A 56,179-nucleotide genomic window follows, 5' to 3' on the forward strand; every position below is an offset into this window, starting at 1 on the left:
CGAACAGGACGCCGGCGATGGGTGCGTTGAACGAGGCGGAGATGGCGCTTGCAACACCTGCGCCAAGCAATGTGCGCCGGCACCATTCGGGCAGGTTTGCGCGCCAGGCGATGGCGCTGGCAAGCACTGCGCCCAGATGCACCACGGGCCCTTCGCGCCCCGCGCTTGCGCCCGAACCGAGCGAAAGCGCGGTGATGAATGCGGACAGGATGCCTTCGCGGAAGGAAAGCTTGCTGCGGCCGGAAAGCGCGCGCGCCTCGATCACGTCGGCCACCGCGCCGGTGCGGCGCGCTTCAAGCCGCGTGAGCAGCAGGCCGACGAAAAGCCCGCCCACGGTGGGGCCGGCCACGATCCAGTACCAGGGCAGCGACAGGGCGGCGGTGAACACGCGCTCCGAACGCGTGCCGAGCCAGAAAAGCTGGAAGACGCCGATCAGCTCGCGGAAGATGATTGCGGCAATGGCGACGCCGAGCCCCAGAAACAGCGACAGAAGCCAGACAAGCGGCAGGCGCGCGTTGAGGAACGCGCTGACGTTTGGTTCAATCCACGTCCGCAGAATTTGCGGAAGCCGCTGTATCAGCCTGAGAATCGACATGCCTGCCCCGTTTTCCCGAGCCTAAAGCATCGGACCGGAAAGTGGAATCCGGTATTCGGCTATTCCGGTGCTCCATCAATAGTTTAGATCGGCCTTTTGCGTCCGAAGGGACGCTGGCGATCTAGCTCTTTCGGCGGCGGATTGCGATTGACCGGCCGGCGCGGGCGGGTGTTTCGAGCGTCGCGTGGAGCGTGCGCATCGCTTCGACCCGCTCAAGCACATCACGGGGGAAGGGGGTGACCTTCGGCCCCGACATGTCGATGTGAAGCGTCATGGTTTCGCAGGTGGCCGCCAGCCAGCCCTCGTCGGCGTGGCGCAGCTCCTGATAGGAGTGAAGCCGCTTTTCGTCATGGTCGAGCAGCTGGTAGGTCCCGCGCACCCGGTCGCTGAGATGCAGTTCGCGCACATAGCTAAGATGGATTTCCGCCGTGTAGGTGGTGAGCCTGCGGGTTGCCGCATAGTGCGCGCCCATGCCCAGGCTCTCCCCCACTTCCTCATAGGCGCGGTCGAAGAGCACGGTGTAGTAGGCCATGTTCAGATGGCCGTTGAAATCGATCCAGTCTTTCTGCAATTCGAAGACGCGGGAAGTGTAGGGCGCGTTGTCTGGCATTGTTCTTCCGTATTTCTGGCCTGTGGACTGTTTCGGACCTGCGGCGTTTGTGTCACCCAAATTGATCCAAACTGCCTGTAAAGGTGCTTTATTGCGGCAGATTCGGATAGAAACGAAAACCACCCCGCTGGACAAGTGTTGGACCACGCGAAGGGTTGGACCAGGTAATTGGAGAACAGGCATGGCGCTGGCGGAACTGGAAAAGCTGGATCGCAACGAAGAGGGCATTGCCCGCGTTCTTGAGATCCTCGGGGAGCGCTATGGCGAGCGTTTGCTGACGGGACATTCGGTGCGTGAGCAGCATGCCCACTCGACCAGCTATATTCCCGCGCAATTGCCCGATGGCGTGTTCGCGCCGAACAATGTGGAAGAGGTGCAGGATGTGGTGCGCCTGTGCGCCGAGCACCGCGTGCCGGTCATTCCCTTCGGCACGGGGTCTTCGCTTGAAGGGCATGTGAATGCGCCGGCCGGCGGCATTTCGCTCGATCTCATGAACATGAACCGCATCATCGCCGTCAACGCCGAGGATCTGGACTGCACGGTCGAACCCGGCGTGACGCGTGAGGATCTGAACCACTATCTGCGTGATACGGGCCTGTTCTTTCCGATCGATCCGGGCGCGAACGCCAGCCTTGGCGGCATGGCCTCGACGCGCGCTTCCGGCACCAATGCCGTGCGCTACGGCACGATGCGCGACAATGTGGTGAATGTGCAGGCGGTGATGCCCGACGGGCGTCTCATCACCACCGCGCGGCGCGCCCGCAAGACCTCTGCCGGTTACGATCTGACCCGGCTCATGGTCGGCTCCGAAGGCACGCTCGGCATCATCACGGCGATGACGCTCAAGCTCTACGGCATTCCGCAGGCGGTATCCGGCGGCGTCTGCTCGTTCCCGGATGTGGAATCGGCCTGTCAGGCGGTCATCATGACGATCCAGATGGGCGTGCCGGTGGCGCGCATCGAATTCGTCAACGGCCTCGCCATGAAGGCGATCAACGCCTATTCCGATCTGGATTACCCGGAAGGCCCGTGCCTGTTCCTGGAATTCCATGGAACCGATGCAGGCGTGAAGGAACAGGCCGAGACCTTTGGCGAGATCGCCGAGGAGTTCGGCGGCGGGCCGTTCCAGTGGACGAGCGTTGCCGAGGAGCGCACCAAGCTCTGGAAGGCGCGTCACAACGCCTACTGGGCCTGCGTGGCGCTGCGCCCCGGCGCGCAGGGGCTCTCCACCGATGTCTGTGTGCCGATCTCGCGGCTGGCCGAATGCATTGTCGAGACCGAGGCCGACATCGCCGAATCCGGCCTGATCGCCACGGTCATCGGCCATGTGGGCGATGGCAATTTCCACGTGCTGGTTCTGATGGACATGAACGATCCGAAGGAGATCGAGCAGGCGGAAGCCTTCGTTGCGCGTCTCAACCGGCGGGCCCTCTCCATGGACGGCACCTGCACCGGCGAACACGGCATCGGCCAGGGCAAGATGCGCTTCCTCGAAGAGGAGCTGGGCGACGCGGTGGACGTGATGCGCGCGGTCAAGGAAGCCATCGATCCGCACAACATCATGAACCCGGGCAAGATCATCGGGGCAAGGCGCACATAAGCCGGATTTGTGCGACCATGCATGGTGTTAGCCCCTTTAACGCCACTGAAATACGCATAGTGTAGGGGCTGAGGACGCATATTTAGGAGACGGAACTGGCCCGGCTGTTCGTATTCTTCGGTGGACTTGTGGTGCTGGCGCTGACCTCGGCGCTGGTGGCTCCCTATTTCATCGACTGGAACCATTATCGCTCCGCCTTCGAACGTGAGGCGGGGCGGGTGCTTGGCCGTGAAGTCCGGGTGGAAGGCTCTGCGCGCGCGCGGCTTCTGCCGTTTCCGTCTCTGACCTTCACCGATGTCGTCGTGGCCGGGAAGACGCCGCAGGCGCCGGGCATGACGGTGGACGAGTTCTCCATGCATGCGGAGCTTGCGCCCTTCCTGCGCGGCGAGGTGCTGATCTTCGACATGCAGCTCACGCGGCCGCATGCGCAGATCGCGATTGCCGCCGATGGCGGTATCGACTGGGCGGTGCGTCCGTCCGGGCCGTTCGATGCGCGACAGGTGACGCTGGAGAATGTCTCCATCGTCGATGGCTCGGTGACGCTGGCGCATGCGGCAAGCGGGCGTCAGCACGAACTGACCGACATCGATGCGCAGCTTTCCGCCCGCAGTCTGGCCGGGCCGTGGCGTATTGGCGGAACGCTCTCGCTCGATGACATGCCGATGCGCGTTTCCGTTTCCACCGGCTCGCTGGGCGATGATGGCCGCATGCGGGTGCGTTTCGAGGCGCTGCCGGATGACCTGCCGGTCAGGCTCGCCACCGATGGACAGGCGCGGATTGAGGAAGGGGCCGCCTTTTATGACGGCGCCTTTGCGCTCAACACCTATTCCGATGAGGCCATGGCCAGGCTGCGCAAGGAGGCCGAGCGGCCGCTGGCGCTGACGAGTGCCGCCGCCACCAACCGGCTGACGGGTCTCTTCGACCTGCGCCACGACCGTCTGGCGGTCGAGCAGTTCCGTTTCGAGACGGGGCCGGCCGACGCGCCTTACACCGCCGAGGGGCGGGCCAGTCTGGAGCTCGGCGGCGAACCGCGCTTCTTCATTTCAGCCGACGGCGCACAATTGCGTTTCGACGGCGAGAATGACGGCGACAGCGCGTCGGGCGGTCTGGATATAGCCAGGCGTTTTGAGGCGTTTGCCGCACTGATCCGCGCCGTGCCTTCGCCAACCATACCGGGCGAGGTTGCAATCAACCTGCCGGCGATCGTTGCCGGCGACACCACGATCCGCAACATCGAACTGCGCGCCGAGCCCGCCGAGGGCGGCTGGGCGGTGGGGTCCGTTGCGGCCACGCTTCCCGGGCGCACCCGCTTCGAGGCGAACGGATTTCTGGCGACGGATGAAGAACTCGGCTTCAACGGGCACATGCTTCTGGCAATCGCCCAGCCCTCGGGCTTTGCCGCCTGGGTTTCGCGCGATGTGGACGATGCGATCCGCCGTCTTCCGGCTGCGGGTTTCAGCGCCGATGTGGCGCTTTCGCGCCGCGCGCAGACCTTTGAGGGGCTTGAACTCATCCTGGGTGACGCGCGTTTCAACGGACGCGTCGAGCGCCGGGAGCCGGAGAACGCAAAGCCCTGGCTCGATGCGACGCTCGACGGCGAGGCGCTCGATCTGGAAGGCATTCAGGCCTTCATGTCGCTGTTTGTCAGCGACGCGGGCGTGAACCGGCTTTCGGGCCATGATGTGGATCTCGACATCAAGGCCGGCCCGGTGGCGGCGCTGGGCATGCAGGCCAACACGCTCGACACGGCACTTCGCCTGCGCGAGGGCGTTCTGGAAATCGACCGGCTGACGCTCGGCGGGTTCGCCGGCGCGCAGCTGAGCGCGACCGGTCAGTTGCGCAATTTTGCAGGCATGCCCACGGGGCAGGTCGATGCGACGGTTCTGTCGACCGATCTTGGCGAGCTGGTTCTGGCGCTGGCGGGACGCTTTCCCGAGAACCGTGTCTTCAGGGCGCTGGCGCAGCGCGTTCAGGCGTTTCCCGGTCTGCTTCAGGACGCCGAGCTGAACCTCGTCGCCAGTGCCGCCGAGAATGGCGATGAAACCATGGGCATCGCCGTCAGCGCCGAAGGCGTAGCAGGCGGCACGGATCTGAGCCTTTCGCTTTCCGACAGCGGTGCAGAGGACGATCTGGCGCGCGGTGATTTCAAGCTCTCGCTGACGGCGCGAAACGACGAAGCCGCCGTTCTTTATGGACTGGCCGGCATTCCGGCCCTGCCGCTTGGTCTGGTTGGTGAGGTGCGGCTTGAGCTTTCGGCCGAAGGCTCTCTGGCCGATACGGTTGACGGGCAGGCGCGGGTGATGGGCGAGGGGCTTGTCGCCTCCTTCAAGGGGCAGGCCCTCAATGCGCTTTCCGCGCCATCGCTCGACGGCGAGGTGAAGCTTGTCAGCGATGACATCGAAACCTGGCTTGCCGTTGGCGGCGTGGTTCTGCCCGGTTTCGGGCTTGGCATGCCCGTTGCGCTTTCCGCTGATCTTGAATGGAGCGAGAAGCTTGCCGTTCTGACCGATCTTGAAGGCGAGGTGGCCGGCAGCGGTGTGACGGGGGATCTGAACATCGCGCTCGATGGCGGCAAGCCGCATATCGATGGCGCGCTCACCATGACGCGCTTTGATCTCGCACCGGCTGCCGAACTCGTCATGGGGCCGGACGTGCTTTCGGGCGAAGAAGACGGGGCATGGCCGCAGGCGCCATTCGGCAACGACGTGTCTTTGCCGTTCTCGGCCAATCTCGACCTGCGCACGGATGCGCTTTGGACGGGATTTCTCTCGGCTGGCCGCGATGCGCGCCTGAAACTCAGGCTGGACGATGAGGGGCTGACGGTCTCCGATCTCAAGGCGTCCCTGTTCGATGGTTCCGTTGAAGGCTTTGCCACGCTGAAAAACAATGCAGGCACCGGGCTTCTTTCGGCGCAGATCGGTCTCAACGACACGGCGCTTGATACGCTGATGCCGCAGGGCAGCCTGGAAGGGCGCATGAGCGCGCGCGCCAGCGTGACCGCCAGCGGCAAGAGCGTGAATGCGATGGCGGCGGCCCTGACGGGCTCCGGTTCCGCGACGCTGAAGGATCTGGTCATCAACGGGCTGAACCCGAAGGCGCTGCCGCAGATCCTTGAAGAAGCCGATGCGGTGGGCAATGGGATCGATCTCGAAAAGACCGAGGCTTTCGCGCCGCGGCTGATCCGCGAAGGACAGTTTTCCGCAGGCGAAACGGAATTCGCCTTCACCATTGCGGGCGGCATGGCGCGCACGCCGCCCGTGCAACTGGCGACAGACGGCGCGACCTTCAGCACCACGGCCACGGCCGATTTGCAGAAGATGGAAGTCTTCACCGATGGCGCGCTGGTCTTCGATCCCGGTGTGGATGCGGTGGTGGGAGCGGAGCCGCGTGTCGAGGTGGTTGCCTCCGGGCCATTCGGCTTTGTTGGTTCCCGGCTTTCGGTCGAACCTCTGGCGCAGTATCTCACCCAGCGCGCGCTTGAGCGCGAGCAGGTGCGTGTGGAGCGCATGCAGTCGGTGCTTCTGGAGAAGCAGCGCCTACGCCGTGAAGCGCGTTATTTCGCAGAGCTTGAGGTCAAGCGCGAGCAGGCCGAAGCCGAGCGGCAGCGGCTTGAGCGCGAACTCCGGCTGGAGCGCGAGGAGGTCGAGCGTCGCGCGGCTGAAGAGGCGGAGCGCAAGGCGCGTGAGGCGGAAGAGGCCCGCCGCCGTGAAGCCGAGGAAGCGGCCCGGCTGGAGGCTGAAGAGGCCCGCCGCCGCGAGGCGGAAGCCGCTCGCGCCGCCGAAGCCCTTAAGCGCACGCAGCGTGTCGCGCCGGCTCCTTCTGGAAATGGCTCCGCATCAGAGATCGAGCGTGCGCCGCTTGAGCCGCCGTCAGGCGGCATCAATACGCCTGATGCGGTGTCGGAGTTCTTCCGGGCCAAGGATCTTTCAGCGGATCGTCTGCGCGAGCTTCTGGACGGTGGCCAGTAGAGCGGTCGCCGCTCAATTCTCTCGGCAGGCTCTCATGCCTTGTCGTTCGTTTCCTCAAGACGCGCCTTGAGATCACGCAGCACATGGAGGCGAAGCTCGGAAGACAGATTGTTGTCCGCGCTGCGGTTCTCATCCACCTCGGCAATCAGCGTGGCCAGCGGCATGTTCTGCCGCCGGGCTATGGCTTCAAGTTCCTGAAGGAATGGTTTTTCGAGGGAAATGCTCGTGCGGTGGCCGCGAATGCTGACCGAACGCTTGGCAATTCCGCTCATTTTGGATCGCGTTCCGGGCGACCGGTGAGCCGGTGCCCGTCCAGCTGCGCGATGGTCTGCGATCTGTCGCTTTCATCGCGCATGCGCTCGGCCTTGCTGCGGCCATGCAGGATGCGGTTTTCGGCGGCGCGCTGCTCTTTTTCCGCACGCGCGCGCTGCTTGCGGCGCTGGCGAAGATTGACCAGCTCGCCCATCGTCACTTCTTCCGGAAGGCGTCCAGGGAAACCACTTCCGCACCCTTGTTCCCGGGCCCGGCGTCGTCTTCTGCCTCATCGGCTGCCGTCTCGGCATCCGCTTCGGCCTTTTCCTTCTTCTTCGGCTTGCGGGCGGCTTTCTTTGCACCGGCCTTTTTCGCCGATCCCTCATCCGCCTCGTCGCCATCGGTGTGAACCGCGGTGATCTCGGCGCCGGGAGCGTCTTCCTGCTCGGGCTTCACATCGAATTCGAGCTCGAAATTCACGGACGGATCGTAGAACCCGCGCACCGCAGAGAAGGGAACGCTCAGCATTTCCGGCACATCGGCGAAGGAGAGGCCCACTTCGAAACCCGTCTCGCTGACTTTCAGGTCCCAGTACTGATACTGCAACACGATTGTCATCTGTTCGGGATAACGTTCACGCAGGCGTGACGATACACGGACACCGGGTGCATTGGTCAGAAAGGTGATGAAGAAGTGATGCTCGCCGGGAAGGCCCGTGCGCGCAACTTCAGTCAGGACTTTGCGCATGACGCCACGCAGCGCATCCTGAGCGAGAATATCGTATCTAATGCGGTCTTCGGCCATTCTGCGAACCGGTTGTTGAATCTTTGACTTACCTCTAATCAAGGACCGTGCTCACGTAAACCGGCAAAAGGCGGCTTATGTCTGTTCGCACGCTCCCACCCGCCTGACAGACCAGTTTTTTCAACCATGGCCCTCTTGTCTGTATTGCAGACAATCGCTGCGGGACGCTGCACTGCGCCGGAGACATTGCCTGACAGCTTCGCTGACTGCGCGCGAATGTCGATGCAGGGAAGGGGAGATTGAAAGGAGAGGTCGAGAGCGGGGCAAGAGTGGAGGCTTCTGTTGCCAGGTGCCTCCGGACCCCGCCTAAAGGTGCGAACCCTTAGGAGTTCAAGTGAAGCTGTCGCACTGCATTAAGCAGCGAGACGTGCCTCCGCATAGTTGTCGTTTGCAACTACTAGTTTGACCCGATAACGGTGGTATCATGCCGAGCGAAAGTCCGATCTTTACACCCTCGTCGATCCTGTTTCGCCCCCATCAGAAGCCGCCCTCGGGCCGGAGCCCTGCGGCGGTTTGTGGTGGAGGCGCCGGGCACTGCCCCCGGGTCCGAATGGCTTATTTCACCGGCAGTTTATCGCCATAGTCGGTCAAGCCGACGCAACGAATATAGTGACCCGGCCTTCGCAAGAAAAGGGGTCTTCGCGTGAAACCCGTGGGGTTTTCGCATTGACTTAGCGTCAACCTTTAATAAATGTCTTTTTTGGTGTGAGGCGGCTTTGGCAAACGCACAGGTTGCGTGAGGTCCGGCCGTTTCTGTGGAAGCGTACCCACGTTGAAAAGTGAGGGAAAAGATCATGGCCGATTATCTTGCGGATGTCCGCAAATACGATGCCACCGCGAGTGAGGAAGTCGTCAACAAGATCGTGAAGCATCTTGGCATCGCGTTGCGCAACAGGGATTCCTCCCTGGTCTCCTGCAGCGATTCCAGCGAGCTTGACCGCGTTCGCACCAGCTGGTGCATGAAGAAGCTCGGACAGACCGACGCCGCAAAATGCGATGCCGTGATCGAGACCGTGTGCGAAACCATGTCTGGCGACCGGTCCAAGAGCCGCGTGACGTTCTACTATCTGGTTGCGAAGCATCTGGGCCAGCTTTCCGAACTTTGAGGTTCCAGCTTCGCTGAACTTCGCCGCCTCTTCCTGCTGGGGGGGGGAGGGGCGGCTTTCTCTTTAACCCTGTTGCCCGAATGTGCGCCGGCGTATGTGGATGGCGTCGCCAAACCCTGTGGCGCGCACTTTTCGTGGCAGGTGGCTGCTTTATGATGGCGCGATAACGCCAGCCCGAATCGGACAGCCATGCGCCAGTATCTCGATCTTCTTTCCCATGTTCTCGAAAACGGTGTCGACCGCGACGACCGCACGGGAACCGGCACGCGCGGCGTGTTCGGCCATCAGATGCGCTTTGATCTGGAAGAAGGCTTTCCCGTTCTCACCACCAAGAAGCTGCATCTGCGTTCGATCATTCACGAGCTTCTCTGGTTTCTGAAGGGCGACACCAACATTCGCTACCTGAAGGAAAACGGTGTTTCCATCTGGGATGAGTGGGCGGATGAGAATGGTGATCTGGGGCCTGTCTATGGTGCGCAGTGGCGCTCCTGGCCGGCGCCGGATGGCGGGCATATCGACCAGATCGCGAATCTTCTGAAAGGTTTGCGCGACAATCCTCATTCGCGGCGTCACGTGGTGTCGGCGTGGAACCCGGCCGAGGTGGATTCCATGGCGCTGCCGCCATGCCATTGCCTTTTCCAGTTCCACGTGGCCGACGGGCGGCTTTCCTGCCAGCTCTACCAGCGCTCCGCCGACATTTTTCTGGGCGTGCCCTTCAACATCGCCTCCTATGCGCTTTTGACGATGATGGTCGCCCAGGTGACCGGGCTGCGCGCCGGCGATTTCGTGCACACGCTGGGCGACGCCCATCTTTATTCCAACCATTTCGATCAGGCGCGCGAGCAGCTGACGCGCTCGCCCAAGCCCTTGCCCACCATGTGGATGAACCCGGATGTGACGGATCTCTTTGCGTTCCGCTTTGAGGATTTCCGTCTTGATGGCTATGTCGCGGATCCGACGATCCGCGCGCCTATTGCCGTTTGAGCGGGGAGGGGGCGATGAGCATCGAACTGGTTGTGGCAATGGCCGAAAACGGTGTGATCGGCCGCGAGGGCGATCTGCCGTGGCGGCTGTCGACCGATCTGAAGCGCTTCAAGGCGATCACTACGGGCAAGCCCGTGGTCATGGGGCGCAAGACCTGGGAAAGCATCGGCAGACCGCTGCCGGGACGGCGCAACATCGTCATCACGCGGCAGGCGGGATACGAGGCTGAAGGCGCGGAATGCGTCTCGTCGCTTGCCGTTGCGCTTGCGCTGGCTGGCGGTGGCGATGCGAAGGCCGATATCTGCGTCATCGGCGGCGGGCAGATCTACCGCGAGGCGATGGAGATGGCCGACCGTCTGCATGTCACCCATGTGCATGCCGAGATCGACGGTGATACGGTGTTTCCCGAAATCGACCCGGAAATCTGGGAAGAAGTCTCGCGTGAGGACGTGCCCGAAGGCGAAAAGGACGTTTACGCCACAACCTATGTGGTCTACCAACGGCGCTGAACAGGCTGGGCAAGGCACTCTTTTCCCTGCAAAGATCAGGGAACGCGGCGGGCTGCCGCGTTGAAAGGGGATTTGCCGCTACCTATAACTGACCGGATGGGAGAGCTGGCCTTTGGGCCGGAGCCCGGATCAAGAAAAGGAACACGAATGCCCTGGAACAATCAAAGTGGCGGAGGCGGCCCTTGGGGCGGCGGCAATAACGGGGGGCCCTGGGACCAGGGACCACGTGGGCCGAGCGGACCGCAGGGATCTCCGCCCGATCTGGAAGAGATCATCAAACGCGGACAGGACCGGTTGAAGAACGCACTGCCCGGTGGCGGTGGCGTCAGCCCGGCCATGATCGTTCTGGTGCTCGTTGCGTTGGCCGGTCTGTGGCTGTTCAAATCCGTTTACACGGTTCAGCCGGACGAACTGGCGGTGGAACTGCGTTTCGGTAAGCCGAAGCCGGAACTCTCCGAGCCGGGCCTGCACTTCCATTGGTGGCCGATCGAAACGGTCGAGAAGGCCACGGTCGCCGAGCGTCTGGTGGACATTGGTGAGACGCGGGGCGGCACGTCCAGCGGTCTCATGCTGTCCGGTGACCAGAACATCGTCGACGTAAAGTTCTCCGTCGCCTATCAGGTTGCCGATCCTTCAGCCTATCTGTTCAATGTCGCCAATCCCGACGAAACCCTGCGCCAGGTTGCCGAAAGCGCCATGCGTGAGGTTGTCGGTCGCAGGCCGGCTCAGGACATTTTCCGCGATGACCGTCAGGGCATTGCCGAGGATGTGCGCACGACCATCCAGACCGCGCTTGATGAGTATGGCACGGGTCTGACGGTCAACGCTCTGTCGATCGAGGACGCTGCGCCGCCGCGCGAAGTGGCCGATGCGTTTGACGAGGTGCAGCGCGCCGAGCAGGACGAAGACCGCTTCGTTGAGGAATCCAACCAGTACTCCAACCAGCAGCTCGGTCAGGCCCGTGGTGAAGCGGCCCAGATTCGCGAAGAAGCCGCGGCCTATAAAAACCGCGTCGTGCAGGAAGCCGAAGGTGAGGCCCAGCGCTTCGTCTCCGTCTATGACGAGTACGCAAAGGCCCCGGCCGTGACACGCAAGAGGCTGTTCCTCGAAACCATGGAAAACGTGCTTCAGGGCTCGAACAAGGTGATTGTCGGCCAGGATGGCGGTTCGGGCGTTGTGCCCTATCTGCCGCTGCCTGAACTTCGCCAGCAATCGCAGCCGCGCACGACTGCGGGAGGGAGCAACTGATGTCCAACCGTTTCCCCATTCTCGTCGTCATTGGCGCGGTCATCCTGTTCCTGGTCTATTCGTCGATCTTCGTGGTCAATGAACGCCAGCAGGCCATCGTTCTTCGCTTCGGTGAAATCGTCGATGTGAAGACCGAGCCGGGTCTCTACTTCAAACTTCCGTTCGGCTTCCTCGAAGCGGACAACGTCCAGATCATCGAAGACCGCATCCTGCGCTTCGACCTTGACGACATCCGCGTTCAGGTCTCGGGCGGCAAGTTCTACGAAGTGGACGCCTTCATTGCTTACTCGATCAGCGATCCCCGCCGTTTCCGGCAGGCCGTTTCGGGTAGCGTCGCTCTTGCCGAGCAGCGTCTGCGCACGCGTCTCGACTCCGCTCTGCGCGGTGTCTATGGCCGTCGCGGCTTTGAGGCTGCACTTTCGGAAGAGCGCGCATCGATGATGCGTGAAGTTGCCGACGAACTGCGTCCCGCCGCTGCATCGCTGGGCCTGGAGATCGAAGACGTGCGCATTCGCCGGACCGATCTGACGGCAGAGGTTTCTCAGCAGACCTATGACCGGATGAAGGCCGAGCGTCTGGCCGAGGCCGAGCGCCTGCGTGCCCGTGGTCGTGAGGCCGCTGCCCGCATCCGCGCCCGCGCCGACCGTGAGGTCGTCGAGATCCTGGCTGCTGCACAGCGTGAATCGGAAATCCTGCGTGGTGAGGGCGAAGCAGAGCGCAACGCCATCTTCGCCGATGCTTTCTCGCGTGATGAGGACTTCTTCGAGTTCTATCGTTCGATGAATGCTTACCAGCAGGCGCTGAACCCGGAAGGCACGACCATGCTGCTTTCGCCGGATTCGGAGTTCTTCCGCTTCTTCAACGACTCGACCGGCGGTGCCTCGGGCTCATCCGCTCCGGCGGCTCCGGCCGCACAGGGCGCGACGGCCGGCCAGTAGCCGGCGGTCGACATGAGCGACTTCCTTGCCGCTCTGGGCCTTGTCCTCGTTATCGAGGGTCTGGTCTACGGCGGCATGCCAGGGCTGGCCAAGAGGCTTGCCGAGCAGGTCCTCGAAATGCCGGACAGTGCGCTTCGCACTGCCGGCATCACCGCCATGATGCTGGGGGTGTTCTTGGTCTGGCTCGTCAGAGGATGAAACATTTTGCGGCCCGTACGGAAATCCCGTGCGGGCCGCAAACGTGCCGTAATCACGGCGAATCATGGAAAATTGAAGCGCCTGTTAATGGAATCGGCCCAGCATAGGGCGTAGAATTCCGGCCAATCGTCGTTCCACCAAGCAAGCCATCTGGAGAAATGCTCTTTATGACCCCATCCAAGATTTTACGCGCCACGCGGGTGGCGCCAGTGGCCGCTCTCCTTGCGCTTGGAGGTCTTGCCGCAACGCCGGTCATCGTTGCGCAGGAAGCGCGGGCGGAAGGCCCCGCCTCGGTTGCAGACCTTGCCGAGCGGCTTGCCGGCGCGGTGGTCAACATTTCCACCTCGCGCTCCGCAGGTGGTGGAAGCTCCGGCCGGGTGCCGCTGCCCAAGCTGCCCGAGGGCTCGCCCCTGCAGGAGTTCTTCGACGATTTCTTTCAGGATGAGCCGGAGGCCGATCGTGGTCCGCGTCAGGCCCAGTCCCTGGGCTCGGGTTTCGTGATCGACGCCAAGGAAGGCATCGTCGTCACCAACAATCACGTGATCTCCGATGCCGACGAGATCGTCGTCAACTTCACCGATGGCGGCAAGCTGGACGCCGAGCTGCTGGGCGTCGACACCAAGACGGATCTTGCCGTTCTGAAGGTGGATGCGAGCAAGCGCGAATTGCAGGAAGTGCCGTTTGGCGATTCCGACAGGATGCGCATCGGCGACTGGGTCATGGCCATCGGCAACCCGTTTGGCCTTGGCGGCACGGTGACGGTGGGCATCGTTTCGGCCCGCAACCGCGAAATCGGTTCCGGCCCCTATGATGATTTCATCCAGACGGATGCGGCCATCAACCGGGGCAATTCCGGTGGCCCGCTGTTCAACATGGATGGTGAGGTGATCGGCATCAACACGGCGATCATTTCCCCGACCGGCGGTTCCATCGGCATCGGCTTCTCCATTCCCTCGGCGCTGGCGATCAAGGTTGTCGATCAGCTGCGCGAGTTCGGCGAGACGCGTCGCGGCTGGCTCGGCGTTCGCATTCAGGAAGTGACCGACGACATTGCCGAGAGCCTCGGCATGGACGAGGCCATGGGTGCGATGGTGAGCGGCGTGATCGAAGGCGGCCCGGTTGATGATGGATCGATCCAGCCTGGTGACGTGATCATCACCTTCGACGGTCAGACGGTCGAGAATGTGCGCGAACTGCCGCGCATCGTCGCTGAAAGCCCGGTGGGCAAGGAAGTGGATGTCACCGTTGTCCGCAAGGGCGAAGAAGAGACCGTGAAGGTCACGCTCGGCCGCCTTGAAGACAGTGAGAAGCTGGCTTCCACCGAAACGCCGGGCGATGAGCAGGCCGGCGAGAGCGAAGCCGTGTCGTCTGCTGCCGTTCTGGGCATGCACATGGCCGAGCTGAATGACGCGCTGCGCGAGCAGTATGAGATTTCGGCCGATGTGAACGGCGTCGTCATCACCAAGGTGGATGAGGATTCGGTTGCCGCAGACAAGGGCGTTGCTGTTGGCGATGTCATCGTCGAGATCGCCCAGGCGACGGTGTCCACGCCGAAGGAGGCGCTGGACCGTCTTGAGGAGCTGAAAGGGCAGGGTCGCCGCAATGCGCTTCTGATGCTGGCTTCCAAGAATGGCGAGCTGCGCTTCGTGACGCTGCGGATGGACTGATCTTCAGGCAATCTTGCCAGATCAATGCAAAACGGCCCGGAAGCGATGGTTTCCGGGCCGTTCTTTTGTCTTTGGGGAGAAAAGTGCCGGCTATGCCTGCCGGGCTTTCCAGTCCGCGCGGGACAGGCGGTAGAGCACGTGGCGCTTCAGCCCGGGGTGCGTGTCGGGCACGGCGGGATGGTCGAAATCGTCAGCTGCGTCGTGGCGCATGCCGATGCGGCGCATGACGGCGGTGGAGCGCTCATTGCCGGCAACCGCAAACGAAACGATTTCATCGAGGCCGAGCGTTTCGAAACCATGGGCGAGCCATGCGCGCGCAGCCTCCGTGACATAGCCCTTGCCCCAGAATTCAGGCGCAAGCCTCCAGCCGATCTCGATGGCGTCTTCGGGCAGGTTGGAGAGCCCGCGCGGGCGATGCAGCCCAACAAAGCCGATAAGGTCGCCGGTTTCCTTCAGTTCCACCGCTGCAAAGCCGAAACCGTTCTGTTCGATGCCATCGCGGATGAAATCCATCGCTGCGTCGGCGTCCTCGCGGCTGCGACGATAGGGGAAGAACTCCATGATCGTCTCATCGGAGTTGATGTGGTGGAAGAAGGCGCGGTCTTCCTCGCCCCAGTTGCGCAGGATCAGCCGGTCGGTCTCAAGAAGCGTCATGTGACGAAGTCCGCTTCGCGATAGCCCTGCAGGAAGAGAAGGGCGGTGAGGTCGCCATGGTCGATGCGCACCCGCGCCTGTTCCGCAACGGCGGGCTTGGCATGGAGGGCAACGCCGAGGCCGGCCAGAACCAGCATGTCGAGATCATTGGCGCCGTCACCCACGGCCAGCACATCGTCCGGCGTCAGGCCGTGTTCTGCGGCAAAGCGGTTTAACGCGACGGCCTTTGCCTCCCGCCCCAGAATGGGTTTCCGGACCTCACCGCTCAGCCGGTCACCATCGGTCAAAAGATGATTGGCCTGCTGCGTGTGGAAGCCGAGTTTTGCGCCGACCGGCCCGGTGAACTGTTCGAATCCGCCCGAGACGAGGGCGGTGAATGCGCCTGCGGCTTTCATCGTGGCGACGAGCGCCGGGCCGCCGGAAGCGAGCGTGATGCGCTTTTCGATCACGCTGTCGATGACGTTGAGCGGCAGGCCCTTTAAGAGCCCGACGCGCTCTTCCAGCGCCGGTTCGAAAGCGATCTCGCCATTCATGGCGCGCCGCGTGATGCCGGCAACGGCGTCCTTCAGACCAAGCTCTGCTGCCAGTTCATCAATGCACTCCTGATCGATCATGGTGGAATCCATGTCGGCGATCAGCATCTTCTTGCGCCGGTTGTCGGTCTTCTGCACCGCCACATCGATGGGCGCACCGGCCAGTGCCGTGCGCAGGCGTGCTTCGGCCTCTGCGGCATCGGAACCGGGGGCCAGGGCGATGTCGCAGGCCAGGTTTTCACCCAGCCAGTCGATGGCGCTTGCATCGAGCGCCTCCATGGCCATAGTCGCAACCGCGGGCGTGAGAGCGCGCTTTGCCGGATGAGAGATGAGTGTGGCGACGAGGGACATGGGCGTTTCCGGAATAGTGAGCGGCGGGCATGTTGAATAATGCGATCCTGATAGCGGGGCCGACTGCCAGCGGCAAGTCCGCTCTGGCGCTGGCGCTTGCGCAGGAAACGGGCGGGGTGGTGATCAACGCCGATTCCATGCAGGTCTATGACGTGCTTTCGCTCCTGACCGCGCGGCCCTCTGCCGAAGATCTGAAACGCGCGCCGCACTTTCTCTATGGGCATGTGTCGCCATCGGTCGCCTATTCAACCGGCGCGTGGCTCGACGATGTGGCGAAGCTTGTGGAGAGCGGCGCGCTTGAAGGAAAGCGCCCTGTCTTCGTGGGCGGCACGGGGCTTTATTTCCGCGCGCTTCTGGAAGGCATTGCGCCGGTGCCGCCGGTGCCCGATGCGGTGCGCCGGCACTGGCGTCAGCGCATGGAGAAAGACGGGCCGGAGGCGCTGCACGGGCTTCTGGCCGAGCGCGACCCTGACGCCGCTTCCGCCATCGGCACGAGCGATGCGCAGCGCATCACGCGCGCGCTCGAGGTTTTCGAGGCTTCGGGGCGTCCGCTGAGCGCCTGGCAGCAGGAAAACACGCCGCCGCTGGTCGACCGGGTATCCAGCCGCTGCATTGTTCTGGAGCCGGAACGCGAATTTGTCAGACAGCGTATCGGCCAGCGCTTCGACCGCATGGTGGAAGAGGGCGCTCTGGAAGAGGTGAAGGCGCTACTGGCGCTTGATCTGCCACCCGAACTGCCGGCGATGAAAGCCATTGGCGTGCCCGAACTGGCGGCCTGTCTGGCAAATGCGTGCACGCTGGAAGACGCAATCGAGCGGGCGAAAACCGCCACGCGGCGCTATTCCAAACGCCAGGGCACCTGGTTCCGCAACCAGCTTGGCGAAGACTGGCTCCGTGTGCCGCTTTCTTCGGAAAACGCGCTTCCGCGAAGTCTTGCCGGGGTTCTTCAGGCGAGCGCCAAACCGGCGGAATAGAAGCATTCCGCCTGTGGAGATTAACCTTGCGTAAGTGAGACTGTGCGAGAAGGCGATAAAGGGTGTCATTCGGGGCAGGCATGCGTTTCCACAAAGCGGAATCCGCGTTCTTTGTTTTCATTTTGCTGGTGCTGGGCGCGGGTGCCCTGCTTGCCTACGCCTATTGGCTTTTACGCTCCGACATCAGCATTTTTCCGGCTCCGCAGGATCTGAAGAGTTTTATCCAGATTCTGTTCGTCACCGGCGTCCTTCTGGCGACCGCCATCATTTTCGGCATCTTCTTCATCTATCCGCTGATCCGCACCCAGGTGCGCGAGGAGGGGAAGTTACGGGCCATGACGGAAACGCTGAGCGCCCGTTCGGAATCCCTTCAGCACGCCGCCCTGACCGACAGCCTGACAGGCATGCAGAACCGGCGCTTCTTCGATGATGCGCTGCGCGAATATCTGCAGGAGTTCCGCCGCATCGAAAAGCCGGTCGGCCTGATGGTTCTCGATCTCGATCATTTCAAGCAGGTCAACGACACGCATGGTCACGATGTGGGCGACGATGTGCTGCGCGAAGTGGCGCGCTGCCTTAAAGACCTGACCCGCTATCATGATGTGGTCGCGCGCATGGGCGGCGAGGAATTTGCCGTGGTCGCGCCGAACATGAACAATGAATCTCTGGTCAAGCTTGCCGAGCGCATTCGCCGCGCCGTGTCACAGCTGTTGATCGAAGCGAGCAATGTGAACATCCGGGTGACGATCAGCGTCGGCCTGTCCATCTGGGACGGGCGGGAATCGGCTGAGGAATTCTACCGTCGCGCCGACAAGATGCTCTATGAGGCCAAACGCCTGGGCCGTAACCGCGTCTGCGCCTGAGAGGCGACACTTTCCCTACGCTCAACTGAAAGAGCTGAACGCTGCGCTGGCGCGTGGCGTGCTCCCGCATGCATGGCGTCCGGCTCCGGCAGCTTGCCGGAACCTTCATGAGCCGTGCACTGAAAAAATGAAGAGCGCTAGCGGTTTCCGAAATGGCTGCGCGACGGCACTGTGTAGCTCGCCGGACGCGCGTAATCGTCGGACGGCCGGGACCATTGTTCGAAGGTCTCGGGCTGAACAGGCGTCCTTGCCGGCCGGGGCCGGTAGTCGCGGTCGCCGGCCTGCATGTCTGCGGGGACGGGCGAGCCGATATCCGGTGGCGACTGCACCTGCGAGCGCATGGAGCGGCCGGCATCGCGCAGATTTGCCACGATCGAGGCGAGATCCACGTCATTGTCGATGTCTTCGGGGCGCGACGCCTTCTTCTTCGCATCGTCCCGCTGGCCCGGAAGCGCATGTGCCGGCAATTGCTCGAACTTCATGCGCATGGTCGTCGCGACACCCTCGCCAAAGGCGATGGCCTCACGCCGGCCCATGGCCGAGAGGAATGACAGCATGGACGCGGAGGAGTCCGCGATTGCCGAACGGATGATCGCCTTGTCCTGATCGTTGGCGAGCCGCATGGCGAACACGGTGGAGCACTGCGACAGGACCGTCGGGTCGAGTTCGCCCGGGCGCTGTGTCACCACACCGAGATAGCAGCCATATTTGCGGCCTTCCTTGGCGATGCGTGCGAGCGCATGGCGCGTCGGCGCAAAGCCCAGGCGCGGATCGGCGGGCATGTAGCGGTGTGCTTCCTCGCAGACGACCAGAAGGTTGAGCTTTCCGTTGCTCCACAGCGCCAGGTCGAAGGCGAGGCGGGCCATGACCGAGCAGACGGAGTTGACCACCTCCGGCGGCATGCCGGCCATTTCAAAACAGGTCACCGTCTTGCCGTGGCTGGGGATGCGGAAGAGCCTGCCGATCGTTTCGTGGATCGAATCCTCAATGAGGCGAGAGGCGAACATGAAACGGTAACGCGGGTCGTTCTGGGCAGCCTCGATGCGTGTGCGCAGGCTGCGATAGATCGGCCGGTCGGACTTGTTGGCAAGCTGGCCGGTGCGCTCTTCGATCTCCTTCAGCACATCGGCCATGCGGTAGGGGACCGGCGTGTCCGCCGTCAGCCCGCCCGTGTCGTTTGACCGTCGCAGCGAGGCAGCGCTTCCCGGATTGCGATAGAGATGCTTGGCAGCGGGAATGATCTCGCGCAGCAGTTCCACCTCTTCCGTCACCGGCTCGCGGCCCCGGAAAAGCACTTCCACCAGTTCTTCAAGGCGAAACAGCCAGAACGGCAGGTCCAGCGTGTTGGTGTCGATACGCACCGCGTATTCCGGCAGGGCGGAGGCGAATTCATTGTGCGGGTCGAGAATGAGCACGCGCAGATCCGGGCGTGAGGCGATGGTCTTGCGCAGGAGAAGCGATACGGCCGACGATTTGCCGACACCGGTGGTGCCGACCACTGCGAAATGGCGGTTCAGCGTGTCATCCACCGCAATACAGGCATCGATGCTTTCGTCCTGCGACAGCTTGCCGATCACGGCCTGCTGGCGGCCGGCCAGATCGTAGACCGCCTGCAGGTCGCGCGAGCGGATGCGGTGGGCGGGAGCGCCGATATGCGGATATTCCGTGATGCCGCGGTCGAACACGGGCTCGGCGCCACGGTCGCGCACTTCGCCGACCAGCTCGACCGAGATCGCGATGGGGTTCGCCTCGCCATCGCGCCAGCGGTGTTCGGGCCGCTCCACCGCATAGACGAGACCGACCGTGCGGATTGCGCCGAGATTGATGGAGATCATCTTGCCGACGGTCCAGTAATTGGACTGGCCGCTGTCATCGGTGTCGGTCTCGGCGGCAATCGTGGCGCGGGAGCCGTCGCAATGCACGACATGGCCAAGCAGGCGCGTGCGCGGCTGATCGGCTGCGCGCCTTTCCTGAGATGTCGTCTCGCCCTGCGTCGTTCCGCGTTCCACAAACATCATGCCACCCCATTATCCCTAACGCTCAAGGCTAGTGCCGCGAAGTTAAGGCGGCGTGTCGCGGGATGGTTGAGGAGGGGTAAACGGGGCTCTTAAAATTGGGCTTATCAAGCTGGTTGACGATACGTTCAAGCAACCTTATTGTGCGCAGCCATGATGACAGGAAACATTCTTATCGTAGGAAGGCGCATGGGCAAGGCAGCGTAGCTGTCTGGCGAAAGCACCCCATGCGCGAAACACAGGCTCCCTCGGGGGCCTTTTTTATTGGCCTGGTGTTTCCTTGGGGGCGTTGGGCAGCTAAACAAATCGCCGGTAGAGAGAACGGAAAGACCAAGATGAACAAGGCAGTGTCGGAGCCAGCAGCGGACGCATCCGCCCAAAACGAGATGACGGGCGCAGAGATCGTCGTGCAGGCGCTCAAGGACAATGGTGTCGAGGATATTTTCGGATATCCGGGCGGCGCCGTACTTCCCATCTACGACGAGCTCTTCCAGCAGGAAGATGTCCGGCACATTCTTGTACGCCACGAGCAGGGAGCAGGCCACGCAGCCGAGGGCTATGCGCGCGCCACCGGCAAGGCCGGTGTCATGCTGGTGACCTCCGGCCCCGGCGCTACCAATGCGGTGACGCCGCTGCAGGACGCGCTGATGGATTCCATCCCGCTCGTCTGCATCAGTGGTCAGGTTCCCACCGCGCTGATCGGCTCGGACGCCTTCCAGGAGTGCGACACGGTCGGCATTACCCGTCCCTGCACCAAGCACAACTGGCTGGTGAAGGACGTGAACCAGCTTGCCGCGATCATTCACGAGGCTTTCCACGTGGCGACCACGGGTCGCCCGGGACCGGTCGTCGTGGACATTCCCAAGGACATCCAGTTTGCCAAGGGCACCTACACCCCGCCGCAGACCGCGCCGCGCACCAGCTATCACCCGCAGGAGCAGGGCGACATCAACCAGATCAAGGCGGCCATCGAGCTGATGGCCAACGCCAAGCGGCCGGTGATCTATTCGGGTGGCGGCGTCATCAATGCCGGTCCGGAGGCGAGCCATCTGCTGCGCGAGCTGGTGGATCTGACGGGCTTCCCGATCACCTCCACGCTGATGGGACTGGGCGCTTATCCGGCATCCGGCGACAACTGGCTCGGCATGCTGGGCATGCACGGCACCTATGAAGCCAACATGGCGATGCATGACTGCGACGTCATGCTGTGCATCGGTGCGCGCTTCGATGACCGCATCACCGGCCGTCTCGACGCCTTTGCGCCGCATTCGCGCAAGATCCACATCGACATCGATCCGTCCTCGATCAACAAGAACGTGCATGTCGACGTGCCGATCATCGGCGATGCAGGCCGCATCCTTGAAGACATGGTGCGCCTGTGGCGCGCGACCGCGAAGGCCGACAAGGCCGCGCTCAAACCCTGGTGGACGCAGATCGACATCTGGCGCGCACGCGACTCGCTCGCCTACAAGCCGAATGACGACATCATCATGCCGCAATACGCGATCCAGCGGCTCTATGAGCTGACCAGGGAGCGCGATGTCTATGTGACGACCGAAGTCGGTCAGCACCAGATGTGGGCGGCGCAGCATTTCGGTTTCGATGCGCCGAACCACTGGATGACCTCCGGCGGTCTGGGCACGATGGGCTACGGCCTGCCGGCGGCGCTTGGCGTGCAGATCGCGCATCCCGATGCGCTGGTCATCGACATTGCAGGCGATGCGTCGGTGCAGATGACCATTCAGGAGATGAGCGCAGCGGTGCAGCACAATGCGCCGATCAAGATCTTCATCCTGAACAACCAGTATATGGGCATGGTGCGCCAGTGGCAGCAGCTCCTGCATGGCAACCGCCTGTCGCACTCCTATACGGAAGCGATGCCTGACTTCGTCAAACTGGCCGAAGCCTATGGCTGCCACGGCATCATGTGCGACAAGCCGGGCAAGCTGGATGACGCCATCCGCGAGATGATTGAAGTCGACAAGCCGGTGATCTTCGATTGCCGTGTTGCCGCACTCGCCAACTGCTTCCCGATGATCCCGTCGGGCAAGGCGCATAACGAGATGCTGCTTCCCGACGAGGCCAGCGACGAGGCGGTGGCCAACGCCATCGACGAAGAGGGCCGGCAATTGGTGTGACGGTTATGAGGCGTCCTGTCTCAGCGGCAGGACGCTTTGTTTTCAGTCAGTTACACGATGGTTTTGCAAAAGAGATTCATGCAATGAACGCGCAGCTACAACCCACCGGCTCTGCCTATTTCATCACCAAGGAAACCCAGGTTGCCGAGACGCGCACCCTGGCCGTCCTCGTCGACAACGAACCGGGCGTCCTTGCCCGCGTGATCGGCCTGTTCTCCGGTCGCGGTTACAACATCGACAGCCTCACCGTCTCCGAAACCGAGCACGAACGCCACCTTTCGCGCATCACCATCGTGACGCGCGGCACGGGCCATGTGCTTCAGCAGATCAAGCATCAGCTCGAGCGCATCGTTCCGGTGCACCGCGTGGTGGACCTCTCCATCGTCGCCGATGAGCGCGGCCATGACCGCCCGATGGAGCGTGAACTGGCGCTGGTCAAGGTTCGCGGACAGGGCGAGGACCGCGTCGAGGCGCTGCGCCTGGCAGACGCTTTCCGCGCTCAGGTGATCGACGCCAACACCGAGCACTTCATCTTCGAGATCACGGGGCGCGTCTCCAAGATCGAGCAGTTCATCGCCATCATGAAGCCGCTCGGCCTGGTCGAAGTGTGCCGCACGGGCGTTGCCGCCATGAACCGCGGCCCGGAAGGCATGTAGGCGCGGCCTCTGCGTGAACGGATATTTTCTGCGGGCAGGGCGATCTGTATCTTGCCCGCAGGAGAAATAAGGTCAATAATACTGACCTAATTGCCCCTGTGCCGGGCGACCGTTTGGGAGTTGGCGGATGTCGCCGGACGTTTTCCTTGCCCTCTTGGTTTTCTCCTTCGTCGCTTCGGTGACGCCGGGGCCGAACAATTTCATGTTGCTGGCCTCGGGCGTGAATTTCGGTTTCCGCCGCACCATCCCTCACATGCTTGGCATTGCCGGTGGCTTCGCGTCGCTCCTGCTCGCGGTTGGCTTCGGGCTTGGCGCTGTTCTGACGGCGTTTCCCGCGCTCCACACGATCCTGAAAATCGCCGGCGGGGCCTATCTTCTCTACCTCGCCTGGCGCATCGCCATGTCGCGCGCGCTGGGGCAGGGCGGTGAAGGCAATGCGCAGCCGATGACGTTCCTGCAGGCCGCCGCGTTCCAGTGGGTCAATCCGAAGGCCTGGGTCATGGCGTTGACCGCCATGGCGGTCTACACCGACCCCACAGCACCTTTCGCGACGGTTCTCCTTGTCGCGCTCGCCTTCGTCATCGTGAATTTCCCGAGCGTTTCCGTATGGGCCGGGTTCGGCGTGGTTCTGCGCGGCTTTCTGGCCGATCCCGTGCGGCTCAAATGGTTCAACATCGTCATGGGGCTGGCGCTCGCCGCCACCTTATGGCCGATGATGCGCTAGCATTCGCGGGCAGGCTGACAACAATCCATTCCACAAAATGCGGGGTGAGCGGGTCTCTCAGCCACAATTTCTGTGGCTAGATAGTTAGTCGGCTATATGATTGAATGCGCCCCGCGTGAAACGCGGAGCGAGCAAATGGCGGAATTCGACGAGGCCGCCCTTACCTGGCGACTGTTTCTGGTGACGTCTGGCATATGCCTTGTGCTGTTGGCCATAGGCTGGGTGACCTGTGAGCGCGCCGAGGAGAAGCCGCTGCTCGCCGTCCTGGGCGGTGGTTTCACGATCGATCACAACTCTTCGGAAATTCACTACGATCTGGCGGTGCGGGAGATCCGCCATCTGCGCCACGGCATGATCATCGAGGCCGACTTCGAAGACCCTGCGGGCAATGGCTATTATGTGGTGCGCGAGCGCGTGCAGCGCTGGCGCAAGCGCTACAGCCTGCGTTCACCGCCGGTCTGCGGGGTGCGGGCGCGCAAGCGCTATCTCGTCATGCTGCGGGTTCTGAACGATCAGGGCGAGGAAGAGCTGTGGAGCGACATCATCTATGTGAGCAGCCATCTGGGCGAAGACGTGATGCCCGAGCCGCCCCTGACCACCTGGCCCGGCCGGGACCTCTCGCCGCACACGCGCTAGGGGGCGGACACCGGTTTCAATGCCCCGCTGCATTGCGCTGCTGTGCGTGGTTCGACAGGCTCACCATGAGGGAGGCCGGCTTTGCGCCAGAGGCTTGTTCCATGATGCTTCAGACGGGTTTTGCCGTCCCATACCCCACCCTCATGGTGAGCCTGTCGAACCACGCACAACACTGTTGCAATGGGTTTGAGCACGAATGGCGTGAGCGATCCTGCTGCCTCCGGTGTGGTTGCAGCCTGTTCATTTCGGGCCGAATCTGCTTTCTGGACGGCATGGAATTCTCCCCGCAACAGGATGCAGCGCTTAACGCTGTGGCGAGCTGGCTCAAGGCCGGTCAGACCCAGGTTTTCCGTCTGTTCGGCTACGCCGGAACGGGCAAGACCACGCTGGCGCGCTATTTCGCAGAGCATGTCGATGGCGAGGTGCAGTTCGCCGCGTTCACCGGCAAGGCCGCGCAGGTGCTGCGCTCGCGCGGCGCCAAGAATGCCCGCACCATCCATTCGCTGATCTATCGCCCGCGCGGCGAGGAAGAGGTGGAAGACGAGGTGACTGGACGGACCTCCATGTCGCCCACCTTCTCGCTCAACCGCCAGAGCCCCATCGCCAAGGCTGCGATGGTGATCATCGATGAATGCTCCATGGTGGATGAGGCGCTTGGCCGCGACCTCCTGTCCTTCGGCACGCCGATCCTCGTTCTGGGCGATCCCGGCCAGCTTCCGCCGATCTCCGGTGGCGGGTTCTTCACCGAGCATGAGCCGGACCATCTCCTGACCGAAATCCACCGGCAGGCGCGCGACAATCCCATCATCCAGCTTGCGCTCGATGTGCGCGAGGGGCGGGATATCTCCTATGGGGATTATGGTGCGGCCAGGGTCATTTCAAAGGCCGAGGTCGATCAGGATCTGGTGCTTTCGGCCGATCAGGTGCTTGTCGGCACCAACCGCACGCGCCGCCGCTACAATCAGCGCCTGCGCGAGCTGAAGGGGTTCGACGCCGACTATCCGCAGGCCGGCGACAAGCTGGTGTGTCTGCGCAACGACCCCGCCAAGGGGCTGTTGAACGGCTCGCTGTGGAAGGTGATGACCTCGTCGCGCGAGACCGTGAAGCCGGGCATCAACCTTCTGGTCTCGCCCGAAGAGGACGATCCCGATCGCGGCGTGGCCAAGATCAAGCTTTTAAAGGCGGCGTTCGAGGATCCCACGGCGGAAATTCCGTGGCAGACCAAGAAGCGTTACGACGATTTCGACTATGGCTACGCGCTGACCGTGCACAAGGCGCAGGGTTCGCAGTGGGATGAGGTGGTGCTCTTTGATGAGAGCTATGCCTTCCGCGACACGCGCCAGCGCTGGCTCTACACCGCCATTACCCGTGCCTCCGAGCGCCTGACCATCGTGCGCTAAAGCATTTTGCAGCCGGATGCGTCCATCCGGCGTGGCACAAATGCGGGAAATCAAAGAGCATTTTGCAGCCGGATGCGCGCATCCGGCGCAGCGCAAATGCGATAGGGCACTGGCCAATGCCGGTCAGCCCGGCGGCGGGGCTGGTTCCGCGCCCAGCCAATTCCAGGCGTCCTCCACCTTCTCATAGGGAAAATACTCCATCTCCATGGAGAAGAACGGACGGAAAAAGGCGATGGTCGTGCCCATCCAGGCCGGTCCGCCGGCCACTGCATATTTGCGGATATGCTTCAGTGCGTTGGTCTTGCCGATCATCGTCTGTTCCTTGAAGGCGGCATGCCAGTCGAAGCCTTCATAGTCGTGAATGATGACCAGCACGTCGATCTTGTCGTGCACTTCATAAGCGCCTTCGAGAAGACCGTAGAGGTTTTCCATGTCGGCTGCCGTGATGTGTCCGACGATCTCGAAGGCATAGGCGTCGTCGCGGTCTGTCTCGATGCGCCGCACATTGGGGGGATTGTCGTTGACGGTCATGGTCTGCTCCTGACGCTTTCCGGCTTGCCTCTATCGACCCGGCTTGTCTGTATCGACAACGCGATCTGGGCCTGTCCGTTCCGACCCGAACGCGGTATGGAGCGATGGTAACGCATCGAGCGCAACAGAAAAGCGGGACGCAACAATGCCGGCAAAACTCTCCGTCAATCTCAACGCTGTCGCCATGCTGCGCAACCGGCGCGATCTGCCATGGCCGAGCGTGACCGGGCTTGGCCGCATCGCGCTTCAAGCGGGCGCCTGCGGGCTGACCGTGCATCCACGTCCCGACCAGCGCCATATCCGCTTTTCCGACCTGCCGGAGATCCGCGCGCTGCTCGATGACGAGTTTCCCGGCCGCGAGTTCAACATTGAGGGCTTTCCCACCGAGGAATTCCTGGCGCTCGTCGAAGAGCATCAGCCCGAACAGGTGACGCTGGTGCCCGACGATCCGGCACAGGCCACCTCCGACCATGGCTGGGACTTTGCCGGGCAGGGCGGTTTTCTAAAACCCGTCATCGCGCGGCTCAAGAAGCAGGGCTTTCGCGTTTCGCTTTTTGCTGACCCTGATCCCGATCAGGTGCCGGCGGCGGCAGCGCTCGGGGCGGACCGGATCGAGCTCTATACCGGTCCTTACGGCGGTTGCCATGATGATTCCGAAAAGGCTGCTATCGAGCTGGAAAAGCTTGGCAAAACGGCGGACGCCGCCGCCGCGCACGGGCTCGGCGTCAATGCCGGTCACGACCTGACGGTGGCGAACCTTCCGGCCCTTGCGCGCCGCATGCCGGAACTTTGCGAGGTTTCCATCGGCCACGGGCTCACCGCCGATGCGCTGGAATACGGCATGGCCGAAACCGTGCGCCGCTTCATCCGCGCCTGCGAGGGCTGATCTACCTCCAAATCGCCCGCAAATGGTCACGGCATTGCCCAGACCGTTAACGCGCATGGACAGGGTTTCTTAGGATTCCCTGACCTATGCATGGGGTGGGTTTTGAGGTGTTTTAATGCGTATCGTTGCAGTGACCGTGCTGCTCGCGCTGGCGTTGGCAGGCTGTGCCTCGACGCCGCGCAGCATCAACAATGTTTGTACCGTCTTCGACCAGAAGCAGAGCTTTTTCGGCGGCTGGTATACGCAGGCCAAGCGCGCCGAGCGCAAATATGGCGTGCCGGCGGAGGTGCTGATGGCGACCATCCGCATCGAATCCGGCTTCGACGCCGATGCGCGCCCGCCGCGCCGCAAGCTGCTTGGCTTCATTCCGTGGAAGCGCGCCTCCAGCGCCTATGGCTATTCGCAGGCGCTTGATGGCACCTGGCAGCGCTACAAGCGCGAGACCGGCAATATGATGGCGCGGCGCAGCAGCTTCGCCGATGCGGTGGATTTCGTCGGCTGGTATCACCAGACCAGCAACCGCACCAATGGCGTGGCGCTCAACGACGCCTACAGCCTTTACCTGAACTATTATGCCGGCCATGCGGGCTATCGGCGTGGCGTATGGCGCAACAATCCGCAGATGCAGAAATCCGCCCGCAAGGCGGCCACCATGTCCAGCAATTACGGCCGCCAGATGCGCCAGTGCGGGCGCTGAACGACCTGATTCCAGCGGTCTCCACTCTTCATTGCATCGCGAAACGCTCTCATTCATTCTTCTTGGGCAATTGCGGGCGCCGACTTCGAAGCCCCCTTCTCCCCGCATGTGGGGAGAAGGTGAGGATGAGGGGCGGGCGCCAGGTTCCGCGAACCCGCAGATGGCGAGACTTTCATGCGCCGCGTCAGCCCCTCATCCCCCTGCCGGGACCTTCTCCCCGCGCGCGGGGAGAAGGAGGCTGCCCGACCGTCCCGCCCAACGGCCCAAAGCCGCACGCCGTCAAACGACCAGGCCCCACCGTCAAGGCCCCCTTCTCCCCGCAAGCGGGGAGAAGGTGAGGATGAGGGGCGGGCGCCAGGTTCCGCGAACCCACAAATGGCGAGATTTTCACGCGCCGCGTCAGCCCCTCATCCCCCTGCCGGGGCCTTCTCCCCGCGCGCGAGGAGAAGGAGGCTGCCCGACCGTCCTGCCCAACGACCCAAAGCCGCACGCCGTCAAACGACCAGGCCCCACCGTCAAGGCCCCCTTCTCCCCGCATGTGGGGAGAAGGTGAGGATGAGGGGCGGGCGCCAGGTTCCGCGAACCCACAAATGGCGAGATTTTCACGCGCCGCGTCAGCCCCTCATCCCCCTGCCGGGACCTTCTCCCCGCAAGCGGGGAGAAAGAAGCTGTCATCCACGTGGAGCGCTTCCGCTTTTTCTGAAAAGCTCATAGCCAGAGCCCGGCCTGACCGCCTGTCTTCATCGCTGGCCCCGTATCCACAGGATGCGGGGCCGATGCCGTTTCGCAGGGCCGGGCAGGCGAGGGACGCAATCTCCCCGGACCCTGTGGCAAAGCGGCTTGCATTTTGTTTTTCCCTATGACAGAACCGTACCGTACGGTACGATCCGTAAACGGGAACAGAGACCTTCGTGCGCCACATGTCGGAAATGCAGGATACATTCACACCGCGCCAGCGCGCGGTTCTGGACAAGGCGCTGGGCCTCCTGCTGGAAGGCGGCGAGCGCGCGCTCACGACCGCCGGGCTGGCGCGCGCGGCCAACTGCTCCAAGGAAAGCCTCTACAAATGGTTCGGAGACCGCGACGGTCTTCTGGCAGCCATGATCTCCCATCAGGCGAGCAAGGTGCGCGCGCAGATCGACAGCGGCGAGCGACTGGATCACGGCCGGTTCCGCACGCATCTGGTGGATTTCGCAAATGACCTCTTGCAGGTTCTCGGTGGAGATGTATCGCTGGCGCTTAACCGGTTGGCCATTGGACAGGCGAGCCGGGAAGGTAGCCGGCTTGGCGCGCTTCTTATTGAGCGGGGTCGGCATGGTATTGATAAACGCGCCGGCGCGCTTTTGGAGGCCGGCAGGCAGCGCGGCCTTATTGCTTATCACGACCGCGAAACTGCCTATCACACATTATACGGCCTGATCGTGCGCGACCTTCATGTGCGCATGCTTCTGGGCGAGGCCGGTGTTCGCCGGCCTGAACATTACGCCGTCCTTGCAGAAGAGGCGGTGGACCAGTTTTTCGTGCTTTTCGGGGTGCGGAAAAACGAGACGACCGGCCGCGACAGCGTCTAAGGCGGTCGAAGGTGAACTACAGTCAGTTGGATCAGGAAAGGAATTGAGTATGCGGGTGTATTATGATCGCGATGCCGATCTCAATCTCATCAAGAGCAAGAAGGTCGCCATTATCGGTTATGGCAGCCAGGGGCGCGCGCACGCGCTGAACCTGAAGGATTCCGGCGCCAAGGAAATCGCCGTGGCGCTGCGTCCGGGTTCTGCAACCGCCAAGAAGGTCGAGGCAGATGGCCTGAAGGTGATGTCGGTGGCCGAGGCTGCTGCATGGGCCGACCTGATGATGATGGCCACGCCCGACGAGCTGCAGGCCGGCATCTACAATTCCGAGATCGCGCCGAACATCCGCGACGGTGCGGCCATCGCCTTCGCGCACGGCCTCAACGTGCATTTCGGCCTGATCGAGCCGAAGAAGACCGTCGACGTGCTGATGGTCGCGCCGAAGGGCCCGGGTCACACCGTGCGCGGCGAATATGAGAAGGGCGGCGGCGTGCCGTGCCTGGTCGCCGTTCACCAGGACGCTTCCGGCAATGCGCTGGACCTCGGCCTGTCCTACGCCTGCGGCGTTGGCGGCGGCCGTTCGGGCATCATCGAGACCACGTTCCGCGAAGAGTGCGAGACGGATCTGTTCGGTGAGCAGGTCGTTCTGTGCGGCGGTCTGGTCGAGCTCATCCGCGCCGGCTTCGAGACGCTGGTCGAGGGCGGTTACGCTCCCGAAATGGCCTATTTCGAGTGCCTGCACGAAGTGAAGCTGATCGTCGACCTCATCTATGAGGGCGGCATTGCCAACATGAACTACTCGATCTCCAACACCGCTGAGTGGGGCGAGTATGTCTCTGGCCCGCGCATCATCACGGCAGAGACCAAGGCAGAGATGAAGCGCGTTCTGCACGACATCCAGTCCGGCCGTTTCACCACCGAGTGGATGCAGGAGTGGCACGCAGGTGCGGCCCGCTTCAAGGCGACCCGTCGCCTGAACGACGAGCATCCGATCGAGGAAGTTGGCGAGAAGCTGCGCGGCATGATGCCGTGGATCTCCAAGAACAAGCTGGTGGACAAGGAAAAGAACTGATCTTTTCCAAAGTCTCAGAGAGAAGGCCGCGGCATCGCCCGCGGCCTTTTTCTTTGCCGGTCTTCCGCCTGCCTGTCCCGCGATGAAACAGGTTTCTGGCACGGTTTTCGCTGCATGACCCGTAAGTACCGCAAGAACCGCATGGGCCTCCTGCCGCCGGTCAGGCGCGCCTGACGGGCATGGAGGTGAACGGGCATGGAGGCGTGCGCCTGCGGGCGTGGGCAAGGCCAGGAGGCGAAGATGATGTCGGACATGAAAAGTCCGGTGGACGAAAGACGGGCGGGCGGAAAACCGGCGCACGCAGGCAGCCCGTTTCCCTCAGACCGCCGCGCGGCCGGCCGCGAGGATGCGACGCGTCACGCGAGGCTCTTCTGGAACCATGGCGGCTGCATGCTTCTGGGCGTTGTTCTCGACCAGACCACGCACGGCGCGCGCATCCGCTTCGGCGACATCTGCGCCGTGCCGGATGCCTTCTACATCGAGATAGAAGGCGGCGACCGCATCCGCCCCGCGGTCATCCGCTGGCGCAGCCTGACGGAGATCGGCGTGGCGTTTGAATGAGGAGGAAGTGAATAATAAATATTACAAATGTAATATACTTTACTCTCTAATCGGATTTTTATTTATTTGGCTAATTATGATTATAAATATTTTGTTTATATAATTGATATAATAAATAATTCGGAGGTTTGGTGTTATGCTAGTTGATCAACATATAGGGTATGCAGAGCCGAGAATACAAGGTGTATTGTCAGAGCTAAGATCAAGGGTTATCCAGCTTGATGAGCGGGTAGCGGAAAGAGCGACTAAAGCCCAGCGGATAGTCTATCTTGTCGACCGGATATTTGCAGAGGTAAAGGTACAGAAGAAGCGTATAATTGTTCGGGTATTTGATGTAGATACTCCGGATCCCAAGCAGCTCCTGCGTCACATAGGTCACGCTGCCAATAATGGATGGCAACACGACAAGGAGCTCTATATTGATAATCTAGAGTCGCTCGATGAAAGCATGCCTTTCATCGAAGCTTCACTGCGGTTGATATTACCGGAAGTTTCTGATGAGCCTGCTCGGCGGCGGCCCTGTCCCAGTTCAGTGGCACCGACCCAAATGAGAGGGAACTTTAAAGACATGGCTGTACTGAATATTCCGGCGGCTCGTGTTCGGCAAGGAGACCTAACACTATACACGACCGCGCTTAAGGTGAGCGATCTGATCCAGCCTGGCTTCTATACAGTGGAGACGCTTGATCCTGCAAATGATGATGATAAGGGCTATCAACGGCTGCTCAACAAAGGGCGCGCAAAGAAACTCGCCGGTTATGTGATGAAGGGGCAGGATGCGCGCGATGCATTCCTTCCCACTTCCGTCTTTCTGGCTACGGACAAGTCAGTTCCGTTCGACCCATCCACGAACACAATCTCGATTGACACACTCGAAGTCGGTCCATTCAATGTTGTAGACGGGCAGCATCGACTGGAAGGACTGAAGGTCGCAGCCGAGAAAGATCCGCGGGTCCTCGATTTCGAGGTGCCCGTGAACATCGCAATTGACCTGCCTACCCTCCATCAGATGTGCCACTTCCTCATCGTCAATACGACGCAAAAGAGCGTCGACAAGTCAGTGGAGCAGCGGATTATCGCTCGATTGACCGATGCTCTCGACATTGAGGACATGCCAAGCCTCCCGAAGTGGATACTCAACACTGTGGAAAAGGGCGAGATTGATAAAGCTGTCCGCTACGTTGACTACCTAAACGACCAACCAGAATCGCCCTGGTATAACCGAATTCGGAAGGCAAATGACGATACGGGAACAGGTCGCATTAATCAGAGCAGCTTTGCCAAATCGATCGTCAAATATGTGTTGACGGCTAATAATCCAATCACAGCAATCAGGGATTTCGATCGCGAGAAGCGAATATTCCTCAATTACTGGAAGTCGATAGCCTCGATTCTGGATGAGGATCGCGAGTCTGACACACTCTATAAATACGGCGGTGTCGAACTGTTTTGCCAGTTTTCAATCCCCTTCTTTCTGAAACTCCAGGCTGCTGGAGATTATCGAGTGGAGGCCATGCAGTGCGCATTGCAAGCCTGCTTTGACAATTTGGAAGGAGAGTATGCTGGAGTGGGGCATCCCGAATGGTGGCGTACCGGTGGTCAAGCGGGGCGGCTCAATTCGGGTGCGCTGCGCCTTGTGGCTCACGAGATGACGCGGGCGCTCAACAGTGCATCAATGACGGAAACGATCCAGGTATGAAGATAGGTGATCTTTCACCCTGTCCAGTGGCAAAGGAGCCATTTCAGCGCGCTCAAATGCGCTTCGTAAGCGAGAAGTCTGGGTGCTATGTACTCGCCACGTTTCAGGAAGATATCCTCTACGTTGGGTTGACCAAAAATCTTCGGCGGAGGTTTGGTCAACACCTAGATTCACCGGAGAAAGTCGCCACCACAGCTGAGGGGCGTGCTATCTGGTTTTCTTGGCTAGAGTGTGTGGAATTGGAGAAAGTGGAGCGCACCTGGCTCAACAGCCATGCCAGCGCTCATGGGGTGTGGCCTATTTTGAATAAGGTTTATTCGCCAACCGCAGGCTGAGTTCCGTTACTCTTAACCGGGTTCGTCTTTGTCGGGCCGGAGAGTTCGGCCCGTTGGTTTCTAATCAAAAGGCGTACTTCCGATTGAGGCTCCATGAATGGAAGTTTTCTACTGTGTCAGAATGAAACCCAACAAAGCAATTCAGGTTGAAGTCGTTCGGGTTTCACTTTCGTAAGAAGTGGCGGCTGACCGCCATCTGGTCCTGTCAGGATTGCCTATAATCACCGGTGCTTGCCGCGCCACCAACGCCCCTCAATCCCACCCCTTCAAGCCCAGGAGCTTCTCCCCCAGCTCCGTAAGCTTCGCCGTCTTAGCGTTCTTCTTCTCCCATTCGCGCGGGTCGCCGGGGAAGGCGTCGCGTTTGGGGTGGTCGCGTTCGCGCCACAGGCGGATGCGCTCGCGCCGTTCCGCCTCGTTCTCGAACTCGGCCGGATGCATCGACACATATTGCGCCATCCGCACCCGGTCCTTCGAATGGTTGGGCCGCACGCCATGCGCCAGAAGCGAGTTGAAGATCAGGAGGTCGCCCGCTTCCATGTCGATATTGGTGATCGAAAGGCCCGTTATGTCCGGGTGCATCGGGTCGCGGTCGGCGGGCTGGGTCTTCACCCATTCGTCAAAATGCTCGAACAGTTCGGGAATGCACTGGAACCCGCCCACATCGCCGTCCTGCTTCTTCAGGCTCAGCACGCCCTGAACGCCGATGGGCAGCGGGCGGAGCGAGGTGTCGGCGTCCCAGTGGATGAAGCCGTCAGGATTGCCGGGGATCTTCTTCGGCACGTTCAGATTGGCGCGGTCGATGGTCACCCACAGATCTTCGCGGTCCCATATGTCCACGAAGGCGTCATAGATGCGCGGCTCCATGCGGTTGTCCCACAGATACTGGTGATTGTAGATCTCCAGCATGCCGGTGTTGTTGAGCTCCTTCATCTTGTGCGCGCGGCGCTGCGGGGCATACCAGGTGGAGGGATCGTTCGGGTCTTTCTCGTCGAACGCCCACAGGAGCTCCGCCAGCCGCTCGACATTCTCGCGCGGCACGGCCTGCCTTACGATCACATAGCCCTTGGTGATCCAGTGCTGCCAGTCGTCCCTGGAGAGAACGCGCAGCGGCAGGGTCTTCTCGATGTCCTTGAGCTGTGAGCCGACCTTGGTCGACGAGGGATGCGCATCGCGCTTGATGGCTGTTTCCTGCATGGCTTCCTCCCAGATATCCTGCCTTGCAAGCCTAGCGCGCTTGCGCGGGCGGTGTTGTACTCACATGGCTGATATTGATACTATTCTGGCGTCATGGCCTGTGAGTGCGCTCTATGAGACCGTTTCTGGAAAAACTGCCCGCCATTCCCGGCGCGTCGTGGAGCCTTCTGAACCGGCGGCTGGAGGAGGGCATTCCCTTCGAGTGGCACCACCATCCCGAATATGAGCTGACGCTGACGCTTAATTCTCAGGGGCAGCGTTTTGTCGGCGATCATGTGGGTGAATATGGCGATGGCGATCTGGTTCTGGTGGGCGCGAACCTGCCGCACACCTGGGCCTCGCGCGCCAGACCGGACCCCGCGCGCCCGCATGTGGCGCTGGTCATGTGGTTTCGCCATGAATGGGCGCAGGCGCTGGGCGAGGGGTTTGCCGAGTTGCGGCCCATCGCCGGGCTTTTGGCGCGGGCGGAGGCGGGGCTCGCCTTTTCGCCGCAGGCGGCTGCGCGCGCCCGGCCGATGATCGAGGCGCTGTTCGAGGCGGAGCTGGCCGAGCGCTTTCTGGCGCTGGTGCGGGTGCTTCTGGTTCTGGCCGGCGATGACGGTGCTGCGCCGCTGGCGGGCACGGTTGCCGCCCGTGATCTCGACAGCGCCGACCGCGAGCGCATCGACCGCGTGCTGCTCCACATTCACAGGCATTACGCCGCCGGCATTGCCAATGAGGAACTGGCCGGGATCGCGGCTCTCAGCCCGTCCGGCCTGCACCGGCTCTTTCGCCGCCACATGCGCACCAGCATTTCAGACTATGTGATGCGGCTGCGCATCGGCGAGGCGTGCGCCCGGCTTTCATCCGGTGATCAGCCCATCGGCCATGTGGCCGAGGCCGTCGGCTATCGCGCTTTGGCCAATTTCAACCGCCAGTTCAAGGCGCTGCGCGGCATGACGCCACGCGCCTATCGCGCACTCTTTCGCGGTTGATGGTTGGGGGGGCTGTTGGGTTTCGGGGAAGTTGAGCACCGTGAAAGGTCTGATACGCCATTAGTGTTGCACTGTGCATGATGGCGCGTTGCATTGACGTTGTGCGTGGTTCGCCCTTCGACAAGCTCACCATGAGGGAGGGGGCGCTTTGCAGTGCGTCTGGCTCCGTGACTGCAGTGATTAACCCAGTCCTCATGGTGAGCTTGTCGAACCACGCACAACGCTGCTGCAACAGGATCGAGTGCACCTGAAATCCCCATAGATCCCACGTCGTGGCACCCGACCGGGCCAATCGCGCCCTAACGCCCATAAGGCGAAACACACGCTCTGCGCCCCCCTTTATAAGGCTGGAACGTGTTGTCGTGCGCGCGGTAGGAGCGATAGCGGTCGTGACACCAGGCAAGATGCGCCGCGCGGGCATCGTGGCCGGGATAGGCCCGCCTTGCGGTGCGGCGCTGCTTTGGCCGCCCTTCATAGCGCCAGTGAAAGCTGCGCGCGCCATGGCGCGGGCGCAGGATCGGCCGGCCGGGGCCGTAGACATCGTTGAAGCCATAGAATTCGCCGGCGAAGCGGCCATGGGGATCGTGCCAGCGTGACCAAAAGGCACGGCGCGGTCGCGCCAGCGGCGTTCGTGGGTGCAGCGCTCGCGCCAGTGCCGGCGGTGTGCTTCGCCAAGCGTGAGCTGCATGCGGCCCGGAAACAGCCGGCGCATGGCGCGGCGCTCGTTCCAGTCATCGGCCCAGCCATCCGCCCAGCCGACGAGGCTGCCGGCAGAAGTCGTTTCAACACCGAGCAGGCAAAACAGGGCAATCAGGATAAGTCTCAGATGAAACATGAGGCGCAACTCCAGGGTGACGTCCTGAAGCCTATGCGTGCCGTTTCGATTTAAAAGTCTGATTGTATTCAGACTTTTTGAAAATTCAGATTGCCCGGGTGAACGAAAAATGGCGCAGCTTTCGCCGCGCCATTTCGTGTTCCGTCAGACCGGTGCCCTAGCGGTAATAGGGCGAGATGCAGCGCTTGCGCGGGCCGTGATAGGGCTGGAACGTGTTGTCCGACGCGCGATAGGAGCGGTAGCGGTCATAGCACCAGTTCACATGTGCGCGCGAAAGCCTTACCGGCCGGCGATACTGCGGCGGGCGCGCATAGCGCGGACGGTAGTAATACGGGGCAGGGCGGCCAAACTCGAAATAGAAGCCGGCGCTTGGGCCCCGCCTGTGCCAGTCGCGGCGGTTGTGGCGGTGCCGCCATTTGCGACGGTCATTGTGCCTGCGCCAGTTCCGGCGGTCGCGGCGGTCAACCTGCACGATGGGCGCCTGCGTTGCAGAGCGCTCGACCGCGTTTGTCGTCGCGCTGCCGGCAATGCCCAGTGCATTGGCGTTGGCCGGTGCGCCGATGACGGCGAAGCCTAACGCAAGCAGCCCTGAACAGGCGATGTTGACGAGATTGCGTTTCATGATGGTCTCCTGTTTTCAGGCGCCCCCAAGATGCCCTTCAACCCCATTTTTCAAGAATTGTTGCATGTGCTGATGGTATCATAACCAATCATATCCACCATGAACGCGTGATGAATGAGACGGTTGCGAGAGGGGGGCGTCAAAACGCGGGCTTGTATTCATCGCCATGCCGGTTAAACGTGCTTGCATGTCCCTCCGCCTTGCCACATTCAACGTCGAAAACCTGATGAACCGGTTCGATTTCTCCGGTTTCCGCAATGATCTGCGCAGGGATCGCGCCCTCGCGCTCTATGAGATCGAGGACGAGGCGCATTACCGTGCGCTTGAACAGGCCCGCGCCATTGCGCTGACGGATGATGCGCGCCAGCTGACGGCGCTGGCCATTGCCGCAACGCGCGCGGACATTCTGTGCCTTCAGGAGGTCGACAATCTCGCAGCGCTCAAGGCGTTCGAATATGGCTATCTGTTCAAGATGATCGGCAATGGCTACCGGGAGAAATATTCCGCTTCCGGCAATGATTCCCGCGGCATCGATGTGGCGGTGATGATGCGGCCGGAGACCGCGCATGGCCAGCCCATCGAGTTCGTGCGCATGACCAGCCATGCGCATCTGACCTTCGCCGATCTCGATCTGCACAATGAGGAACTGGCCGAACTTGGCATCGAGCCGCATGAGCGCATTTTCAGGCGCGATTGTCTGGAGCTGGACATCAAGGTCGGTGGCCGGCCGCTCACGCTTTATGTGGTGCATTTCAAGGCGATGAGCCCGCCGCGCAATGGCATGGACGGGCGCACGGCTTCCATGCCGGTGCGCATGGCTGAAGCGGCGGCGGTGCGCCACATCATTGAGCAGCGTTTTGGCGGTGCTGAACGGGCGGCGGAAAAGCGCTGGGTCATTTGCGGCGATCTCAACGATTATCGCGAGCGCGTCATCATCACCGGTGAGGCGCATCTGGGCTATCGGTTCGAGCCGGCGACGGAAGAACAATCGAGCGTCAATGCGCTGACGGCGGGCGATTTCTGCGAAAACCTCGTGGAGCGTCGCCCGGAAATGGACCGCTGGACGCTCTATCACACGCGCGGGCCGGAAGAGCGGCATCTGTGCCAGCTCGACTATCTTCTGGCGTCGCGGGCGCTCGCCCGCCACAACAGGCGGGCCGTGCCGGAGATCATCCGCGCCGGCCAGCCCTGGCGCACCATCTTTCCGCCCGAGCAGGATGTGCCGCGTTTCCCGCGCGTCGGCTGGGACCGCCCCAAGGCATCCGATCATTGCCCGGTCGTGGTTCAGCTCGACATCGCCTGATCGAGAGCGTTTTTGCGCAATTCCGGACGGAAATCCGGTGTCCACTTTTCCCAAAATTGCTCTATTCGTGCCGCAGGGCCTCGATCGGGTCGAGCCGCGCGCCGCGCAGCGCCGGGAAAAAGCCGAAAACGATGCCGATGGCGATGGAGATGGCCGTGATGGCGGCAATGTCGGCAGGGCCGGGCGCGAAGTGCACCCCCATGAGTGTGGTCACGCCCCATGCGATGGCGAGCCCAAGCGCTATGCCGGTCAGCCCGCCCAGCAGCGACAGCACGCAAGCCTCGGTCAGAAACTGCACCAGAATGTCCCGCTGACGCGCGCCTATCGCCATGCGGATGCCAATCTCCCGTGTGCGCTCGGTGACCGAGACCAGCATGATGTTCATGATGCCGATGCCGCCCACCAGAAGGCTGATGGCGGCGATAGCGCTCAGAAAGGCCGTGATGCCGCCGATGAATTCATTCGTCTGCTGGATGTATTCCGCCATGTCTTCGACCTGAAAATCGTCATTGCGGCCGGGGCCTATCCGGCGCAGATTGCGCATTTCCTGCGTGATCTGGGCTTTCAGCGGTTCGATTGCGGCCTGGTTTGGCGCATTGATCAATATTTCATCGATTTGCGACTTGCCGCTCAGCCGGGTCTGGAACAGGCCGAGCGGGACATAGACCTGCATGTCCTGCTGGCCGGAAAAGGAAGAGCCTCTCGCGCTCAACTCGCCGACCACCCTGCAATGCGCCGGGCCGATCCTGATGCGCGCGCTTAGCGCACTCTCCTGGCCGAACAGCGCTTTTGAAACCTGGCTGCCGATAACGCAGACGCTGGCGCTGCTCTCGGCTTCCACTGGTGAAAAGAGGCGACCACGTCCAAGCTTCCATTCGCGTTGCAGGAAGTGGTTTTCGCTGGCGCCCGTGACCTGCGCAGAAACGCTTCGCGCACCAAAAGAGGCGCGCATACTGGTCGTGGCGACGGCCGCGACAATGGCCTGACTGCCAATGGCCTTTTCAAGGCCGTTGAAATGCGCATTGGTGAGTGGTTTGGCCTCGTTTATCACCGGAGCCGAGGGATCTGGCCGTTCGCCTGCGAACACGAAGATGAGGCGGCTGCCCATATTCGCCATTCCCGCATTTATGTGTTCGCGTGCGCCTCCGCCGATGGTGAGAAGCGCGATCACTGCGGTAACGCCGATGATCACGCCAAGAAGCGTGAGCAGCGAGCGCAGCTTGTTGCGAGCGATGGAGCGCAGCGCAAGCAGAAACGACTGCATCAGCATGACGCCGCATCCCCCGTGGCGCTGTCGAAGGCGATGCGCCCGTCGCGAAACCCGATCTGCCGACCGGCGAATGCCGCGATGTCCGGCTCATGCGTCACCATCACGATTGTGAGCCCGTGTTCGCGGTTGAGCGCGGTCAGAAGCTCCATGATCTCATGGCTGCGTTCGGTGTCGAGATTGCCGGTCGGCTCGTCCGCCAGAAGGAGTGTGGGTTCAGAAACCAGTGCGCGCGCAATCGCCACGCGCTGCTGTTGTCCGCCGGAAAGCTCGTTTGGTTTGTGGTGGCCACGGCCTTCAAGCCCCACTTGCAGGAGCGCTTCTTCCGCGAGTTCCTGCCGGGTGCGCCCTGGCAGGCCCCGATAGATAAGGGGGAGCTCGATGTTTTCCAGCGCAGTGGTGCGGGGCAGGAGATTGTAGCCCTGGAAGACGAAGCCGATATGCCGGTTGCGCAGGTCGGCGCGGCGGGGCTTGTCGAACGTGCCGGCATCTTCGCCCATGAAGTGGTACGCGCCACCCGTCGGCACGTCGAGCGCGCCCAGAATGTTCATCGCGGTCGATTTTCCCGAGCCTGAGGGACCGGTCACCGCCACGAAGGAGCCACGGGCAATGTCAAAGCTCGCGCCGGCCAGCGCATGAACCTGCGTGTCGCCTGCCCCATAGCTGCGCCAGACGGCCTCGAAGGCGATGAGCGGCGTGCGAGCGTTTTCGGCGTCCATCGCTATTGCGTGTGCAGCGCATCGCCGGTGATGACGCGCTGCCCCTCAGTCAGGCCGGAAAGAACCTCCGCTTTCTCCCAGTTGCGCACCCCGAGCTCCACGCGCACGGGCTGCGGCTCTCCATCCTCTCCGAGCACATGAACGAGCGCCTTGCCCGGTGCGTCTTCGGCGTTCGTTTCCTCGGCGCTTTCGGGCTCAACTGTCTGCGGCCGATAGCGCAGCGCGCTAGTGGGGATCAGAAGCGCATTTGTCGTTTCGTCGGTGGTGATCGAAACGGATGCGGTCATCCCCGGCCTGAGCTTCAGATCGTCATTGCGCACATCCAGATTGGCTTCATAGGTCACGAGATTGTTTTCGCGCCGGTGTGCGAACGACACGTCGCGGATCGTCGCCCTGAAGGTGCGGTCGGGATAGGCGTCCACCAGGAAGGTTGCTTCCTGTCCCTCGGCAATCGATCCGATATCGGCTTCGTTCACCTTGGCGATGAGTTCCATCCTTTCCAGATCCTCGGCGAGGATGAACAGAACGCTGTCTTCCGAAGATGCATAGACGGTGCGGCCGGGTTCGGCCTTTCTCGCCAGCACGATGCCATCAATGGGCGAGCGGATTCTGCTGCGGCTCAGGTCGAAGCGCCGGAGTTTCAGATCCACCTGCTTGACCGCAAGATCGGCCTTGGCTGTCTCGACGCGGTTGGCGGCGCGGTTTCGCTCGGCCTGCACGTCTTCCAGCTTCTGCTCGCTGAGCGCATTGCGATGGCGCAGCGCCTTTGCGCGGGTGAGCTTCTGGTCGGTTTCTTCAAGGGCGATCAGCGCATCGGAAAGGCCCGCCTCCGCGGCTTCGACCAGTGCGGCCGAGCGCTCCAGCTCATACTCGAATATGGTGGAATCAAGCTGGATGAGGATATCGCCGCGTTTCACGCGCTGGTTCTGCATCACGGGGACGGACTGCACCGTTCCTTTCAGCTCACTGGAGATCTGGATCTGCGTGCGCGGCCGCAAGACGGCGGTCGTTGCCACGCGCGCCACCAGATCGCCGCGTTCCACCGGCTGGCTCATATAGCCTGCCATGGTCTGTCCGGATTGCGCGCCGGCGAAAAACCATGCGCCGGTCGCAACAAGCCCGGCGACTGGCAGCGCTAGCGGCCATCGGCGTTTTTTTCTCTGGGAAGGCTTGGCTTTTTGGCTAGTGCCTCGAACATGCGTCGATGCGATCCCCTGTGGATCGCTGCCTGTCTTTTTCATGGACCCATCGCAGCATTGAGCGCGCGCCTATGACGTTAACGTGGTAACAGGAAAGTGGACAAAAGATGGCAGGAAACTGGACGAGAGCACTCTTTCGCTCCGGGCAGTGCATTTTTATCTGGAGGCAGGATGAACGGGCGAAACTATTATATTTATGACGTTTTTTCCGCCGAGGCCCTCACGGGAAACCCACTGGCCATCGTTCTTGACAGCGAAGGACTGGACGATGCGGCCATGCAGCGGATCGCCGGCGAGTTCAATCTGTCCGAGACCGTGTTCGTCTTTCCGCCTGACGAAAAGAACCACGCCGCCAGACTGCGCATATTCACGCCGGGGTGTGAACTGCCCTTTGCCGGCCATCCCACGGTGGGCACGGCCATTGCCCTGGCGGAACGGGCGGGCGAAGGGCAGGAGAGCGCGCAGACTTCGATCCTGATGCTGGAAGAGACGGTCGGGCCGGTGCGCTGTGCGGTGTCGCTCGGCGCGCAGGCCGCTTATGCCGAATTCGACCTGCCGAAGCTTCCCGAACCCGTGGCAGGTTCTTTTGAGCCGGAGGCGGTGGCGGCCGCACTTGGGCTTGGCCATCACGAGATCGGTTTTGAGAACCACGTTGTTGGCGTGTGGAGCGCTGGCGTTCCCTATGTCTGCGTGCCGGTCGCCAATCTCGATGTGGCCGCGCGCGCCAGGTTCGATCCGGCGCTCTGGTCCTCTATGGTGCCGGAGCTGAACGGGCGCGTGGCCAATCCCTATGTCTATTGCCGCGAGACGGTGAATCACGATCACGCCTTTCATGCCCGCATGTTCGGCAATGATCTGGGAATCAGTGAAGACCCGGCCACGGGATCGGCCGCAGCAGCCTTTGCCGGCGCAATAATGCGCCATGACGCGCTTGTGGACGGCGCGCACGGCTTTCTGATCGAGCAGGGGCTGGAAATGGGCCGTCCATCGAGCATACGCCTTGAAATTGAAGCGTTTGCGGGCCGTATCGAGGCTGCCCGGATCGGTGGCCAGGCGGTTCGCGTGGCGGAGGGAAGGCTGTTCATTTGAGAAAAGTGACAAACCCGTGTCAGAGTGTCTTGCCAGCTTGAGAAAAACCCTTTAAGGAGCCGGTCATTCGGTTGACGGCAACTTCTTCGCCGCACGGATCGGTCGGGTGATTAGCTCAGTTGGTAGAGCAGCTGACTCTTAATCAGCGGGTCACAGGTTCGAGCCCTGTATCACCCACCAATCTTCCTTCAAAGTTGAAAAAAGCACTTCTTTTTAGGCCTTCGCCGCATGTTTGTGGCCAAGCTCCGATCACATCCAACTATGGACGTTGCAGCCCCTTTGGCGACATTATAGGGATTGTGGAACCAATCCTTGATCGAGCCGGGCAGGCGTGAGCAGAGACGACGACACAGACATGCAGACAGTGCGCCGCGCAGAGATGCTGGCGGTGCTCAGGCGGCGCGGTATTGCCTCCGAAGCGGTTCTGGACGCCATGGCGCAGGTGCCGCGCGAACGCTTCGTTCCCGATCATCTCGCTGAACTCGCCTATGAAGACGGGGCCCTGCCCATTGGCGACGGGCAGACCATTTCCCAACCCTATATCGTTGCCCTGATGACGGAAGCGGCGGAGCTCGGGCCTGAAAGCCGGGTTCTCGAAGTGGGCACGGGGTCTGGCTACTCCACCGCAATCCTCTCTCTGCTCGCCGGCCACGTCTTTTCGGTCGAGCGACATGACACGCTTGCCACAGCCGCCCACGAGCGGCTGGAGACGGGCGGTTATCTCGACAATGTCACGCTTTCCGTGGGCGATGGAACGCTCGGGCTTCCCGAGAAAGCGCCGTTTGATGCGATCATCATCGCTGCGGCCGGGCCACGTGTGCCGGAGGCGCTGCGCGCGCAGCTTGCCAGGGGCGGGCGGCTGATCATGCCCGTCGGCTCCGCCTCCGGTCCCCAGAAGCTGACATGCGTTACGCGGGACGGGGAGGAGAACTTCCGCACCGAGGATCTCGCGCCGGTGTCCTTCGTGCCGCTCATCGGCGCACAGGGCTGGCAGCGCTGAGGCGGTCTCACGCGCGGGTGTTCGTGCGCGTTCGATAAAATTGAAACGGTGTGGAACCTTTGCGGGGCGTGTGTGTTCTTGCTCCAGGCGCGCGACCCCACCATCCCCCCGACCCGAACCATGCGCGCCGATTGCCGGCCAGTTTTCTGGCCGGCTTTCTTTTTGCTCTGTCGACGACTTGGCGTCCTGACCCTAGTAGTCCTTCTCGAAGAAGATGCCGACGCTTGAATCGCCATCGGAGCCGAGCGAACCGCGCGCTTTCAGGTCTTCGGTGATGTCCAGATTGACCGTACCGCGCGTCGTGCCCTTCGCACCGGCCTCCACGCCCAGATAGATGTTGTCCTGGATGTAGCGCCCGGCGCGCACCGCCGCGTTGCCTTCACTGTCGGTGATCACATCCAGATCATCAAGCCCGGTGGCGTTGCGCAGCGAGCCGAGAAGCGACGTGTTGGCGCCGCCGGCAAGCTCCGCCGCCGCTGCGGCCAGCTGTGCGATCTGCACAGCCGAAAGCTCGTTCACGCCGCGATTGAAGATCAATCGGGCGAGCACTTCGTCTTCCGGCAGCTCCGGCTGTGAGGAGAACGAGATGTTGAGATCGGAAACACGGCCACGAACATTGATGAAGACGATGATGTCATTGCCGCGCGAGCGGGCGACGAAGTTGAGCTGCGGGTCGAGATCGCCAACCAGCGTGACTTCGCCTTCATCGAAGGTGATGCGCTGGCCGATGATGGAGAGACGGCCGCGAATGAGCTTGAAGCCGCCGACCGGCTGGATGTTGGTGACCGGGCCGGTGAGGCGGACCGAACCGCCAAGCTCGGCGTCGAGGCCGCGGCCGCGCACGAAGATGCGGGCAGGGGCCGTGACATTGACGTTCAGCCGCATCACGCTCGGTCGCGCGGTCGGCATCGGCGTGCCGTCGTCGGCGCGGGCGCGTTCAAGCGTGAGTGCCACCGCGCGGGGCGGATCGACATGGCGCACATTGATGGCCGCAGCGCCGCCGCCCAGATTTTCCGGGACGATGATTTCGGCGCGCTCGATATTGACCTCGCCGGCCAGAAGCGGATCACGGGTGAGGGCGCCTGTCAGCGACAGTGCGCCATCCACCGTGGCGGTCACCATCTCGCCATCCGTGTGGCGGGCATTGTCGAGGCTGATCCGCAAATCGGCGGGGAAGCCGGCCTGGGCATTGGTCGAGACCGATCCCGAGATGGAAACCCGGCCGCCGGCGGCAAGTGCTGCCGAGCCTTCGGTGATCGACACGCGGTCGCCTGTCAGCGTGGCGGCAAGCCGCACATCATTGACGCGCAGATTGGTGAGCGGATCGACGGCTGCGGCATTGGCGGTGGAGATCGTGCCGTTGATCACTGGATTGGAGAGAGCGCCCGAAACCCGCACATCTGCCGTCGCCGTGCCGGAAAGCTGCGTCCCGCGCGTCGCAAGCATGCGGTTGGCGATGGACAGCGGTGCGGTGCCCGACACATTGATGCCGAGGCCCGAGCCCGAAAGGGGCACGCTGCCGCTGGCCTGAATGGCGAGGCCATTGGGATCATTGGCGGTGAGGCTTGCAAGCTGCACCGTATTGCGGGCGAAGCTGCCATTGGCGGCAAGCTGCAGCGGGCCGAGGCCGGCGCTTGCCAGCGGCGCTGCATTCAGGCCGGAGGCGCGGACATCGAAGCGCGCTGCAGGCGCATTGAGCCTGCCGGTCACGCGGGCATTGCCCGTCACCTGGCCGGCCAGGTTCTGTCCCTTCACAACGCGGTTGAGCGCGGCCAGCGGGAAGGCGTTCAACGCCACATCCATGGCAAGCTGGCTGTCATCAAAGGGCACGACGCCCCTGGCGGAAGCGTTGAGACCTTCGGGACTGGTGATGCTGGTGTTCACATTGAGGCGGTTGCCGTCCGTCGTGCCGGAGGCGTCCACGGTCAGCATGCTCAGGCCGGCCTGCTGAAGCATGGAGGAGGTGATGCTGCGGCCAGCAACATCGAATGTGACCATCGGCTTCGCGCGTGTGCCCTTGATGTCGGCTTTGCCGTTCAGCGTACCGCCGAGACCGAGATCCGGCTGGATCGTGTTCGCGATGGAGAGCGGCACATTGGCGAGATCGACAGCCAGGTCGAGGCTATTGGCAACCTTGCCGCTGGCCCTGATGCGGCCGCCCGCAACGTCTATTTCCAGCGGGTCGAGCGTGTAGCTTGAGCCCTGAACCAGCAGGGAGGTGGCGTTGACGAGACGCGCGCTAATAGCTCCCTGATCGAGTGTGAGACGGTCGAGGCTCACCCGAAAACCTTCGCCCTCGGGCGCTAGCGCTCCCTTTGTGGCGAGCTTCGTGCCCTGATCGAGAAGGGCGGAGCCTTCAAACTGGGTGGCGTCGCCTTCCTGCCGTGCACTGGCGTCCAGCCGCGTGATGCCGATGCCACCGGCGGTGATGTCGTCGGCAGAGATCTCGCCCACCGCTGCGGGCACGCCGAACAGATCTTCGATCGTGGCGGCGATCTCCGCGTTCGAGACGTGCGTCTGATCGATCTCCAGATTGCGGACCGTCGCATTGATGTCGGCCGTCTGGCTGTCATTCACCGGTGAGAGCGAAATTTCGGCGTTCACGCTGCCGCTCGCCTCGCGCAGCAGCAGTGCTGCGGCGGTGGAGATGTCAGCGGCGTCAATGTTCAGCCGGCCGTCGATCAGGTTCTTCTGAACATCCTGAATGACATTGCCCGTTGCGCTTGCGCCGCCGGCGCGGAAGCTCAGTTCCGTCAGCTGGCGCTGCGTGTCGTCAAGGACGATGTGGCTCGCCAGTTCAACGCGTTCGCCGGCGAGGAAGGCCGTGCCGTCCACCTGACCGGTGAGCACCTGCTTCTCCAGCTGCCCGGTGAAGCCAAGCGCGGCTTCGGTCAGTGCGCGGCCCGCGAGGCTGCCGCTCGGGGCGTCGGCCTTGAAGGTCATGTTGATGCGTCCTTCCGCGCCCTGGGCGCGGCCGGTGGCCGTCAGGCGTCCCGACGCCTCCTTCGAGAGGAGCGCCATGTCTTCCAGAGCGGCGTCGAAGGTGAAATTGGCCTTGCCGGTGGCGAAATTGCCGTCGGCGTTCAGCGTCAGCTGGTCGTTGGCCAGGCGCAGCTTGCGCGCCGTCAGCCCGTCGGCGCCGCGCGCCACGCCGCCATCAATGCGGGTCGTGCCGGCCAGAAGATTGCCCGCCATCTCGTTTTCGATGCGCAGATCGGTCGCCGTGCCATCAAGGTCGAGATCGAATGCGCCGCTGATCGGGCGCACCGTGCCGCTTGCCTTGAGGTCGACCGCGCCTGCAAGTTCCTGATCGGCAAGGCCGGAGAAGGGCGCGATGTCGTCGGCGCTGAGCAGGATGTCGCCGGTAAAGGCGAACTCATCGATCTGTCCGCGCAGGGCGGTTTCCAGCCCGTTGCCCGAAATGCTGGCATTCTCCAGCATGACCGGATTGCCGGCCCGCCAGTCCCCCTTGACCGCGATATCCAGCGCATCACCCAGCGCTTTGGCGATCTTGGCCTGCTTTGCGGTGATGCCGGAAAGGCCGCCATCGACGTCAAAGCTGATGCGGCGGTTTTCTGCATTGTTCAGGTTCTGGGCAAGCCCGCCCATGGTGAGCTCCGTGCGGCCGGCAGCGAATTCCGAGGTCTGAAGACCGTCAATCGCCAGATTGCCGCGCCAGCGCTCGGAGCCGGCTTCGCCAAAGGTCACATTGAGGTTTGCCGTCTGCAACGAGGTTTCGCCGCCCGAAACGGGCAGGAGGACGCGCTTGCCATTGGGGTCGGCCACGCTGGCGCTCAGCGAAAGAGCGGTCAGGAAGTGGTCGCTGCCGGTTTCGGCTGCTGCCTCGATGCGCATGGAGGCGCTGGAGATCTGAAGGTTCTCAAGCAGAACGCCGCCGCCTGTCTTGGACACGCCGCTCACATTGATATGTGTGCCTGCGCCGAAGAAGTCGCGGAACTGGGCCGGAACCAGCCGACCGATGGCGCCGGCGAGCCTTGCAGAGAAGCCAAGGCCCTCGTCACGCTCGCGGAGACGCGCCGTGCCGCCAAAGGCGGGCACGCCATCGGCTTCCAGCGCCAGCTTGATGTCCAGATCGCTGAGCGGGCCGTTGCCGGCAATGGTCAGTTTCAGCGGCGGGCGTCCCTGCACGTTAAGCAGGTTGGCGACAACGCCGTCTGCGGGCTCGTCGAGCACGAGGTCGAGGTCGAGAACTTCCGTTTCGTTGGAGAAAGCCGCCTTCAGGGCGAACTGCCCGCCGGGGCCATCGAGGCGCTTGACGTCGAAATTCGTGTCCAGCGTTCCACTGGCAATTCTGAGCGCACCGGTGAGCGACAGTTCGGCGGCGAGGCCGAACACATCGTGGCCGAAGGTTGCCTTCGGGATTTCCAGCTGTTCCAGATTGATCGCCAGCGGCAGTTCGGGAACCTGGAACGAGCGCGATTCAGGGGAAGGCAGGGCCGTTTCATCCGGCAGTGGCCGGCGCGTCACCTCGATGCTCTCTGCGGCGAGCCTCTGCACCTCAAGGCGCTGCCGCAGAATCAGGGTCGAGCGGCTCCAGTTGATCGACGCATTCTGAAGGCGAAGCCAGACGCCTTCGCGGTCGGCGATGGTGATCTCGCCAATGGTCGCCTGTGAGGAGAGCGCCCCGCGAATGCCCGAAATGCGGATCTGCCGGTTCGGGGTGGAGAGCTGGTTTTCAAGCAGCCGCGTCAGGAAAGAGCGCTCCTCTTCGGGCGTGCTTTCGCTCGGCGTGTCCTGCGCCATGGCCGGCAGCAGGAGGAGAAGGAGGCTGAGGGCGGCGAGGAGGCGGATCAAAATGCTTGTCCTATCCCGACATAGAAGGCGACGCTCGGATCGTCGTTGCGCCGGTCAAGCGGCACGGCGACATCCAGGCGCACGGGGCCAAGAGGTGTGAGGTAACGCAGGCCGGCGCCGACGCCGATCCTGACATCCTGATTGAAGTCCGGGAACGATTCAGCGCCGACCAGACCGGCATCGACAAAGCCGACAAGGCCGATACTGTCGGTCACGCGGGCGCGCAGTTCGGCCGATGCCTCCATCAGAGAGCGTCCGCCAGCCACGCCATTGGGCGTGTCGACACCGATATTGCGATAGGCATAGCCGCGCACCGAACCGCCGCCGCCTGCGAAGAAAAGCTTGTCGGGCGGGGTTTCGGAGATGGGGGCGCCCACGAGTGAACCGAGCTTGGCGCGGCCGGCCGCCACAAAGCGCCCGTCGCTGCCGAAATCGTAATAGGCCCGGCCTTCCAGCATCATGCGTGCCGCCAGATTGCCGTATTCCATCTCGTAGAACGGGTCGAGCGAGGCTTCAGCGAAGAAGCCTTCCGTCGCGTCGGCCGGATTGTCGCGGCTGTCATAGGTGACCGTGCCCGAAAGCCCCACCGTCAGGAAATCGCGTGTGCCGAAATCGTCGTCGAAGCGCGCCCGGTCCACATTCGCAAAGAGGCTGCCCGAAAGCTCTTCGTTGAATTCATGGTGGAAACCGGCCTGCGCGGTCACGCTGGTGCGGGTGTAGCGCTCCAGAACCTCGCGGTCGCCGAAGACGGACGCCTGAAAGTCCGTGTCGGGCGTGTAGACGCCGGGTTTGGTGAACGATGCGCCAACCCGATAGGTCAGGTCTTCCGGCTTGAACGTGTTGCCGATGCCCAGCACCTTGCCTTCGAAGCGCAGGCGCTCGGCACGGCCGAACAGATTGCGGTGCATCCAGTAGGCTTCCACGCCGAGACCGTCGAGCGTGGAATAGGTGCCGCCCACGCCAAAGCGGCGCGGCAGACGTTCCTGAACGCTGACCGAAAGAGGCAGGGAACCATCCTGCTTGATCTCTTCTGCTTCCTCGATGCGGGCGGAACGGAACACATCAAGCCTTGCAAGGCGCTTTTTGGCGCGTTCCAGATCGTTTGGATTGTACTCGCGTCCGGGAACGATGCCTGTCTGGCGCGCCACGAACTCCGGGTCCATGCGCTCGGTCCCGCTCACCGATACGTCTCCATAGACGGCGCTGCGGCCGGGCTCCATGGTCAGAACCGCATCCACCGTGCTGGTCCTGTGCTCTGCCGTCACCTGCTGGTTGCCGATTTTCGCCTTTGGGTGCCCCTGATAGCGCCAGGCTTCGACCGCCAGGCGTCCGGCTTGGAGGATCGTTCCCGAACGGGCAATTTCGCCGGTGAGGAAGCCTTCCCTGGCCGGGTCTTCGACGCGGTCCCTGCGCCTTTTGGCAGGCGGGGCCTGATTGATGATCTGTGCCTGTCCGAAGCGGAAGACAGGGCCGGGGTCCACCTCGACCCGCACATTGGCCGGATTGGCAATGTTTGCGTCGATGGGGAGTTCGGAGACTTCCCTGCCGTCGATCGTGATCGTGATCGAACCGCCATAGAGCGCTGATCCATAGAGCGTGTTCAGGATGCGGCGGTAATCGCCGCGCGCCCTGACGATGAGGCCGGCAGCGCCGGAGGCCGGTCTCTCGCGGTCGGTCCATAGAGTTGAAGAACCCTTGAGCGACTTTTCGACATCCTCGAAACCATAGGGAACGACGAAGTCGACCGTGTAATTCCACGGTTCGCCAATGGTCTCGTTTTCCTCGGCGACCTTGTCCTTGCCAAAGAGTTTGATGCCGAACAGCTCGAAAGCGTCGGCGGGAGCGGTCGTGAAGGCGAGCATGAGCGAGAGCGCAAGAGGCCCCTGCAAACGCCGACCCATCGACGACTTGACGTCGATCCTACTCAAACCCGTCTCCCATTCTCGAGCCGAGTGTCGGCCATCGGTCTTGCCGTGACGTTAACGTCTCACGCTCTCACTGTGCAGAATATCGAGGTTAAATCACAAACAACGATCACGGCCAATGCAGCTAGTCGGCTGTCTTGAAAAAATGTGGCTTAAAGCCGGCGTTATTTGAAGTGAAGCCGAATTGAGACCTACGAAATGAGAAGGTGGTTGTCTGTCCGTGGCCAATTCAGGGTTGCCGGGGGCGGTTCAGGCAATCGCAATACGTTTGTTTTCAAGGAGAGGCACGTGTCGAATGGCACAAAAACCACGCAGGCCGGAACCCCGGAATACCCAGGGCGAATCGTTGTCGCCGGAAGAAGCAGAAGCGCTCGGAAGCCCTGCTGCGCTGATGGAGCCAGACATCAGCGAGCCTGATCTGACGCGAGCCATCCCCCGAAACAGAAAGCCCCGGCGCGCCATTCCCGCCAAATCCTCCCCGCCGAAAGCCGCCCCCTTTCACAGTGCTTCCGAGACCTCTGCTTCCGCAGAGCCCGCTTCAAGGAGAGCCCGGCCCGTGAAATCCGCTGCAGCATCACGCTCGGGTTCCCGCAAAAAGGTGACGGCATCACGCAAAGGCTCGGCTTCGCGAAGCAGTTCGGCTTCGAGGGAGGCGGTCTACATTGTGGATGGCGCGCGCACGCCTTTTTTGAAGGCGCGCGGCAAGCCCGGCCCCTTCTCCCCCGTGGACCTGGCGGTTCAGTGCGGACGGGCGCTTCTTGCGCGCCAGCCCTTTGCTGCGGACAGTCTCGAACGGGTGATCCTGGGTTGTGTCAACGTGCCGGTCGACGAAATGAATCCTGCGCGTGTCGCAGCGCTGCGGCTTGGCATGGGCGACGCCATGCCCGCCTTTACCGTGCAGGTCAATTGCGGGTCGGGCATGCAGTCTATCGACACCGCTTTCCGCACCATACAGTCCGGCAGCGCGAACCTTGTTCTGGCTGGCGGGGCGGAAGCAATGTCGCACGCGCCTCTGGTCTGGTCACGGGAAGGGGCTGCGTGGTTCAGCCGATACTCCCGCGCGACCTCTTTCCTGGGGAAGCTAAGGGCTCTGAAGGCTTTCGAAATGCGCCTGCTGAAGCCGGTTATCGGGCTGGAGCGTGGGCTGACAGATCCCGTCACTCTGCTCACCACGGGGCAGACAGCCGAGAAGGTCGGGCATTTGTTCAACATCTCCCGAGAGGCAGCGGATGCCTATGCGGCTGAAAGCCATCAGCGGCTGGCCAAGGCGCAGACAGGCGGGGCGCTGGCGCGTGAGATCGTGCCGCTGGTTACCGGCGATGGCGAGATGTTTATCGCGGATGATGGTGTCCGGCCCGAAACCTCCGTCGAGGATCTGGCCCGGCTTGGTCCGGCGTTTGAAAAGCCCCATGGGCGGGTCACAGCCGGCAACGCATCCCAGATTACCGATGGCGCATCCTGGCTGATCCTCGCATCGGAGGCCGCCGTCAAAAAGCACGGTCTGACGCCGCTCGCGCGCATCGTCGACAGCGAATGGTCGGGGCTCGATCCCTCCATCATGGGGCTTGGGCCGACGCTGAGCACAACCGCACTCCTGCAGCGTCAGAAGCTGACGCGCAGCGATATCCATTTGTGGGAGTTGAACGAGGCCTTTGCCGCGCAGGTGCTTGCCTGCCAGGCCGCCTGGGAGGATGTGGACTACTGCCGCAACGTTCTGGGGCTTGAACGGGCATTCGGACGCATCGACCGCAACCGGCTGAATGTGGATGGCGGGGCCATCAGCCTCGGTCACCCCGTCGGCGCCAGCGGCAACCGGATCGTTCTCCATCTTGTCAACGCCATGCGGAAGAAGGGGCAGAAGCGGGGCATCGCGACAGAGTGCATCGGCGGCGGACTTTCCGGGGCCATGCTTGTGGAGGTCGGATAATGGCTGAAAAGAACATGCCCGCGAGCGAAAACATGATCCGTCGTCAGTTGACGCTCGGACATGGTCTGAAGAAAATCCAGAAGAAGAAACACTGGTCCTTGTCGAAGGATGCCGGCGACATCGCGTGGCTGGTCCTTGATCGGGAGGACGAAAACACCAACATGCTCTGCGAAGATGTGCTGGTGGAGCTCGACGCGCTTCTGGAGAAGATCGAAGCCACTGCGCTCGCTGCGCTTGTCATCCGGTCGGCGAAGACCGGCGGCTTCATTGCCGGGACCGACATCCGCGAGTTGCAGGGGATGACGGAGGCGGTGGAAGCGGAAGCGCGCATGAAGCGTGCGCATGCGATCATCGACCGTCTGGCCGCTTTGCGGATCCCGACCATCGCCGTGGTTCATGGCCACTGTCTTGGCGGCGGGCTGGAGCTCGCGCTTGCCTGCAAACACCGCATCGCCATTGAGGGAGCGACGTTCGGCTTTCCCGAAATATCTCTGGGGCTTCATCCGGGGCTCGGCGGCAGCTTCCGTCTTCCCGCGCTGATTGCGCCGGGCGAAGCCATGAAGATGATGCTGGATGGCAAGCCGGTCGATGCAGGGAAGGCCCGTGAACTGGGTCTTGTCGATACCGTGGTTGAAGAGCGCCACGTGGCCAGTTCCATAGAGGCGCTTGTCTCGCGCAGGCTGAAGCCGGCCAGGCCGGGGTCCGGCCTCTCGCGCCTCAGCGCCGTTTCGCCCTTCCGGCATCTGGCGGTCCGCAAGATGCGGTCTTCTGTGGCGCGGCAGGTGCGGGAGAAGGACTATCCGGCGCCCTATCGCCTGATCGATCTATGGCTGCGAAATGGCGGTCGCAAATCAGCCATGCAAGCCGGCGAGATACGGTCTTTCGCCAGGCTTCTTTCCGGAGCCACGGCGCAAAATCTGATCCATGTGTCCTTTTTGCGCGAGCATTTGAAGGCGAGTGGCGGGGGAGAAAGCGGTATCGCGCATGTTCACGTCATCGGCGCGGGAGCGATGGGGGCAAACATTGCCGCGTGGTGCGCGTCGCGGGGGCTGCGTGTCACGCTGTCGGACACTGACGAGAAGGCGCTGACAGCGGCCATTGAACGCGCGGCCAGACAGTTTGGGGAATGGCTCCACTCAGGCACGGAGCAGCGTGCGGCATTCGACCGGCTGATCCCGGATTTCGCTGACGACGGCCTGCGTCACGCGGATCTGGTCATCGAGGCGGCTGCAGAGAAACTGGACGTCAAACGCAAGCTTCTCAAAGCGGTCTCTTCCGGCATGAAGAAAGACGCGATTCTGGTTTCCAGCACGACGAGCCTCTCGCTCGATACACTGCTTGGCGTCGTGTCCTCTCCCGAGCGTGTCGCCGGGCTGCATTTCTTCAATCCGGTATCTCAAGTGGAACTGGTGGAGGTTGTCTCGCACAGCCGGGTGTCACGCACGGTGAAGGAACGGCTCACGGCCTTCTGCGGCTCAATCGATCGTCTGCCGGCGCCCGTCCGCAGTTCGCCGGGCTTTCTCGTCAACCGGGCACTTTCCGCCTATCTTGGTGAAGCCTTTGTGATGCTGGAGGAAGGGGTTCGCAAGGAGAGCCTCGACGAGGCGGCAGAGGATTTCGGCATGGCCGTCGGTCCCGTAGAACTTGCTGACCGGATAGGGCTGGACATCTGTCTTGAGGTTGCGCGGGCGCTCAATCCCAAGCGCGGCAAAGCGCAGCAGACAGGCCCAAAATGGCTGGAAACCTTGGTTGCCGAAGGGCGTACCGGCATAAAAACGGGAAGCGGCCTCTACGAATATGACAAGTCGGGTCGCCCGAAGAAGAAGAGCAATCGTCTCACGCCACATCCGATGATTACGGACCGGCTGATCCTGCCAATGCTCAACAGCTGTGCGGCCTGTCTGCGCGAAGGTGTCGTGGCCGATGAGGAAACGCTTGAAGCCGCGATGGTGTTCGCGGCGGGCTTCGCTCCGTTCCGGGGCGGCCCGCTGACCTATGCCCGCCGGCGGGGGTGTGCAGAGATCGTCTCGACACTCGAACGCCTGCAGGAAAAATATGGTGAGCGTTTCACCCCCGATCCTTACTGGCTGAAAATTGCAGCGTCACCCCGCGCCATGTCGTGAGAGCCGCAAATCGTGTGATTGTGGGAACCCTGAGCGCATTCGCGGAATTTCCCTTTCGGATGCAAGACGAAAGGAGATGCCGATGCCAGCAAAGTCAAAGGCTCAGCAAAAAGCCGCCGGGGCTGCCTTGTCTGCGAGGCGTGGTGACACGCCGAAATCGGATCTGAAGGGCGCTTCGCTGGAGATGTTCGAGACGATGAGCGAGGCGGAACTCGAAGAACTGGCGGAAACCAGCCACGACGATCTGCCCGAGAAGAAGGACTGAGGCGCGCCAGCGCGCGCCTCATGGCCTCAGGGTCAGCCTGCGGCTGTGGCTGACTTGCCCGCATCGAGACGGCCGGAAATGAAACGCTCCAGCCGCTTTGCAGCCTCCCGCAGCGTTTCCTCATCCTGACACATGGAAATGCGGATATGGCCTTTTGCGGCGTCACCGAAGCTGGCGCCCGGCAGAACCGCCACATCTTCCGCGTTCAGGAAGTCCCAGGCGAACTTTTCGCAATCCTGCTCGATGGCCCGAATGTCGAGCATCACATACATGCCGCCTTCCGAACCGCGAACGACGACACCATTCATGCCGCGCACGGCATCGAGAAACGCCTCGCGCCGTTTCGTGTAGAGTTCGGCGATCTCAACCACACCGAAACCGTTCTCGGCGGCGGCGGTGGCCGCATGCGAGGTGAAGTCGGGCAGGCCATAAGTGGCGACGAGGTTGAGATTGGTCATCACCGCAATCATGTCGGCGGGGCCGGTCAGCCAGCCGACGCGCCAGCCGGTCATGCCGTGGCTCTTCGACAGTGAATTGATGACCAGCGTGCGCTCCTTCATGCCGGGCAGGGCGCGCGGCGAGACATGCTCCTTGTCGGACCGGATGGTCCAGTAGACTTCGTCGGACAGAAGCCAGATATCACGCTCGCGGCAGATTTCGGCAATGCGCTCAATCGTGGCGCGCGAATAGACCGCGCCCGTCGGATTGTTCGGCGAGTTGATGAGAATGGCGCGCGTGTCGGCCTCAAGCGCGGCCTCGATTTCCTCAAGGCTCGGCTCGAAATTGTTTTCCGCATGCGTCTCGATCTCGGTGAAACGGCCGCCTGCGGCCCGCACCGTGCCGGGATAGGTCGCGTAATAGGGCGACACGATCACCGCATGCGCGCCCGGATCGAGCACTGCCTGAAACGCTGCGTAAAGCGCACCCTGACCACCAATGGTGACCATGATCTCGTCGGCGCTGGTCTCGATACCGGTGCATTCTTCAGAGAGCTTGGCGAGTGCGGCGCGCAGTCGGGGCTGGCCCGGAAGCTGGGTATAATGGTGGTGACCACCGCGCACGGCTTCGACACAGGCCTCGACCGTTTCGGCCGGCGTGTCGAAATCATGGTCTCCGACCGAGAGCATGATGACCTTGTCGCCGGCCTGTTTGCGGGCCATGGCTGCGAAATGGATTTCCCAACCGTTTTTGCCGGAAGGAACGATGCCGGAAATGCGTGATGAAGGCTTTGGCATGGGTGAGGCTCTTGGCATTCGACTTGAAAAAGGAAGGCCCTTCGACTACGAGGACCGCGCACTGGCCGCTCTTTTAACAGAGTGGCAGTCATGAGAACAGCGCAACCAAATAGCGCACCCGGGGGCATGTGTTCCCAGAGCACCGGATCGAAAAGTGGAAACCGGTTTTCCGTTTATCGCGGCGCTCCATCAATGGTCTGGATCGGTTTTAGTACGTCCTGATGGACGCTCGAGGATCCGATCCTGAACGGGTTGCGGTATGGATGTGAGGGGCATCCGTCGGTTCGCACCGCATTTTTGCAGAAGGATGGCGGCATGTTGGCCCCTGAAAAGAAGAACGAACTGTCTGTTTCGGAAATCGTCGACGAGGCGATGCTGTCGCGCCGCTCCGTGCGCGCGTTTTTACCCCAGCCGGTCGATGACGACACGATCCGGGATATTCTGCGTGTTGCCGCACGCGCGCCTTCGGGCACGAACATGCAGCCCTGGAAGGTCTATGTCGTTTCTGGCGAGCGCAAGCAGGAACTGTCGGATGCGATCCTCTCTTCGGGCGTCCGCCCCGAGAAGATCGAGTGGGACGAGTACAAATACTACCCCGACAAATTCTTCGAGCCCTATCTGACCCGCCGCCGCGCCGTTGGCTTTGCGCTCTACAGCCTTCTGGGCATCGGGCGGCGCGAAGTGGACCGGATGCGCGCCCAGCATGACCGCAACTTTACCTTTTTCGACGCGCCGGTCGGGCTGATCTTCACCATCGACCGCCGCCTCAACAAGGGCTCGTGGATCGATCTTGGCATGTTCGTGCAGTCGGTGATGATCGCCGCGCGCGGTCGTGATCTGCACACCTGCCCGCAGGCGGCTTTCGCGCCCTATCACAAGCAGATCCGCCCGATCCTCGACATTCCGGATGAGGAA

The 56,179-nt window shown here is 62.2% G+C and carries 50 protein-coding genes, 1 tRNA gene, 1 other RNA gene and 1 pseudogene (2 of these 53 running past the window's edge); 34 read left to right on the forward strand and 19 right to left on the reverse strand.

The features are described from left to right. Both AC4PTT_RS07890 and AC4PTT_RS07895 read right to left on the reverse strand, forming a co-directional pair. Window positions 1-595, reverse strand: the beginning of a protein-coding gene (locus AC4PTT_RS07890; RefSeq protein WP_492162443.1) for a chloride channel protein. Its footprint begins 1,046 nt before the window's first position; only the first 595 of its 1,641 coding nucleotides appear in the window; the start codon lies at window positions 593-595; its stop codon lies beyond the left edge, outside the window. 121 nt (window positions 596-716) lie between these two features. Continuing rightward, window positions 717-1,205, reverse strand: a complete 489-nt coding sequence (locus AC4PTT_RS07895) for a thioesterase family protein (protein ID WP_206543875.1) — start codon at window positions 1,203-1,205, stop codon at window positions 717-719. A gap of 181 nt (window positions 1,206-1,386) precedes the next feature. Here AC4PTT_RS07895 and AC4PTT_RS07900 point away from each other — a divergent pair, with 181 nt between their 5' ends. After that, window positions 1,387-2,805 carry an FAD-binding oxidoreductase gene (locus AC4PTT_RS07900; RefSeq protein ID WP_206543874.1) on the forward strand — a complete coding sequence of 473 codons (1,419 nt, stop codon included), beginning with the start codon at window positions 1,387-1,389 and terminating at the stop codon, window positions 2,803-2,805. 131 nt (window positions 2,806-2,936) lie between these two features. Then, entirely contained in the window at window positions 2,937-6,773 is a 3,837-nt protein-coding gene (locus AC4PTT_RS07905; protein WP_492162444.1) for an AsmA protein, read from the forward strand. Window positions 6,774-6,805: 32 nt separating this feature from the next. Here the strand turns inward: AC4PTT_RS07905 and AC4PTT_RS07910 are convergent, their stop codons facing one another. The 4 genes from AC4PTT_RS07910 to ssrA all read right to left on the reverse strand — a co-directional run bounded on the left by AC4PTT_RS07910 (window position 6,806) and on the right by ssrA (window position 8,465). Next, entirely contained in the window at window positions 6,806-7,045 is a 240-nt protein-coding gene (locus AC4PTT_RS07910) for a ribbon-helix-helix domain-containing protein (RefSeq protein ID WP_206548124.1), read from the reverse strand. Then, window positions 7,042-7,239, reverse strand: a complete 198-nt coding sequence (locus AC4PTT_RS07915; RefSeq protein ID WP_206543872.1) for a DUF4169 family protein — start codon at window positions 7,237-7,239, stop codon at window positions 7,042-7,044. The genes AC4PTT_RS07910 and AC4PTT_RS07915 overlap by 4 nt, the downstream gene beginning before the upstream one ends. A gap of 2 nt (window positions 7,240-7,241) precedes the next feature. After that, a complete protein-coding gene (locus AC4PTT_RS07920) occupies window positions 7,242-7,829 on the reverse strand; it encodes an SspB family protein (RefSeq protein ID WP_492162445.1) in 588 nt (195 codons plus the stop codon). Window positions 7,830-8,097: 268 nt separating this feature from the next. Continuing rightward, window positions 8,098-8,465: a transfer-messenger RNA gene (gene ssrA, locus AC4PTT_RS07925) on the reverse strand. 158 nt (window positions 8,466-8,623) lie between these two features. Between ssrA and AC4PTT_RS07930 the strand changes: the two genes are divergently transcribed. The 7 genes from AC4PTT_RS07930 (at window position 8,624) to AC4PTT_RS07960 (ending at window position 14,479) form a co-directional block, all read left to right on the forward strand. Next, window positions 8,624-8,935: a DUF2853 family protein gene (locus AC4PTT_RS07930; RefSeq protein ID WP_206543870.1), complete on the forward strand. Its 312-nt coding sequence runs from the start codon at window positions 8,624-8,626 to the stop codon at window positions 8,933-8,935. A 189-nt stretch (window positions 8,936-9,124) separates the two neighbouring features. After that, window positions 9,125-9,919 carry a thymidylate synthase gene (locus tag AC4PTT_RS07935; RefSeq protein WP_492162446.1) on the forward strand — a complete coding sequence of 265 codons (795 nt, stop codon included), beginning with the start codon at window positions 9,125-9,127 and terminating at the stop codon, window positions 9,917-9,919. Window positions 9,920-9,933: 14 nt separating this feature from the next. Further along, the gene (locus AC4PTT_RS07940) at window positions 9,934-10,428 is read left to right on the forward strand and encodes a dihydrofolate reductase (protein ID WP_113155609.1); all 495 of its coding nucleotides are present in this window, start codon (window positions 9,934-9,936) and stop codon (window positions 10,426-10,428) included. 147 nt (window positions 10,429-10,575) lie between these two features. Continuing rightward, a complete protein-coding gene (hflK, locus tag AC4PTT_RS07945) occupies window positions 10,576-11,676 on the forward strand; it encodes an FtsH protease activity modulator HflK (RefSeq protein ID WP_206543867.1) in 1,101 nt (366 codons plus the stop codon). Continuing rightward, window positions 11,676-12,614, forward strand: coding sequence for a protease modulator HflC (gene hflC, locus AC4PTT_RS07950; protein ID WP_206543866.1), 939 nt, complete (start codon window positions 11,676-11,678; stop codon window positions 12,612-12,614). Before hflK ends, hflC begins: the two co-directional genes overlap by 1 nt. A gap of 12 nt (window positions 12,615-12,626) precedes the next feature. Further along, window positions 12,627-12,812: a DUF2065 domain-containing protein gene (locus AC4PTT_RS07955; protein ID WP_206543865.1), complete on the forward strand. Its 186-nt coding sequence runs from the start codon at window positions 12,627-12,629 to the stop codon at window positions 12,810-12,812. 167 nt (window positions 12,813-12,979) lie between these two features. Then, window positions 12,980-14,479, forward strand: a complete 1,500-nt coding sequence (locus AC4PTT_RS07960) for a DegQ family serine endoprotease (protein ID WP_206543864.1) — start codon at window positions 12,980-12,982, stop codon at window positions 14,477-14,479. A gap of 90 nt (window positions 14,480-14,569) precedes the next feature. On the opposite strand, the gene AC4PTT_RS07965 is transcribed toward AC4PTT_RS07960, so the two are convergent. Further along, the gene (locus AC4PTT_RS07965; RefSeq protein ID WP_297563836.1) at window positions 14,570-15,133 is read right to left on the reverse strand and encodes a GNAT family N-acetyltransferase; all 564 of its coding nucleotides are present in this window, start codon (window positions 15,131-15,133) and stop codon (window positions 14,570-14,572) included. Then, window positions 15,130-16,017 carry a phosphoserine phosphatase SerB gene (gene serB, locus AC4PTT_RS07970; RefSeq protein WP_492162447.1) on the reverse strand — a complete coding sequence of 296 codons (888 nt, stop codon included), beginning with the start codon at window positions 16,015-16,017 and terminating at the stop codon, window positions 15,130-15,132. Before serB ends, AC4PTT_RS07965 begins: the two co-directional genes overlap by 4 nt. A 29-nt stretch (window positions 16,018-16,046) precedes the next feature. Here serB and miaA point away from each other — a divergent pair, with 29 nt between their 5' ends. Continuing rightward, on the forward strand, window positions 16,047-16,991 hold the full coding sequence (gene miaA / locus AC4PTT_RS07975; RefSeq protein WP_492162448.1) for a tRNA (adenosine(37)-N6)-dimethylallyltransferase MiaA: 945 nt from the start codon (window positions 16,047-16,049) through the stop codon (window positions 16,989-16,991). Between the two features lie 80 nt (window positions 16,992-17,071). Beyond that, the gene (locus AC4PTT_RS07980) at window positions 17,072-17,854 is read left to right on the forward strand and encodes a GGDEF domain-containing protein (RefSeq protein ID WP_113155601.1); all 783 of its coding nucleotides are present in this window, start codon (window positions 17,072-17,074) and stop codon (window positions 17,852-17,854) included. Window positions 17,855-17,991: 137 nt separating this feature from the next. Here the strand turns inward: AC4PTT_RS07980 and AC4PTT_RS07985 are convergent, their stop codons facing one another. Beyond that, entirely contained in the window at window positions 17,992-19,869 is a 1,878-nt protein-coding gene (locus AC4PTT_RS07985; RefSeq protein WP_206548298.1) for an ATP-binding protein, read from the reverse strand. 335 nt (window positions 19,870-20,204) lie between these two features. Between AC4PTT_RS07985 and AC4PTT_RS07990 the strand changes: the two genes are divergently transcribed. The 5 genes from AC4PTT_RS07990 (at window position 20,205) to AC4PTT_RS08010 (ending at window position 25,423) form a co-directional block, all read left to right on the forward strand. Further along, window positions 20,205-22,007 carry an acetolactate synthase 3 large subunit gene (locus tag AC4PTT_RS07990; protein WP_113155600.1) on the forward strand — a complete coding sequence of 601 codons (1,803 nt, stop codon included), beginning with the start codon at window positions 20,205-20,207 and terminating at the stop codon, window positions 22,005-22,007. An 83-nt stretch (window positions 22,008-22,090) separates the two neighbouring features. After that, on the forward strand, window positions 22,091-22,663 hold the full coding sequence (ilvN, locus tag AC4PTT_RS07995; protein ID WP_113155599.1) for an acetolactate synthase small subunit: 573 nt from the start codon (window positions 22,091-22,093) through the stop codon (window positions 22,661-22,663). 127 nt (window positions 22,664-22,790) lie between these two features. Continuing rightward, a complete protein-coding gene (locus AC4PTT_RS08000; RefSeq protein WP_206543860.1) occupies window positions 22,791-23,387 on the forward strand; it encodes a LysE family translocator in 597 nt (198 codons plus the stop codon). Window positions 23,388-23,522: 135 nt separating this feature from the next. Continuing rightward, window positions 23,523-24,023 carry a hypothetical protein gene (locus AC4PTT_RS08005; protein WP_113155597.1) on the forward strand — a complete coding sequence of 167 codons (501 nt, stop codon included), beginning with the start codon at window positions 23,523-23,525 and terminating at the stop codon, window positions 24,021-24,023. A gap of 272 nt (window positions 24,024-24,295) precedes the next feature. After that, entirely contained in the window at window positions 24,296-25,423 is a 1,128-nt protein-coding gene (locus tag AC4PTT_RS08010) for an ATP-dependent DNA helicase (protein ID WP_206543859.1), read from the forward strand. Between the two features lie 123 nt (window positions 25,424-25,546). Here AC4PTT_RS08010 and AC4PTT_RS08015 read toward each other — a convergent pair whose 3' ends face one another. Next, window positions 25,547-25,954 carry a SpoIIAA family protein gene (locus tag AC4PTT_RS08015; protein ID WP_206543858.1) on the reverse strand — a complete coding sequence of 136 codons (408 nt, stop codon included), beginning with the start codon at window positions 25,952-25,954 and terminating at the stop codon, window positions 25,547-25,549. Window positions 25,955-26,099: 145 nt separating this feature from the next. Here AC4PTT_RS08015 and AC4PTT_RS08020 point away from each other — a divergent pair, with 145 nt between their 5' ends. The 7 genes from AC4PTT_RS08020 to AC4PTT_RS08050 all read left to right on the forward strand — a co-directional run bounded on the left by AC4PTT_RS08020 (window position 26,100) and on the right by AC4PTT_RS08050 (window position 32,772). Further along, complete coding sequence (locus tag AC4PTT_RS08020; RefSeq protein WP_206994186.1) at window positions 26,100-26,840, forward strand: pyridoxine 5'-phosphate synthase; 741 nt, start codon at window positions 26,100-26,102, stop codon at window positions 26,838-26,840. 115 nt (window positions 26,841-26,955) lie between these two features. Then, a complete protein-coding gene (locus AC4PTT_RS08025; RefSeq protein WP_113155593.1) occupies window positions 26,956-27,537 on the forward strand; it encodes a transglycosylase SLT domain-containing protein in 582 nt (193 codons plus the stop codon). Window positions 27,538-28,457: 920 nt separating this feature from the next. Continuing rightward, window positions 28,458-29,108, forward strand: a complete 651-nt coding sequence (locus AC4PTT_RS08030) for a TetR/AcrR family transcriptional regulator (protein ID WP_492162449.1) — start codon at window positions 28,458-28,460, stop codon at window positions 29,106-29,108. A gap of 49 nt (window positions 29,109-29,157) precedes the next feature. Further along, window positions 29,158-30,177 carry a ketol-acid reductoisomerase gene (gene ilvC, locus AC4PTT_RS08035; protein ID WP_113155591.1) on the forward strand — a complete coding sequence of 340 codons (1,020 nt, stop codon included), beginning with the start codon at window positions 29,158-29,160 and terminating at the stop codon, window positions 30,175-30,177. Window positions 30,178-30,420: 243 nt separating this feature from the next. After that, complete coding sequence (locus AC4PTT_RS08040; protein WP_492162450.1) at window positions 30,421-30,738, forward strand: pilus assembly protein PilZ; 318 nt, start codon at window positions 30,421-30,423, stop codon at window positions 30,736-30,738. 136 nt (window positions 30,739-30,874) lie between these two features. Continuing rightward, window positions 30,875-32,437, forward strand: a complete 1,563-nt coding sequence (locus tag AC4PTT_RS08045) for a DGQHR domain-containing protein (protein ID WP_492162451.1) — start codon at window positions 30,875-30,877, stop codon at window positions 32,435-32,437. A 56-nt stretch (window positions 32,438-32,493) separates the two neighbouring features. Further along, complete coding sequence (locus tag AC4PTT_RS08050) at window positions 32,494-32,772, forward strand: GIY-YIG nuclease family protein (RefSeq protein ID WP_492162597.1); 279 nt, start codon at window positions 32,494-32,496, stop codon at window positions 32,770-32,772. 252 nt (window positions 32,773-33,024) lie between these two features. Here the strand turns inward: AC4PTT_RS08050 and AC4PTT_RS08055 are convergent, their stop codons facing one another. Next, entirely contained in the window at window positions 33,025-33,966 is a 942-nt protein-coding gene (locus AC4PTT_RS08055; protein ID WP_492162452.1) for a phytanoyl-CoA dioxygenase family protein, read from the reverse strand. Between the two features lie 113 nt (window positions 33,967-34,079). Between AC4PTT_RS08055 and AC4PTT_RS08060 the strand changes: the two genes are divergently transcribed. Next, a complete protein-coding gene (locus AC4PTT_RS08060; protein WP_492162453.1) occupies window positions 34,080-34,940 on the forward strand; it encodes a helix-turn-helix domain-containing protein in 861 nt (286 codons plus the stop codon). Window positions 34,941-35,239: 299 nt separating this feature from the next. Here the strand turns inward: AC4PTT_RS08060 and AC4PTT_RS08065 are convergent. Continuing rightward, window positions 35,240-35,308: pseudogene (locus tag AC4PTT_RS08065) on the reverse strand (BA14K family protein); the annotation flags it as partial. Between the two features lie 21 nt (window positions 35,309-35,329). Here AC4PTT_RS08065 and AC4PTT_RS08070 point away from each other — a divergent pair. Both AC4PTT_RS08070 and AC4PTT_RS08075 read left to right on the forward strand, forming a co-directional pair. Then, window positions 35,330-35,536, forward strand: coding sequence for a hypothetical protein (locus AC4PTT_RS08070; RefSeq protein ID WP_492162454.1), 207 nt, complete (start codon window positions 35,330-35,332; stop codon window positions 35,534-35,536). Then, window positions 35,533-35,829, forward strand: coding sequence for a hypothetical protein (locus AC4PTT_RS08075; RefSeq protein WP_492162455.1), 297 nt, complete (start codon window positions 35,533-35,535; stop codon window positions 35,827-35,829). Before AC4PTT_RS08070 ends, AC4PTT_RS08075 begins: the two co-directional genes overlap by 4 nt. A 103-nt stretch (window positions 35,830-35,932) precedes the next feature. Here AC4PTT_RS08075 and AC4PTT_RS08080 read toward each other — a convergent pair whose 3' ends face one another. Further along, the gene (locus AC4PTT_RS08080; protein ID WP_492162456.1) at window positions 35,933-36,397 is read right to left on the reverse strand and encodes a BA14K family protein; all 465 of its coding nucleotides are present in this window, start codon (window positions 36,395-36,397) and stop codon (window positions 35,933-35,935) included. Window positions 36,398-36,584: 187 nt separating this feature from the next. On the opposite strand from AC4PTT_RS08080, the gene AC4PTT_RS08085 reads away from it, so the two are divergent. Then, window positions 36,585-37,700 carry an endonuclease/exonuclease/phosphatase family protein gene (locus tag AC4PTT_RS08085; RefSeq protein WP_492162457.1) on the forward strand — a complete coding sequence of 372 codons (1,116 nt, stop codon included), beginning with the start codon at window positions 36,585-36,587 and terminating at the stop codon, window positions 37,698-37,700. Between the two features lie 61 nt (window positions 37,701-37,761). Here AC4PTT_RS08085 and AC4PTT_RS08090 read toward each other — a convergent pair whose 3' ends face one another. Genes AC4PTT_RS08090 through AC4PTT_RS08100 form a run of 3 tightly spaced genes read right to left on the reverse strand, consistent with a single transcriptional unit; the run spans window position 37,762 to window position 40,753 of the window. Continuing rightward, window positions 37,762-38,970 (reverse strand): ABC transporter permease, encoded by a 1,209-nt coding sequence (locus tag AC4PTT_RS08090; protein WP_492162458.1) that lies wholly within the window; start codon window positions 38,968-38,970, stop codon window positions 37,762-37,764. Further along, a complete protein-coding gene (locus tag AC4PTT_RS08095) occupies window positions 38,964-39,686 on the reverse strand; it encodes an ABC transporter ATP-binding protein (RefSeq protein WP_297560136.1) in 723 nt (240 codons plus the stop codon). The genes AC4PTT_RS08090 and AC4PTT_RS08095 overlap by 7 nt, the downstream gene beginning before the upstream one ends. 2 nt (window positions 39,687-39,688) lie before the next feature. Then, complete coding sequence (locus AC4PTT_RS08100) at window positions 39,689-40,753, reverse strand: efflux RND transporter periplasmic adaptor subunit (protein WP_206543848.1); 1,065 nt, start codon at window positions 40,751-40,753, stop codon at window positions 39,689-39,691. A 303-nt stretch (window positions 40,754-41,056) separates the two neighbouring features. Between AC4PTT_RS08100 and AC4PTT_RS08105 the strand changes: the two genes are divergently transcribed. The 3 genes from AC4PTT_RS08105 (at window position 41,057) to AC4PTT_RS08115 (ending at window position 42,974) form a co-directional block, all read left to right on the forward strand. Next, window positions 41,057-41,974, forward strand: coding sequence for a PhzF family phenazine biosynthesis protein (locus AC4PTT_RS08105; protein WP_206548815.1), 918 nt, complete (start codon window positions 41,057-41,059; stop codon window positions 41,972-41,974). Window positions 41,975-42,078: 104 nt separating this feature from the next. Then, window positions 42,079-42,154: transfer RNA gene (locus AC4PTT_RS08110), tRNA-Lys, on the forward strand. 175 nt (window positions 42,155-42,329) lie between these two features. Further along, window positions 42,330-42,974: a protein-L-isoaspartate(D-aspartate) O-methyltransferase gene (locus AC4PTT_RS08115; protein ID WP_492162459.1), complete on the forward strand. Its 645-nt coding sequence runs from the start codon at window positions 42,330-42,332 to the stop codon at window positions 42,972-42,974. 192 nt (window positions 42,975-43,166) lie between these two features. Here AC4PTT_RS08115 and AC4PTT_RS08120 read toward each other — a convergent pair whose 3' ends face one another. Further along, on the reverse strand, window positions 43,167-47,789 hold the full coding sequence (locus AC4PTT_RS08120) for a translocation/assembly module TamB domain-containing protein (protein ID WP_492162460.1): 4,623 nt from the start codon (window positions 47,787-47,789) through the stop codon (window positions 43,167-43,169). Continuing rightward, window positions 47,786-49,690, reverse strand: coding sequence for an autotransporter assembly complex protein TamA (locus tag AC4PTT_RS08125; RefSeq protein ID WP_492162598.1), 1,905 nt, complete (start codon window positions 49,688-49,690; stop codon window positions 47,786-47,788). Before AC4PTT_RS08125 ends, AC4PTT_RS08120 begins: the two co-directional genes overlap by 4 nt. A 688-nt stretch (window positions 49,691-50,378) precedes the next feature. Between AC4PTT_RS08125 and AC4PTT_RS08130 the strand changes: the two genes are divergently transcribed. The 3 genes from AC4PTT_RS08130 (at window position 50,379) to AC4PTT_RS08140 (ending at window position 54,029) form a co-directional block, all read left to right on the forward strand. After that, window positions 50,379-51,641 (forward strand): acetyl-CoA C-acetyltransferase, encoded by a 1,263-nt coding sequence (locus AC4PTT_RS08130; protein WP_492162461.1) that lies wholly within the window; start codon window positions 50,379-50,381, stop codon window positions 51,639-51,641. Further along, complete coding sequence (locus AC4PTT_RS08135) at window positions 51,641-53,764, forward strand: 3-hydroxyacyl-CoA dehydrogenase NAD-binding domain-containing protein (RefSeq protein ID WP_492162462.1); 2,124 nt, start codon at window positions 51,641-51,643, stop codon at window positions 53,762-53,764. Before AC4PTT_RS08130 ends, AC4PTT_RS08135 begins: the two co-directional genes overlap by 1 nt. An 82-nt stretch (window positions 53,765-53,846) precedes the next feature. Then, window positions 53,847-54,029, forward strand: coding sequence for a DUF3008 family protein (locus AC4PTT_RS08140; protein ID WP_206994218.1), 183 nt, complete (start codon window positions 53,847-53,849; stop codon window positions 54,027-54,029). 32 nt (window positions 54,030-54,061) lie between these two features. On the opposite strand, the gene AC4PTT_RS08145 is transcribed toward AC4PTT_RS08140, so the two are convergent. After that, entirely contained in the window at window positions 54,062-55,264 is a 1,203-nt protein-coding gene (locus tag AC4PTT_RS08145; protein WP_206543845.1) for a pyridoxal phosphate-dependent aminotransferase, read from the reverse strand. Window positions 55,265-55,579: 315 nt separating this feature from the next. On the opposite strand from AC4PTT_RS08145, the gene AC4PTT_RS08150 reads away from it, so the two are divergent. Beyond that, a protein-coding gene (locus AC4PTT_RS08150) for a nitroreductase (protein ID WP_206543844.1) crosses the window boundary here: on the forward strand, window positions 55,580-56,179 show its 5' portion. It continues 108 nt past the right edge of the window; the window shows 600 of its 708 coding nt (coding positions 1-600); its start codon is at window positions 55,580-55,582; its stop codon lies beyond the right edge, outside the window.

Source organism: Nitratireductor sp. WH36-1 (assembly GCF_058725515.1).

Coding starts and splice junctions, on each gene's coding strand:
- AC4PTT_RS07935 (WP_492162446.1), top strand. CDS start 9,125: ATGCGCCAGTATCTCGATCTTCTTTCCCATGTTCTCGAAAACGGTGTC.
- AC4PTT_RS07955 (WP_206543865.1), top strand. CDS start 12,627: ATGAGCGACTTCCTTGCCGCTCTGGGCCTTGTCCTCGTTATCGAGGGT.
- AC4PTT_RS08145 (WP_206543845.1), bottom strand. CDS start 55,264: ATGCCAAAGCCTTCATCACGCATTTCCGGCATCGTTCCTTCCGGCAAA.
- AC4PTT_RS07910 (WP_206548124.1), bottom strand. CDS start 7,045: ATGAGCGGAATTGCCAAGCGTTCGGTCAGCATTCGCGGCCACCGCACG.
- AC4PTT_RS08055 (WP_492162452.1), bottom strand. CDS start 33,966: ATGCAGGAAACAGCCATCAAGCGCGATGCGCATCCCTCGTCGACCAAG.
- AC4PTT_RS08095 (WP_297560136.1), bottom strand. CDS start 39,686: ATGGACGCCGAAAACGCTCGCACGCCGCTCATCGCCTTCGAGGCCGTC.
- AC4PTT_RS08060 (WP_492162453.1), top strand. CDS start 34,080: ATGAGACCGTTTCTGGAAAAACTGCCCGCCATTCCCGGCGCGTCGTGG.
- ilvN (WP_113155599.1), top strand. CDS start 22,091: ATGAACGCGCAGCTACAACCCACCGGCTCTGCCTATTTCATCACCAAG.
- hflK (WP_206543867.1), top strand. CDS start 10,576: ATGCCCTGGAACAATCAAAGTGGCGGAGGCGGCCCTTGGGGCGGCGGC.
- AC4PTT_RS08080 (WP_492162456.1), bottom strand. CDS start 36,397: ATGAAACGCAATCTCGTCAACATCGCCTGTTCAGGGCTGCTTGCGTTA.
- AC4PTT_RS08090 (WP_492162458.1), bottom strand. CDS start 38,970: ATGCTGATGCAGTCGTTTCTGCTTGCGCTGCGCTCCATCGCTCGCAAC.
- AC4PTT_RS07980 (WP_113155601.1), top strand. CDS start 17,072: ATGCGTTTCCACAAAGCGGAATCCGCGTTCTTTGTTTTCATTTTGCTG.
- ilvC (WP_113155591.1), top strand. CDS start 29,158: ATGCGGGTGTATTATGATCGCGATGCCGATCTCAATCTCATCAAGAGC.
- AC4PTT_RS07895 (WP_206543875.1), bottom strand. CDS start 1,205: ATGCCAGACAACGCGCCCTACACTTCCCGCGTCTTCGAATTGCAGAAA.
- AC4PTT_RS07915 (WP_206543872.1), bottom strand. CDS start 7,239: ATGGGCGAGCTGGTCAATCTTCGCCAGCGCCGCAAGCAGCGCGCGCGT.
- AC4PTT_RS08115 (WP_492162459.1), top strand. CDS start 42,330: ATGCAGACAGTGCGCCGCGCAGAGATGCTGGCGGTGCTCAGGCGGCGC.
- AC4PTT_RS08000 (WP_206543860.1), top strand. CDS start 22,791: ATGTCGCCGGACGTTTTCCTTGCCCTCTTGGTTTTCTCCTTCGTCGCT.
- AC4PTT_RS07990 (WP_113155600.1), top strand. CDS start 20,205: ATGAACAAGGCAGTGTCGGAGCCAGCAGCGGACGCATCCGCCCAAAAC.
- hflC (WP_206543866.1), top strand. CDS start 11,676: ATGTCCAACCGTTTCCCCATTCTCGTCGTCATTGGCGCGGTCATCCTG.
- serB (WP_492162447.1), bottom strand. CDS start 16,017: ATGTCCCTCGTCGCCACACTCATCTCTCATCCGGCAAAGCGCGCTCTC.
- AC4PTT_RS08135 (WP_492162462.1), top strand. CDS start 51,641: ATGGCTGAAAAGAACATGCCCGCGAGCGAAAACATGATCCGTCGTCAG.
- AC4PTT_RS07930 (WP_206543870.1), top strand. CDS start 8,624: ATGGCCGATTATCTTGCGGATGTCCGCAAATACGATGCCACCGCGAGT.
- AC4PTT_RS08025 (WP_113155593.1), top strand. CDS start 26,956: ATGCGTATCGTTGCAGTGACCGTGCTGCTCGCGCTGGCGTTGGCAGGC.
- AC4PTT_RS08105 (WP_206548815.1), top strand. CDS start 41,057: ATGAACGGGCGAAACTATTATATTTATGACGTTTTTTCCGCCGAGGCC.
- AC4PTT_RS08125 (WP_492162598.1), bottom strand. CDS start 49,690: ATGGGTCGGCGTTTGCAGGGGCCTCTTGCGCTCTCGCTCATGCTCGCC.
- AC4PTT_RS08040 (WP_492162450.1), top strand. CDS start 30,421: ATGTCGGACATGAAAAGTCCGGTGGACGAAAGACGGGCGGGCGGAAAA.
- AC4PTT_RS08020 (WP_206994186.1), top strand. CDS start 26,100: ATGCCGGCAAAACTCTCCGTCAATCTCAACGCTGTCGCCATGCTGCGC.
- AC4PTT_RS08085 (WP_492162457.1), top strand. CDS start 36,585: ATGTCCCTCCGCCTTGCCACATTCAACGTCGAAAACCTGATGAACCGG.
- AC4PTT_RS07985 (WP_206548298.1), bottom strand. CDS start 19,869: ATGTTTGTGGAACGCGGAACGACGCAGGGCGAGACGACATCTCAGGAA.
- AC4PTT_RS08045 (WP_492162451.1), top strand. CDS start 30,875: ATGCTAGTTGATCAACATATAGGGTATGCAGAGCCGAGAATACAAGGT.
- miaA (WP_492162448.1), top strand. CDS start 16,047: ATGTTGAATAATGCGATCCTGATAGCGGGGCCGACTGCCAGCGGCAAG.
- AC4PTT_RS08005 (WP_113155597.1), top strand. CDS start 23,523: ATGGCGGAATTCGACGAGGCCGCCCTTACCTGGCGACTGTTTCTGGTG.
- AC4PTT_RS08140 (WP_206994218.1), top strand. CDS start 53,847: ATGCCAGCAAAGTCAAAGGCTCAGCAAAAAGCCGCCGGGGCTGCCTTG.
- AC4PTT_RS08015 (WP_206543858.1), bottom strand. CDS start 25,954: ATGACCGTCAACGACAATCCCCCCAATGTGCGGCGCATCGAGACAGAC.
- AC4PTT_RS07965 (WP_297563836.1), bottom strand. CDS start 15,133: ATGACGCTTCTTGAGACCGACCGGCTGATCCTGCGCAACTGGGGCGAG.
- AC4PTT_RS08050 (WP_492162597.1), top strand. CDS start 32,494: ATGCGCTTCGTAAGCGAGAAGTCTGGGTGCTATGTACTCGCCACGTTT.
- AC4PTT_RS08010 (WP_206543859.1), top strand. CDS start 24,296: ATGGAATTCTCCCCGCAACAGGATGCAGCGCTTAACGCTGTGGCGAGC.
- AC4PTT_RS08030 (WP_492162449.1), top strand. CDS start 28,458: ATGTCGGAAATGCAGGATACATTCACACCGCGCCAGCGCGCGGTTCTG.
- AC4PTT_RS07960 (WP_206543864.1), top strand. CDS start 12,980: ATGACCCCATCCAAGATTTTACGCGCCACGCGGGTGGCGCCAGTGGCC.
- AC4PTT_RS07920 (WP_492162445.1), bottom strand. CDS start 7,829: ATGGCCGAAGACCGCATTAGATACGATATTCTCGCTCAGGATGCGCTG.
- AC4PTT_RS07940 (WP_113155609.1), top strand. CDS start 9,934: ATGAGCATCGAACTGGTTGTGGCAATGGCCGAAAACGGTGTGATCGGC.
- AC4PTT_RS07900 (WP_206543874.1), top strand. CDS start 1,387: ATGGCGCTGGCGGAACTGGAAAAGCTGGATCGCAACGAAGAGGGCATT.
- AC4PTT_RS08100 (WP_206543848.1), bottom strand. CDS start 40,753: ATGGCAGGCTATATGAGCCAGCCGGTGGAACGCGGCGATCTGGTGGCG.